This window comes from Bradyrhizobium vignae, from assembly GCF_004114425.1.
GTDB lineage: Bacteria > Pseudomonadota > Alphaproteobacteria > Rhizobiales > Xanthobacteraceae > Bradyrhizobium > Bradyrhizobium vignae.
The window spans coordinates 167378-217991 of sequence record NZ_RDQF01000007.1; the positions used below are offsets into that span (position 1 = coordinate 167378).

Annotated in this window: 44 protein-coding genes and 4 pseudogenes (1 of these 48 only partly in view); 29 read left to right on the forward strand and 19 right to left on the reverse strand. The window is 64.4% G+C overall.

The window, feature by feature from the left end; all coding sequences use genetic code 11:
- Positions 1-701: the 5' portion of a LysR substrate-binding domain-containing protein gene (locus EAV90_RS08725; RefSeq protein ID WP_129143190.1), read on the reverse strand. 166 nt of this gene lie to the left of the window's left edge; 701 of the gene's 867 nt are visible here — the first part of the coding sequence; its start codon is at positions 699-701; the stop codon falls past the left edge of the window.
- A gap of 87 nt (positions 702-788) precedes the next feature.
- On the opposite strand from EAV90_RS08725, the gene EAV90_RS08730 reads away from it, so the two are divergent.
- A complete protein-coding gene (locus tag EAV90_RS08730) occupies positions 789-1700 on the forward strand; it encodes a DMT family transporter (RefSeq protein WP_122403750.1) in 912 nt (303 codons plus the stop codon).
- Between the two features lie 2 nt (positions 1701-1702).
- Here the strand turns inward: EAV90_RS08730 and EAV90_RS08735 are convergent, their stop codons facing one another.
- From EAV90_RS08735 to gntR, 6 genes and pseudogenes are all read right to left on the reverse strand, one after another.
- Positions 1703-2095 (reverse strand): GFA family protein, encoded by a 393-nt coding sequence (locus EAV90_RS08735; protein ID WP_129143191.1) that lies wholly within the window; start codon positions 2093-2095, stop codon positions 1703-1705.
- Positions 2096-2098: 3 nt separating this feature from the next.
- Positions 2099-3264, reverse strand: a pseudogene (locus EAV90_RS41425) (serine hydrolase domain-containing protein).
- 29 nt (positions 3265-3293) lie between these two features.
- Complete coding sequence (locus EAV90_RS08745) at positions 3294-4040, reverse strand: SDR family NAD(P)-dependent oxidoreductase (RefSeq protein WP_122403747.1); 747 nt, start codon at positions 4038-4040, stop codon at positions 3294-3296.
- Positions 4041-4056: 16 nt separating this feature from the next.
- Positions 4057-4788 (reverse strand): SDR family oxidoreductase, encoded by a 732-nt coding sequence (locus tag EAV90_RS08750; protein ID WP_162500320.1) that lies wholly within the window; start codon positions 4786-4788, stop codon positions 4057-4059.
- 163 nt (positions 4789-4951) lie between these two features.
- Positions 4952-6781, reverse strand: coding sequence for an IlvD/Edd family dehydratase (locus EAV90_RS08755; RefSeq protein WP_129143192.1), 1830 nt, complete (start codon positions 6779-6781; stop codon positions 4952-4954).
- A gap of 122 nt (positions 6782-6903) precedes the next feature.
- Positions 6904-8004 carry an HTH-type transcriptional regulator GntR gene (gene gntR, locus EAV90_RS08760; protein ID WP_122403744.1) on the reverse strand — a complete coding sequence of 367 codons (1101 nt, stop codon included), beginning with the start codon at positions 8002-8004 and terminating at the stop codon, positions 6904-6906.
- 202 nt (positions 8005-8206) lie between these two features.
- On the opposite strand from gntR, the gene EAV90_RS08765 reads away from it, so the two are divergent.
- The 14 genes from EAV90_RS08765 to EAV90_RS08830 all read left to right on the forward strand — a co-directional run bounded on the left by EAV90_RS08765 (position 8207) and on the right by EAV90_RS08830 (position 21189).
- Entirely contained in the window at positions 8207-9274 is a 1068-nt protein-coding gene (locus EAV90_RS08765; protein WP_122403743.1) for an ABC transporter ATP-binding protein, read from the forward strand.
- Positions 9275-9326: 52 nt separating this feature from the next.
- Positions 9327-10646, forward strand: coding sequence for an ABC transporter substrate-binding protein (locus EAV90_RS08770; RefSeq protein ID WP_122403742.1), 1320 nt, complete (start codon positions 9327-9329; stop codon positions 10644-10646).
- 66 nt (positions 10647-10712) lie between these two features.
- Positions 10713-11666, forward strand: a complete 954-nt coding sequence (locus tag EAV90_RS08775; RefSeq protein ID WP_122403741.1) for a carbohydrate ABC transporter permease — start codon at positions 10713-10715, stop codon at positions 11664-11666.
- Positions 11659-12582: a carbohydrate ABC transporter permease gene (locus EAV90_RS08780; RefSeq protein WP_122403740.1), complete on the forward strand. Its 924-nt coding sequence runs from the start codon at positions 11659-11661 to the stop codon at positions 12580-12582. The genes EAV90_RS08775 and EAV90_RS08780 overlap by 8 nt, the downstream gene beginning before the upstream one ends.
- Positions 12583-12647: 65 nt before the next feature.
- Positions 12648-13634 (forward strand): D-erythronate dehydrogenase, encoded by a 987-nt coding sequence (denD, locus tag EAV90_RS08785; protein ID WP_122403739.1) that lies wholly within the window; start codon positions 12648-12650, stop codon positions 13632-13634.
- 24 nt (positions 13635-13658) lie between these two features.
- A complete protein-coding gene (locus tag EAV90_RS08790; RefSeq protein ID WP_129143193.1) occupies positions 13659-14627 on the forward strand; it encodes a sugar kinase in 969 nt (322 codons plus the stop codon).
- Between the two features lie 24 nt (positions 14628-14651).
- Positions 14652-15302, forward strand: a complete 651-nt coding sequence (eda, locus tag EAV90_RS08795; RefSeq protein ID WP_129143194.1) for a bifunctional 4-hydroxy-2-oxoglutarate aldolase/2-dehydro-3-deoxy-phosphogluconate aldolase — start codon at positions 14652-14654, stop codon at positions 15300-15302.
- A 60-nt stretch (positions 15303-15362) separates the two neighbouring features.
- Complete coding sequence (locus EAV90_RS08800) at positions 15363-16532, forward strand: acetyl-CoA acetyltransferase (RefSeq protein WP_129143195.1); 1170 nt, start codon at positions 15363-15365, stop codon at positions 16530-16532.
- Positions 16533-16650: 118 nt separating this feature from the next.
- Positions 16651-16857, forward strand: a complete 207-nt coding sequence (locus EAV90_RS08805) for a hypothetical protein (protein ID WP_122403736.1) — start codon at positions 16651-16653, stop codon at positions 16855-16857.
- Positions 16858-16981: 124 nt separating this feature from the next.
- A complete protein-coding gene (locus tag EAV90_RS08810) occupies positions 16982-18181 on the forward strand; it encodes a CaiB/BaiF CoA transferase family protein (protein WP_129143196.1) in 1200 nt (399 codons plus the stop codon).
- A 153-nt stretch (positions 18182-18334) separates the two neighbouring features.
- Complete coding sequence (locus EAV90_RS08815; RefSeq protein ID WP_129143197.1) at positions 18335-19471, forward strand: thiolase family protein; 1137 nt, start codon at positions 18335-18337, stop codon at positions 19469-19471.
- A complete protein-coding gene (locus EAV90_RS08820; RefSeq protein WP_129143198.1) occupies positions 19468-19827 on the forward strand; it encodes a Zn-ribbon domain-containing OB-fold protein in 360 nt (119 codons plus the stop codon). Before EAV90_RS08815 ends, EAV90_RS08820 begins: the two co-directional genes overlap by 4 nt.
- 506 nt (positions 19828-20333) lie before the next feature.
- Positions 20334-20861 carry a carboxymuconolactone decarboxylase family protein gene (locus EAV90_RS08825; RefSeq protein WP_100231867.1) on the forward strand — a complete coding sequence of 176 codons (528 nt, stop codon included), beginning with the start codon at positions 20334-20336 and terminating at the stop codon, positions 20859-20861.
- 25 nt (positions 20862-20886) lie between these two features.
- Positions 20887-21189, forward strand: a complete 303-nt coding sequence (locus EAV90_RS08830; RefSeq protein ID WP_162500319.1) for a nucleoside triphosphate pyrophosphohydrolase family protein — start codon at positions 20887-20889, stop codon at positions 21187-21189.
- Between the two features lie 123 nt (positions 21190-21312).
- On the opposite strand, the gene glsA is transcribed toward EAV90_RS08830, so the two are convergent.
- The 4 genes from glsA to EAV90_RS08850 all read right to left on the reverse strand — a co-directional run bounded on the left by glsA (position 21313) and on the right by EAV90_RS08850 (position 26960).
- Complete coding sequence (gene glsA / locus EAV90_RS08835) at positions 21313-23160, reverse strand: glutaminase A (RefSeq protein WP_122403731.1); 1848 nt, start codon at positions 23158-23160, stop codon at positions 21313-21315.
- 21 nt (positions 23161-23181) lie between these two features.
- The gene (locus tag EAV90_RS08840) at positions 23182-25254 is read right to left on the reverse strand and encodes a TRAP transporter permease (RefSeq protein ID WP_129143199.1); all 2073 of its coding nucleotides are present in this window, start codon (positions 25252-25254) and stop codon (positions 23182-23184) included.
- A gap of 150 nt (positions 25255-25404) precedes the next feature.
- The gene (locus EAV90_RS08845) at positions 25405-26571 is read right to left on the reverse strand and encodes a TAXI family TRAP transporter solute-binding subunit (RefSeq protein ID WP_129143200.1); all 1167 of its coding nucleotides are present in this window, start codon (positions 26569-26571) and stop codon (positions 25405-25407) included.
- A 167-nt stretch (positions 26572-26738) separates the two neighbouring features.
- The gene (locus EAV90_RS08850) at positions 26739-26960 is read right to left on the reverse strand and encodes a biotin/lipoyl-containing protein (RefSeq protein WP_122403728.1); all 222 of its coding nucleotides are present in this window, start codon (positions 26958-26960) and stop codon (positions 26739-26741) included.
- Positions 26961-27054: 94 nt separating this feature from the next.
- Between EAV90_RS08850 and EAV90_RS08855 the strand changes: the two genes are divergently transcribed.
- The 4 genes from EAV90_RS08855 (at position 27055) to EAV90_RS39350 (ending at position 32642) form a co-directional block, all read left to right on the forward strand.
- Positions 27055-28026: an IclR family transcriptional regulator gene (locus EAV90_RS08855; RefSeq protein WP_129143201.1), complete on the forward strand. Its 972-nt coding sequence runs from the start codon at positions 27055-27057 to the stop codon at positions 28024-28026.
- Entirely contained in the window at positions 27956-29515 is a 1560-nt protein-coding gene (locus EAV90_RS08860; protein WP_129143202.1) for an acyl-CoA carboxylase subunit beta, read from the forward strand. Before EAV90_RS08855 ends, EAV90_RS08860 begins: the two co-directional genes overlap by 71 nt.
- 250 nt (positions 29516-29765) lie before the next feature.
- Positions 29766-31463 (forward strand): GMC family oxidoreductase, encoded by a 1698-nt coding sequence (locus tag EAV90_RS08865; RefSeq protein WP_129143203.1) that lies wholly within the window; start codon positions 29766-29768, stop codon positions 31461-31463.
- Between the two features lie 570 nt (positions 31464-32033).
- A complete protein-coding gene (locus EAV90_RS39350; RefSeq protein ID WP_164936842.1) occupies positions 32034-32642 on the forward strand; it encodes a hypothetical protein in 609 nt (202 codons plus the stop codon).
- Positions 32643-32716: 74 nt separating this feature from the next.
- Here EAV90_RS39350 and EAV90_RS08875 read toward each other — a convergent pair whose 3' ends face one another.
- The 4 genes from EAV90_RS08875 to EAV90_RS08890 all read right to left on the reverse strand — a co-directional run bounded on the left by EAV90_RS08875 (position 32717) and on the right by EAV90_RS08890 (position 38135).
- Positions 32717-34192, reverse strand: a complete 1476-nt coding sequence (locus tag EAV90_RS08875) for an FAD-binding oxidoreductase (RefSeq protein ID WP_129143204.1) — start codon at positions 34190-34192, stop codon at positions 32717-32719.
- Between the two features lie 251 nt (positions 34193-34443).
- On the reverse strand, positions 34444-35733 hold the full coding sequence (locus EAV90_RS08880; RefSeq protein WP_122403722.1) for an MFS transporter: 1290 nt from the start codon (positions 35731-35733) through the stop codon (positions 34444-34446).
- 110 nt (positions 35734-35843) lie between these two features.
- Positions 35844-37040: an acetyl-CoA C-acyltransferase gene (locus EAV90_RS08885; protein WP_129143205.1), complete on the reverse strand. Its 1197-nt coding sequence runs from the start codon at positions 37038-37040 to the stop codon at positions 35844-35846.
- Positions 37041-37364: 324 nt separating this feature from the next.
- A complete protein-coding gene (locus EAV90_RS08890) occupies positions 37365-38135 on the reverse strand; it encodes an enoyl-CoA hydratase (protein WP_129143206.1) in 771 nt (256 codons plus the stop codon).
- Between the two features lie 155 nt (positions 38136-38290).
- Here EAV90_RS08890 and EAV90_RS08895 point away from each other — a divergent pair, with 155 nt between their 5' ends.
- Positions 38291-38818: a PaaI family thioesterase gene (locus EAV90_RS08895; protein ID WP_164936843.1), complete on the forward strand. Its 528-nt coding sequence runs from the start codon at positions 38291-38293 to the stop codon at positions 38816-38818.
- A gap of 70 nt (positions 38819-38888) precedes the next feature.
- Complete coding sequence (locus EAV90_RS08900) at positions 38889-39509, forward strand: TetR/AcrR family transcriptional regulator (RefSeq protein ID WP_122403718.1); 621 nt, start codon at positions 38889-38891, stop codon at positions 39507-39509.
- Positions 39510-39629: 120 nt separating this feature from the next.
- On the opposite strand, the gene EAV90_RS08905 is transcribed toward EAV90_RS08900, so the two are convergent.
- On the reverse strand, positions 39630-40538 hold the full coding sequence (locus tag EAV90_RS08905) for a LysR family transcriptional regulator (RefSeq protein WP_122403717.1): 909 nt from the start codon (positions 40536-40538) through the stop codon (positions 39630-39632).
- Between the two features lie 102 nt (positions 40539-40640).
- On the opposite strand from EAV90_RS08905, the gene EAV90_RS08910 reads away from it, so the two are divergent.
- From EAV90_RS08910 to EAV90_RS08945, 8 genes are all read left to right on the forward strand, one after another.
- Positions 40641-42137, forward strand: a complete 1497-nt coding sequence (locus tag EAV90_RS08910) for a CoA-acylating methylmalonate-semialdehyde dehydrogenase (RefSeq protein ID WP_129143208.1) — start codon at positions 40641-40643, stop codon at positions 42135-42137.
- Between the two features lie 123 nt (positions 42138-42260).
- Positions 42261-43406: an isobutyryl-CoA dehydrogenase gene (locus EAV90_RS08915; protein WP_129143209.1), complete on the forward strand. Its 1146-nt coding sequence runs from the start codon at positions 42261-42263 to the stop codon at positions 43404-43406.
- A complete protein-coding gene (locus tag EAV90_RS08920; RefSeq protein WP_129143210.1) occupies positions 43403-44470 on the forward strand; it encodes an enoyl-CoA hydratase/isomerase family protein in 1068 nt (355 codons plus the stop codon). The genes EAV90_RS08915 and EAV90_RS08920 overlap by 4 nt, the downstream gene beginning before the upstream one ends.
- A gap of 25 nt (positions 44471-44495) precedes the next feature.
- The gene (gene mmsB, locus EAV90_RS08925) at positions 44496-45383 is read left to right on the forward strand and encodes a 3-hydroxyisobutyrate dehydrogenase (protein WP_129143211.1); all 888 of its coding nucleotides are present in this window, start codon (positions 44496-44498) and stop codon (positions 45381-45383) included.
- 129 nt (positions 45384-45512) lie between these two features.
- A complete protein-coding gene (locus EAV90_RS08930) occupies positions 45513-47231 on the forward strand; it encodes an AMP-binding protein (RefSeq protein ID WP_129143212.1) in 1719 nt (572 codons plus the stop codon).
- Positions 47232-47711, forward strand: a complete 480-nt coding sequence (locus EAV90_RS08935) for a MaoC family dehydratase (protein WP_129143213.1) — start codon at positions 47232-47234, stop codon at positions 47709-47711.
- A gap of 228 nt (positions 47712-47939) precedes the next feature.
- The gene (locus tag EAV90_RS08940; RefSeq protein ID WP_129143214.1) at positions 47940-48857 is read left to right on the forward strand and encodes an SDR family NAD(P)-dependent oxidoreductase; all 918 of its coding nucleotides are present in this window, start codon (positions 47940-47942) and stop codon (positions 48855-48857) included.
- A complete protein-coding gene (locus tag EAV90_RS08945; protein ID WP_129143215.1) occupies positions 48854-50071 on the forward strand; it encodes a BaiN/RdsA family NAD(P)/FAD-dependent oxidoreductase in 1218 nt (405 codons plus the stop codon). Before EAV90_RS08940 ends, EAV90_RS08945 begins: the two co-directional genes overlap by 4 nt.
- A 22-nt stretch (positions 50072-50093) precedes the next feature.
- Here the strand turns inward: EAV90_RS08945 and EAV90_RS41630 are convergent.
- The 3 pseudogenes from EAV90_RS41630 to EAV90_RS41640 all read right to left on the reverse strand — a co-directional run.
- Positions 50094-50282, reverse strand: a pseudogene (locus EAV90_RS41630) (integrase core domain-containing protein); the annotation flags it as partial.
- Positions 50261-50339 (reverse strand): annotated as a pseudogene (locus EAV90_RS41635) (integrase core domain-containing protein); the annotation flags it as partial. The pseudogenes EAV90_RS41630 and EAV90_RS41635, both read right to left, overlap by 22 nt.
- Positions 50340-50366: 27 nt before the next feature.
- A pseudogene (locus tag EAV90_RS41640) lies at positions 50367-50594 on the reverse strand (hypothetical protein); the annotation flags it as partial.
- Positions 50595-50614 lie beyond the last annotated feature (20 nt).

The window sequence follows — 50614 nt, forward strand, 5'->3', positions numbered from 1 at the left end:
TTCACGACCGTGATCGCGAGGCCCTGTGCCGCGATCGCTTCCACCGCCGCGAGGCTCCGGCTGACGAAGGCAAGCCGCCACGGGCGGCCGGCAGCATCGAGGGCCTCAGTGGCCCATTGGCGGAACAGGCAGCCCGGCGGGTAGCGCGCGACGGGCAGCGTGTCTCGTGGCGCGGCGGCTGAATATGACGCGGCCGCGGCCCAGACCGCCTGTTCCCGCCGCAGCAATTCGCCGCCGCCATGTCCTTCCGGATGCATGGCAATGACAAGGTCATAGGCCTCGCCGAGCCGGGCCGGCATCGTGGCGGTCAGCCCAGTCTCGATCTCGACCCGGATCTCCGGATGGCTCTTGGCAAAGCGCGCCAGCAAGGGCGGAATGACGATCGTGCCGTAGTCGTCCATTACCCCGAGGCGGACCACGGCTTCGCGCTTGCGCGCGCGGAGCGCATCGACCGCCTCTGCATTGAGGTCGAGAAGCCGTCTTGCATAGACAAGCAGCTCCCGACCCGCCGCACTCAGTGCGACGCCCGACCTCATGCGGTGAAACAGCCTGACGTCCAGTCGTTCTTCGAGACGCCTGATCTGGACGCTCACCGCCGATTGGGTGCGGTTGAGGATCGCGGCCGCGCGCGTGAACGATTGATGATCGGCAACGGCGAGGAAGGCCTTCAGCAGGTCGGGGTCGAGATCGGGTGCGGTCATGACGAAAACTTATCCTGCCATGATGGAAATTCCATTCCCCGTTTCGGCGCGTCTCCTATGCTGCTCGCAAAACGGTTGGGACGAGTCATGGGCGAGATCTTTGGCGTTTTTGCCGCCGTGTTGTCGAGTGCGCTGGGCGGGACATCTATCGGTGCCACGCGCTATCTCGTCGGGAGCATCGATCCGCTCGCGATCGGCTCATTCCGGTTCGGCATCGGTTTTTCCCTGCTACTGCCCCTGACGCTGCTGCGCGGCGATCGCTGGCCGAAGCAAGGGGACTGGGCCGCCGCCATCGGACTCGGCATTCTGTTCTTTGCGCTGTTTCCGATCCTGTTCAACGCCTCGCTGATCTTCACGACGGCCGCGCGCGGCGCGCTTGCGCTGTCGACGCTTCCGCTGTTGTCGCTCTTGATCGGGGCCATTCTCGGCGCGGAAGCCCTGACCTGGCGCAAGTCCATGGGCGTCGTGACTGCGACGTTTGGCGTTGCGCTCGCGCTGCTCTCCGACCTCGCCTCGGCGCCGACAGGCGCCTGGCGCGGCGATCTCCTGATGATGGCGGCTGCGCTGTGCATGGCGCTCTACGGCATCTGGTCGAAGCCGTTGATCCGGCGCTCCAGCCCGATCGCCTTTACGACCATGAGCATGGCGGCGGGTGCGGCCTGCCTCATCCTGCTCTCCTATGTCCGCGGCAGCTTTGCGCCGGTCGCCGGCTTCGGCATGCCACAGTGGTTGGGCGCCCTCTATCTGGGTGCCTTCGGCGCGGCGCTGACCTTCTATCTCTGGGCCTTCGCACTGGAGCGCACGACGCCGACGCGCGTCGCGATCTCCGTGACGGTCAATCCGATCACGGCCTCGCTGGTCGGGGCCTGGTTGCTGAACGAGCCGCTGCGCTGGAATTTGGCGGCGGGTATCATTGCGGTGTTCGCCGGGATCTGGATCGCGACGACAACCGGACGGCGCACGCAGGCGGCGAGCGCGTCTGCGTCGCACCAGATCTGACGTCACGCCGGGATCGTCGTCTGATGCTGCGTCAGGCCATCATCGAGCTTCACCCAGGCGAGCTTTTCCGACACCCAGATGTGCTCGGTCGGCGCGAAGGCGTTGCGATCGTCGAAAGTAGCGAGGGCGACGCCCGCCAGCGTGCCGTTGCGACGCCAGGCGAACAGGCGCGTGCCGCAACGCTTGCAGAATACGCGGTCGATGTTCTCGGAGGACGCATAGCGGGCCGTCTCGCCCTCGACGCTGAGCGCGCGCTGGTCGAACTGGGCGCGGGCGAAGTAGGGCGATCCCATCGCCTTCTGGCAGATGCGGCAATGGCAGATGCGGACGTTGAGCGGCTCGCCTTCCGCCTTGAACCGCACCGCGCCGCACAGGCATCCCCCTTCCCGGATCATGGCTCAGGCCACCCGCCATTCGCCGACTTGGCGCGCCATGTTCCAGTTGAGATTGTCGAGATCGCCATCCATGTCGGAATTCCTGCGTCTGGTGTTGGTGAAGGCGGCCCAGCAGAAGCCGCCATGAGTGCGCACGGCAATCGTGCTCGTACCCGGCAGGCTGCCATTGTGCCACCAATTGCCTGACTTGTTGATGCAAAAACCCTTAGCGTAGTCTGGACTGTAGCTGGGCGCGGTGGTCATGAGCTGGATGGTGCGCGGCCGCAGGATGTTCGCCGGTCTCGTGTAGCCGTCGACATGCATCAGCAGTTGCACGAGATCCGACGGCGTCGCGATCCAGCCGCCATGGGAATCCATCCGCCGGACATTCATGCCGTAGGGATTTTCGCCCTGGCCGTAATAGGCGACTTCGCCGGCCTGGCGCTGCTCGCGGGTGTTGCCGGCGATCGTCATCTCGGTAACGCCGCAGCGCGCGAACACCTCGCTGCGGACATGCTCGCCATAGGACTGGCCTGTAAGCTTCTCGATGACGCGGCCCAGCACGCAATAGCCGAAATTGGAATAGGCGTAGCGCTGGCCCGGCGGTCGGTCCGGCGGCCGATTGGCTAGCGTCCAGGCGATCAGCTCGGCATGACCATCCGCGGATGGGTGAACATGGGGTCGCGGTCGTCGTTGCTCCAGCCGCCGGCAGTATGGGTCAAGAGATGCTCGAGCGTGATCTGGTCGCTGCCGGCGGAGTTGGGCTGCCCATAGTCGGTGCCGAGCAGCGCGCCTCGGCCGAACACGCGGTCCGCCAGCTTGAGGCGGTTCTCCTCGATCAGGCGGAAGATCGTGACCGAGGTGATCATCTTGCTGACGCTGGCGATCCGGAACAGATGCCGCGGCGTTACGGCCTCGTTCCGCTCGATATCGGCCAGACCAAAGGCGTCCTCATGGACAATAGTGCCGGCATAGCCGATCGCAACGGATAGGGCCGGCACGCCGTACTTGTCCATGAAGCTGTGCGCGAGCCGTGCCATGGCGCCGCGCTCGGCCGGCGAGGGCGGGCGGATGCTCGGTGGGTTGGGCGCGAGCTGCGCAAGCGCAGTCGATGACAGCAGCGGCAGCGCGCCTGCGCCCGCTGCGAGCTTCACGAAATCCCGACGCCTGAAATCACGTCCGAGTCGCATGGTCCGCCCCTCCAGGGGCGGCCAGTACTTCAGTAGGTCGCCCGTCCGCCGGAAATATCAAACACCGCGCCGGTGGAGAAGGCGCAATCTTCGGATGCAAGCCAGCTCACCATTGCGGCGAGCTCTTCCACCAGCACGAAGCGTCCCTTCGGGATCTTCGACAGCATGAAGTCGATATGCTGCTGCGTCATCTGGTCGAAGATCGCGGTCTTGGCGGCCGCCGGTGTCACCGCGTTGACGATGATGTCATGGGCGGCGAGCTCCTTGCCGAGCGATTTCGTCAGCGCGATCAGGCCGGCCTTGGAGGCCGAGTAGTGCGCGGCGTTCGGATTGCCTTCCTTGCCGGCGATCGAGGCGATGTTCACGATGCGCCCGTATTTCTGCTTGAGCATTTCGGGCACGACCGCCTTGCAGCATATGAAGGGACCATCGAGGTTGATGCGCAGAACTTTCCGCCATTCCTCCAGATCGGTCTCCCAGACCGGCTTGTTGACGCCGGCGATGCCGGCATTGTTGACGAGGATGTCGATCTTGCCGAAGGCGGCGAGCGTGGCATCGCGGGCGGTCTCCACGGCAGCCGTGTCGGTGACGTCGACCTTGAAGACTTTGGTCTCGCCGCCGATCTCCTTTGCGGCCTTCTCGGCCAGCGTGGCATCGAAATCCCAGATCGCGACCTTGGCGCCGGAGGCCACAAAGCGCTCGGCGATGGCGCGGCCAAAGCCCTGCGCGCCGCCCGTGACGACAGCGACGCGGCCGTTGAGATCGATCTTGTTCATGCCGGGGCCCTTGGCGTCAGAGCATGTAGCCGCCGTCGACGACGAGGTCGACGCCGGTGGTGAAGGCGCTCTCGTCGCTGCCGAGATAGACCGCCATAGCCGCGATCTCCTCGGCGGTGCCGAGCCGGCCCATCTTCTGGCGGGAGATGAACATCTCCTTGCCCTGCGGCCCTTGCGCCGCGGCGCGGTCGAGCATCGAAGGCGTCTCGACGGTGCCCGGGCAGATCGAGTTGCAGCGGATGCCCTTGGTGATGAAGTCGAGCGCGACCGCGCGCGACAGCAGCGACACCGCCGCCTTCGACGAGCTGTAAACGTAGCGGTTCGCCGGCGGCCTCAAGGCCGCGCAGGACGAGATGTTGACGATGCTGCCGCCGCCGCCCGCAATCATGTCGGGCAGGAAGGCCTTGATGGTCCGGTGCATCGACTTGACGTTGAGGTCGAAGGAGAAGTCGAAATCCTCTTCCGAGCACTCCAGGATGGTGCCGTGATGCACGAAGCCGGCGGCGTTGAGCAGGATGTCGATCTTGCCGACGCGCTTGGCGAAGGCGTTGACGTCGGCGGTGTTGCGGACGTCGAGCTTTGCCACTTCGGCGATGCCTTCCTTGCTCAGGCTCGCGATGCCGGCCTCGTTGATGTCGGTGGCGATGACGGTTGCGCCTTCACGCGCGAATGCGATGGCGCAAGCGCGCCCGATGCCTGCTGCCGCTGCCGTGACGACGGCGCGCTTTCCCTTGAGGCGGTCTGCCATTTTCTTCTCCCTTGTGTTCATTCGAATGCCAACCCCACGTCATTGCGAGGAGCCCGCGACAAAATTGCGAAGCAATTTTGCGCTGGCGACTAAGCAATCCAGACTCTCTCCGTGGACAAATCCCTGGATTTGCTTCGTTACGGTCGCAATGACGGTGTGGCTGTCAGTGATTGTCCCGCGCCACACCGAAGGTGCCGGCGACGTTCTGGTAGCGCGTGGCGAGCTCCATGCAGGCGCCGGTCGACTGCTGGCCGACGGTGTTGCGGTAGATTTCTTGCCACGGCGTCTGGTTCGGTGGATGCCTGAAGCCGCCATTGGCCTTCAGCTCGGCGTGGCGCTTCTTCAGCTCCTCGTCCGAGATCAGGATGTTGGCGCTACCCTTGTTGAGGTCGATGCGCACCTTGTCGCCGGTCCTCAGGATCGCGAGGCCTCCATTGGCGGCGGCTTCCGGCGAAGCATTGAGGATCGAGGGCGAGCCCGAGGTGCCGGACTGACGGCCGTCGCCGATGCAGGGCAGGGACAGGATGCCGCGTTTGATCAAGGCTGCCGGCGGCTGCATGTTCACGACCTCGGCGCCGCCGGGATAGCCGATCGGGCCGGTGCCGCGGATGAACAGCACGCAGCGCTCGTCGATGTCGAGCGAGGGATCGTCGATCCGCTCGTGGTAGTCCTCCGGACCCTCGAACACGATGGCGCGGCCCTCGAAGGCGTTCGGATCCTTGGGGTTGCTGAGATAGCGGTCGCGAAACTCCTTGGAGATCACGCTGGTCTTCATGATCGCGGAATCGAACAGGTTGCCCTTCAGCACCAGGAAGCCGGCATCCTTCACCAGCGGCTTGTCGTAAGCCCAGATCACGTCGTTATCGGGCTCCGGCGCAGACTTGCAGTTCTCGCCGATGCCGCGGCCGTTGACCGTGATCGCATCCTCATGGATGCGCTTATGCTTCATCAGCTCGCGCACCACGGCGGGCACGCCGCCGGCGCGGTGGAATTCCTCGCCGAGATAGAAGCCGGCGGGCTGCATGTTGACCAAGAGCGGCACGTCATGCCCGTATTTCTGCCAGTCCTCGATCGACAGCTCGACGCCGATATGGCGGGCGAGGGCGTTGATGTGGATCGGCGCGTTGGTCGAACCGCCGATCGCCGAATTGATCACGATGCAGTTCTCGAACGCCTTGCGGGTCAGGATGTCCGAAGGCTTCAAATCCTCCCAGACCATCTCGACAATGCGCTTGCCGGTCTCGTAGGCGATCTGGCCGCGCTCGCGATAGGGAGCGGGGATCGCCGCGCAGCCCGGCAGCGAGAAGCCGAGCGCTTCGGCAAGCCCGTTCATGGTCGAGGCCGTGCCCATGGTGTTGCAATGGCCGACCGAGGGCGCCGAGGAAGCCACGATCTCCATGAACTCCTCATAGTTGATCTCGCCGGCCGCGAGTCGCTCACGCGACTTCCAGACGATGGTTCCGGAGCCGGTGCGCTCGCCATTGTGCCAGCCGTTGAGCATCGGGCCACCCGACAGCACGATCGCGGGCAGGTTCACGGTCGCCGCCGCCATCATGCAGGCCGGCGTCGTTTTGTCGCAACCGGTGGTGAGCACCACGCCGTCGAGCGGATAGCCGTAGAGGACTTCGACCAAGCCGAGGTATGCGAGGTTGCGGTCGAGCGCCGCGGTCGGGCGCTTGCCGGTCTCTTGAATCGGGTGGGTGGGGAACTCCATCGCGATGCCACCGGCCTCGCGGATGCCTTCGCGGACGCGGTGCGCGAGCTCGATGTGGTGGCGGTTGCAGGGCGAGAGGTCGTTGCCGGTCTGGGCGATGCCGATGATCGGCTTGCCGGATTGAAGCTCGGCGCGGGTGAGGCCGTAGTTCAGATAACGCTCCATGTAGAGCGCAGTCATGCCCGGATTGTGCGGGTTGTTGAACCATTCCTGCGAGCGAAGGTGGCGGCGAGTACCGTTGCTGCCGGCGGCATGCCCATTGGTTGGTTTCTTTGTCATTGGTTTCTCCTGCAATGCAAACGCACTGGCGTCCGTCTCATGGTGTCGGCATGCGCGATGCCCAACGGCGCGAGCGATGATTTGCCTTCCCGCTGGCGGGTCGTTTCCTCACGAGCCCGATACTAGTCGTGGCTACTTGGTAACGCTATCATTTTGTTCGCGGCACCCGCGCCGGAAACGGCCGGCCTGCTGTCTGAACGTCGCGCCGACGAGCTTTGCCGCTCGATCACCTTGAAGCCGAGATCGAGCACGGGCTGCTCAGGGCGCCGGCCCTCGATCGCCTCGATCAGCATGGTGGCCGCGGTCTTCCCCATCTCGTAACGGTTGGTGCGGACGCTGGTGAGGGTGGGGACGGCGGAGGCCATGAATTCGAGGTCGTTGAAGCCGACGATCGCGATCTGCCCGGGCACCGCGATCTCCCGGCGGCGGCATTCGAACAGCACGCCGAGCGCGAGGTCGTCATTGGCGCAGAACACCGCATCGATATCGGGCTCCCGCGCCAGGAGATCGGTGAACAGCGCTCCGCCGAGCGTCACCGAAGTCGGTGTGGCCGTCGTGACGACGAGGCGCTGATCGAACAATGCGGCGTCCTTCATGGACGAGACATATCCGTCCATCCGCCGTTGCACCCTGGGATCCATGCGTGCGCCGACGAAGCCGATCTTGCGGTGACCTTGTTCGAAAAGGTGCGCAACCGCCGCGCGGGCTGCATCATAGTGCGAAAAGCCTATCATCATGTCGACTGGATCCGGGCCAATCTCCATGATCTGCACGATCGGGCAGTCCGCGGCTTGAAGCATCGCGCGGGACTCGGCGGTCTGATCGATGCCGGTGACGATCAGCCCGGCCGGCTTCTGCGCCAGAAACAGGCGCAGCAACTTTTCTTCCTGGAGAATGCTGTAGCGCGTGTTGGACAACTGAATCGAGTAACGGCTGCCTTCGGACGCGTCATAGATGCCGCGCAGCACGTCCGAGAACACATTATTGGTGAGAGAGGGGATCAATACACCGATGACTTCGGTGCGTTGCGAGGCGAGTGCCCGTGCGGCAAGGTTGGGCACGTAGCCGAGCTCCTTGGCGGCGCTCTCGACCCGCGTCCGCTTGGCGACCGACAGGGCCTCCGGGTTGCGGAAGAAGCGGGACGCGGTAATCGGGCTGACGCCGGCGAGCTCGGCCACTTCGGCCAGCCGGATTTTGCCTGACTTGGTGCGTTTTCGACCCATTTGCTGCTCTTAACACAGTCAGTCCTGCAAACAAAGGAACGTTGACAGCGCTACCAGCAACGACTAACCAAAGACAAATTGCCAAAACCGCACAAACTACCGACAATGTCGCCCGTTAAGATCGGGCTTCGTTCGGTGAAGTCTGAAAAACAAGACGGTCGCGGCGCTTGGAGGCGCGGTGGACTTTCGAGGAGGGAATTAGATGTCGTCTGTGCAAATCCGCGACGTGCGGAAATCGTTCGGCAATTTTGAAGTCCTGCACGGCGTGACGATTCCAATCGAGGACGGCCAGTTCGTCGTCCTGGTTGGCCCCTCCGGCTGCGGCAAGTCGACGCTTCTGCGCATGCTCGCCGGCCTCGAGAACATCACCTCCGGCACGATCTCGATCGGCGACCGCGTCGTCAACAATGTCCAGCCCAAGGAGCGGGACATTGCGATGGTGTTCCAGAACTACGCGCTCTATCCGCACATGACGGTGGCCGACAACATGGGCTTCTCGCTCAAGTTGCGGAATGCCAGCGCCGACGAGATCAACAAGCGCGTCAAGCGCGCCGCCGAGATTCTTGCGCTGTCGCCGCTGCTCGACCGCTATCCGCGCCAGCTTTCCGGCGGCCAGCGCCAGCGCGTCGCCATGGGCCGTGCCATCGTGCGCGATCCGCAGGTCTTCCTGTTCGACGAGCCCTTGTCGAACCTCGATGCCAAGCTGCGCGTCGCCATGCGCACCGAGATCAAGGAGCTGCACCAGCGGTTGAAGACCACCACCGTCTACGTCACCCACGACCAGATCGAGGCCATGACCATGGCCGACAAGATCGTCGTCATGCACGACGGCATCGTCGAGCAGATGGGTACGCCGCTCGAGCTCTATGACAAGCCCGACAACCAGTTCGTCGCCGGCTTCATCGGCTCGCCCGCGATGAACTTCCTCAAGGGCCATGTGCGCGTCAACGGCGTTGCCACCTTCGAGGGGCCGAACGGCGTCAAGCTGCCGCTCAAGACCGCGCCGACGGCGTCCGACGGCCGTCCCGCCGTCTACGGCGTGCGGCCCGAGCATTTCACCATCGCCGACGACGGTGCCGAGGCCGAGATCATCGTGGTCGAGCCGACCGGTTCGGAGACGCAGGTGTTCGCAAAGCTTGGCGGCGAGCAGGTCGTCGCCGTCTTCCGCGAGCGTCACCAGTTCAATCCGGGCGACAAGGTGCGGCTGAAGCCCGACCCATCGCTGGTACACCTGTTCGACGATGCGACGGGCAAGCGAATGAACGCCTAGCGCATAAGGCGACAAGGCATAAGACAACAAAAAGCATCACAGGGAGAACGACATGCAAGACTTTACCCGCCGGTCTCTGCTTCAAGGCGGCACGGCATTGGCTGCGACCGGCATGCTGACCGGGCCGGCACTGTTCGACTTCGCCAAGGCCTGGGCGCAGAGCGCGCCCTGGAAGGCCGAGCCCGGTGCCAAGCTGACCGTGATGCGGTGGAAGCGCTTCGTGCCGGCGGAAGACGATGCGTTCAATGCGATGGTGGCCGCGTTCAAGGCTGCGACCGGCACCGAGATGAACGTGTTCAGCGAATCCTTCGAGGACGTGCAGCCGAAGGCCTCGGTTGCGGCCAATACCGGCTCCGGGCTCGATCTCGCCTGGGGTCTGCACACGCTGCCGCAGCTCTTCCCCACCAAAGTGCTGAAGATGAACGACGTCGCCGATTATCTCGGCAAGAAATACGGCGGCTGGACCGATGCGGCCGCCAAGACCTGCAAGCTCGGCAACGACTGGCTCGGTATTCCCGTCGCCACCAACGGCGGTTACATGACCTACCGCAAGTCGGCGCTCGACAAAGCGGGCTTCAAGGAATTCCCGAAGGACTTCCCCGGCTTCCTCGAGATGTGCAAGGCTTTGAAGGCGAACAACACGCCGGCCGGCTTCGCGCTTGGTCATGCCTCGGGCGACGGCAATTCGTGGCTGCACTGGGTGCTGTGGGGGCACGGCGCCTACACGGTCGACCAGAACGACAAGATCATCATCAATTCGCCGGAAACGGCGAAGGCGCTGGAATATTGCAAGGCGTTGTACGAGAGCTTCATCCCGGGCACGGCGTCCTGGAACGATTCCTCCAACAACAAGGCCTTCCTCGCCGGCGAGCTCTATTGCACGGCGAACGGCATCTCGATCTACGTCGCCGCCAAGACCGATCCCAGCAAGAAGGAGCTTGCCGAGGACACCTATCACGCGCTCTGGCCGGTCGGTCCGGTCGGCAAGCCGACCGAGCTGCAGCTGGCGCTGCCGATCCTCGCCTTCAACTTCACCAAATATCCGAATGCGGCCAAGGCCTTCGTCGCCTTCATGCTGGAGAAGGAGAACTACGAGAAGTGGCTGGATGGTGCGCAGGGCTACCTGACCCAGACCCTGAACGCCTACGAGAATGCGCCGATCTGGACGGCCGACCCCAAGAACACCGTGTTCTCGCAGGCCTCCAAACGCACGCTGCCGGCGTCCGGTATCGGCACGGTCGGCGAGAAGGCGGCGACTGCAATCGCCGACTTCATCGTCGTCGACATGTTCGCCAACTACTGCACCGGCGCCAAGGATGCGAAGGCCGCGATGGCGGAAGCCGAGCGCCAGCTGAAGCGCATCTACCGCTGACGGCCACGGAGCGGGCGGCAGTGTCGCCGCCCGCTCGTCAACATTTCTCGATCAGGGATATCGGGCATGGCTGATGTCGCAATTCCCCGGGCCAAGCCTCAGATGAGCGAGGACAACGCCTGGACCCGGCTCAAACACAATCGCAACTGGCTCGGCTTCTGGTTCATGGTGCCGGCCATGGCCTTCCTGATCTTCTTCCTGGCCTATCCGCTGGGGCTCGGCATCTGGCTGTCCTTCACGGACACCCGCATCGGCAGGGTCGGACACTTCATCGCCACCGAGAATTACGAGTGGCTGTGGGACGATTCCATCTTCTGGCTGTCGGTGTTCAACACGCTGCTCTACACGTTCATCGCCAGCGCCTTCAAATTCGCGATTGGGCTGTACCTGGCGCTGCTGCTCAATGAGCACATGCCCTTCAAGGCGATGCTGCGCGCGATGGTGCTCATCCCGTTCATCGTTCCCACGGTGCTCTCGGCGCTTGCGTTCTGGTGGATCTTCGACTCGCAATTCTCGATCATCTCCTGGTCGCTGAGACACCTCGGGCTGATCAGCCAGAACATCAACTTTCTCGGTGACACCACTTGGGCACGGATCTGCGTGATCTTCGCCAATGTCTGGCGCGGCGTTCCGTTCGTGGCGATCACGCTGCTCGCAGGCCTGCAGACCGTCTCGCCGTCGCTCTATGAGGCCGCAACCCTCGACGGCGCCACGCGCTGGCAGAACTTCCGCTACATCACCTATCCGCTGCTGACGCCGATCATCGCCGTCGTGATGACGTTTTCTGTGCTGTTCACCTTCACCGACTTCCAGTTGATCTGGGCGATGACGCGTGGCGGCCCGGTCAATGCCACCCATCTGATGGCCACGCTGTCCTATCAGCGCGCGATCATCGCTGGGCAGCTGGGCGAGGGCGCCGCGATCTCCAGCGCCATGATCCCATTCCTGCTCGCTGCGATCATGGTGTCCTGGTTCGGCCTGCAGCGGCGCAAGTGGCAACAGGGAGAAAGCAATGACTGATCTTCCTGCCTCGAAAGTCGATCTCAAGAGCGTGCTATCGTCGCCGTCGCGCGTCGATCACAGCGAGGGCATGAGTTATCTGCAGTCGGTGCCGCGCAGGATCGTGACGCTCTATCTGCCGCTGGCGATCATCGTCTTCATCCTGCTGTTCCCGTTCTACTGGATGGCGCTGACCTCGGTGAAGCCCGACGAGCAGCTGCTCGACCTCGACAAGTACAATCCGTTCTGGACCTGGAATCCGACCTTCAAGCACTTCCACAAGCTGCTGTTCGAGAGCTATTATCCGCACTGGCTCTGGAACACGATGTACGTGGCAATCTGCGCCACGGTGCTCTCGATCGTCGCATCGGTGTTCGCGGCCTACGCTATCGTGCGGTTGCGCTACAAGGGGGCCAATCTCGTCGGCGGGCTGATCTTCCTCGCCTATCTGGTGCCGCCTTCGATCCTGTTCATTCCGCTTGCCACCGTCGTTTATCAATACGGTCTCTTCGATTCGCCACTGGCGCTGATCCTGACCTATCCGACGATCCTGATTCCGTTCTCGACCTGGCTGTTGATGGGCTATTTCAAAACCATCCCGTTCGAGCTCGAGGAATGCGCGCTGATCGATGGGGCGAGCCGCTGGCAGATCCTGGTCAAGATCGTCGTGCCGCTCGCCATTCCCGGCCTGATCTCGGCCTTCATCTTCTGCTTTACGCTGTGCTGGAACGAGTTCATCTACGCCCTGACGTTCCTGCAGTCGACCAGCAACAAGACGGTGCCGGTGGCGATCGTCAACGAGTTCGTGGACGGCGACATCTACCGCTGGGGCTCGCTGATGGCGGGCGCGCTGGCCGGCTCGCTGCCGCTCGTGATCCTTTACGCCTTCTTCGTGGAGCATTATGTGTCGGCGATGACCGGCGCCGTGAAGGAATGATCGCGGGGCTTGCCGAGGGCGCATCAGGAGCGGTGCGCTCCGGACAATAAGAAGGAGTTGAGCTCTTGCACATTCTGGTTCTCGGCGCCGCCGGCATGGTCGGCCGCAAACTCTGTGAACGGCTGTTGCGCGACGGCCGGCTCGGCAAGAGCGACATCACCAAGCTCACGATGCACGACGTGGTCGAGCCGAAGAAACCGGAGAAGGCCGGTTTCCCCGTCGAGACCATGTCCGGTGATTTCGCCGTGCCCGGCGCGGCCGAGAAGCTGATCGCCGGCCGTCCCGACGTGATCTTCCATCTTGCGGCCATCGTCTCGGGCGAGGCCGAGCTCGATTTCGACAAGGGCTATCGCATCAATCTCGACGGCACGCGGATGCTGCTCGATGCCATCAGGCTGGCGGGCGGCGGCTACAAGCCGCGCGTCGTCTTCACGTCCTCGATCGCGGTATTCGGCGCGCCGTTTCCCGATGCGATCGGCGACGAGTTCTTCCACACGCCGCTGCTCAGCTACGGCGCCCAGAAGGCGATCGGCGAACTCCTGCTCGCCGACTATTCGCGCCGCGGCTTCCTCGACGGCATCGGCATCCGCCTGCCGACCATCTGCATCCGGCCGGGCCTGCCCAACAAGGCGGCATCGGGCTTCTTCTCCAACATCCTGCGCGAGCCGCTCGCCGGCAAGGAAGCGATCCTCCCCGTATCCGAGGACGTCCGCCACTGGCACGCCACGCCGCGCTCCGCCGTCGGCTTCCTGCTGCACGCGGGGACCATGGACCTCGCCACCGTCGGCCCGCGCCGCAATCTGACCATGCCGGGCCTGTCGGCCACGGTCGGCGAGCAGATCGCCGCCCTGAAGCGTGTTGCAGGCGAGAAGGTCGCCGCCCGCATCAAGCGCGAGCCCGATCCCTTCATCGTCGGCATCGTCGGCGGCTGGCCGCGCAATTTCGATGCAAAGCGTGCGCGCGAGCTCGGCTTCACCACCGCCGAGAAGAATTTCGACGATATCATCCGCATTCACATCGAAGACGAGCTCGGCGGCAATTTCGTCGCCTGATCTCTGACTGAGCGGACCCGAGTGATGGCGAGCGTTGCTTGCATCGGTGAATGCATGGTCGAGCTCCGGCAGGCGCAAGGAGGCGCCTCTGCCGGGCAGGGCGGCGGGCTCTATTCGCGCGGCTTCGGCGGCGATACCCTCAACACCGCCGTCTATCTGGCGCGGCTCGAGGTCAAGGTCGATTATCTCACCGCGCTCGGCGATGATGCCCTGAGCGATGAGATGATCGCGGCCTGGCATGCGGAAGGCGTCGGCACGCGCCGCGTCGTGCGGCTGCCGGGCAAGCTGCCCGGCCTCTACATGATCCAGCTGGATGCCAAGGGCGAGCGCCAGTTCTTCCACTGGCGCGACAGCGCGGCAGCGCGCCAGCTGATGAGCCTGCCGGAGACGGACGAGCTGCTCAACTCGCTGATGAGCTACGACGTCGTCTATCTCTCCGCCATCACGCTCTCGATCTACGACGCCCCCGGACGCGAGCGCCTGTTCACGGCCATCAAGCGCGCGCGCCTGCTCGGCACCCGCTTCGTGTTCGACACCAATTTCCGCGCGCGGGGATGGCCCGATCGCGACGTCGCCCGCGAGGTCTTTGCCACGGCCTTCGCAGCCGCCGACATCGTGCTGACCTCGACCGAGGACCTGCTTGCGCTCCATCCTGGCGAGACCCACGACCAGCTCATCGCGCGCATCCCCACGCCGGAGCTGGTGTTCCGCCTCGCCGAGCCAGTCAGCTTGCTGCGGTTCCCCGGCGGGACCAGCGAGGTCCGCGCCGAGCCCATGACCAAGCCCGTGGTCGACACCACCGCCGCCGGCGACAGCTTTGCTGCCGCGTACATTGCCGCCCGGCTCGCCGGCGCCGAGCCGGTCGAGGCCGCCCAGGCCGGGCACCGACTCGCCAGCATCGTGATCTGCTATCCCGGCGCCATCATTCCGGGCTATGCCATGCCGCCGAAGAAGCGGCACCGGCCGGCGGGCTCTCGCCAGGCCACCAAGTGAAGCCACCAAGCGAAATCGAGCCCCATGACCACGACTGCCCAACAGAATCACCTCGTCGCGCTGTTCAAGGCAGCGACCGTCATTCCCGTCCTCACCATCGAACGCATCCAGGATGCCCTGCCGCTGGCGCGTGCGCTGGTCGCCGGCGGCGTCCGCACGCTGGAGGTGACCCTGCGCACCCCAGTTGCGATCGAGGCCGCGAGGGCGGTGATGGCAGAGGTCCCCGAGGCGGTCGTCGGCATCGGCACTATCCTCAACCCGGCCGATTTCACCCGTGTCGAGAAGCTCGGCGTCGCGTTCGGCATCAGCCCGGGCCTGACCCCCGATCTCCTCAAGGCCGCAACCGACAGCTCCTTGCCGTTCGCGCCGGGCGTTGCCACAGCCTCCGAGCTGATGGTGGCGCTGTCCTACGGCTTCGATGTCGCAAAGTTCTTTCCGGCGGAGCAGGCCGGCGGCATCAAGGGCCTGCGTGCCCTCGGCGGCCCGTTCCCGAACGTGCGGTTCTGCCCGACCGGCGGGGTCGGCGAGGCTAATGCGGCGACCTGGCTGGCCGAGCCCAACGTCGTCGCGGTCGGCGGGTCCTGGCTGTGCCCGACGGCGGAGATCCGGGCTGGGAACTGGGCCGGCATAACTGCCATCTGCCAGCGGACGCTTCAGGCCCTGAAAGCCGCGTGAAGTCTTGCCATCCCTGGGCTAAGACTTAGCTCAGGGAGAGACCTCCAGGGAGAAAAGATCATGACCGCCAGCATCGTCGGATGGGCGCATACGCCGTTCGGCAAGTTCGACACCGAAACAGTCGAAAGCCTCGTCACCCGCGTGGCCAATGAGGCGCTGGCGGATGCCGGCATTTCGGCCAGTGACGTCGACGAAATCGTGCTCGGCCATTTCAATGCCGGCTTCTCGCCCCAGGATTTCACCGCCTCTCTGGTGCTCCAGGCCGATCCGAAGCTGCGTTTCAAGCCGGCGACCCGCGTCGAGAACGCCTGCGCCACCGGCTCTGCCGCGGTGCATCAGGGCCTGCGCGCGATTGCCGCAGGGGCCGCCAGAATCGTCCTGGTTGTCGGCGTCGAGCAGATGACGCGCACCCCTAGCGCCGAAATCGGCAAGAACCTGCTCAAGGCGTCCTATCTGCCCGAGGACGGCGACACCGTCGGCGGCTTCGCCGGCGTGTTCGGCAAGATCGCCAGTTCCTATTTCCAGAAATACGGCGACCAGTCCGATGCGCTGGCGTTGATCGCGGCCAAGAACCACAAGAACGGCGTCGCCAATCCCTTCGCCCAGATGCGCAAGGATTTTGGCTTCGACTTCTGCCGCGCCGAGAGCGAGAAGAACCCTTACGTTGCAGGTCCGCTGAAGCGCACCGACTGCTCGCTGGTCTCGGACGGCGCCGCGGCGCTTGTGCTGGCCGATGCCGAGACGGCCAAGGGCATGACCAAGTCGATCGGCTTCCGCGCCACCGCACATGCCCAGGACTTCCTGCCCATAAGCAAGCGCGACATCCTGCAGTTCGAGGGCTGCACGGTCGCCTGGCAGCGCGCGCTGGAGAAGGCGGGCGTCACTCTGTCCGATCTCTCCTTCGTCGAGACCCATGACTGCTTCACCGTCGCCGAGCTGATCGAGTACGAAGCGATGGGCCTGACGCCGAAGGGGCAGGGCGCCCGCGCCATCAAGGAAGGCTGGACCCTCAAGGACGGCAAGCTGCCGGTCAATCCGTCCGGCGGGCTGAAGGCCAAGGGCCACCCGATCGGCGCCACCGGCGTTTCCATGCATGTGATGACCGCGATGCAGCTCGCAGGGCAGGCGCCCGAGGGCATGCAGCTCAAGAATGCCAAGCTTGGCGGCATCTTCAACATGGGCGGTGCGGCGGTTGCCAATTACGTTTCCGTGCTGGAGCCGCTGAAGTAAGCTCAGTTCTGGAGGTGGGCAAAGGCGCGCATGCGCCGCGCCCACCCCCTTTGCGCTAGATCATGGTGGGCTTCTCTGGCCCTCTTAATGCTCTTGATTGATTTTTAGGGAATGCATCATGAGCAATGAATACGAAACGTCACTGTCGATGGACGCTCTCAACGATCGCATCGCGATCCTCGAGGACAATATCCGCCAGCTCATCGAGCAGGCCGCTGCCGCCTCGGGTGAGCAGAACGAGTCGCGGATCGCCGACCGCATTAACCAGCAGAACGACGAGCTCGACCGTCTCATCAAGATCCGCGAATCCCGCCAGAAGAAATAGCGGCCGATATCGCCGCGCGATGCATGCCGCCATACGGCGGCCGCCCTTGCGTGAGCGGCGGCACTGCCGTTAGCTGGACCGAAATGGCGAGGGCGTGTGAGCCCGGCGCAATCGGGAGCGAACGATGGGGCCGCTGAAGGGCATCAAGGTCATCGACATGACCACCGTGCTGATGGGACCTTACGCGACCCAGATGCTCGGCGATTACGGTGCCGACGTCATCAAGGTGGAGTCGCTGGACGGCGACGTCACCCGCCTGATCGGTCCGATGCGACACGCCGGCATGGGCCCGGTGTTCCTCAACACCAACCGCAGCAAGCGCTCGATCTGCCTCGACCTGAAGAAGCCCGCAGGCCGCGAAGCCGTGCTGCGGCTGCTGAAGGACGCCGATGTCCTGGTCTACAACGTCCGTCCGCAAGCGATGGCGCGGCTTCAGCTCGGCTACGATGTCGTCTCCGAGGTCAATCCGCGCCTGGTCTATGCCGGCGTGTTCGGCTTCGGTCAGAACGGCCCCTATGCCGCAAAACCCGCCTATGACGATCTGATCCAGGGCGCCACCGCGCTGCCGGCGCTGATGGCGCAGACCGGCGACGGCGTGCCGCGCTACGTGCCGAACGCGCTGGTCGATCGCATCGTCGGTCTCACCGCCGTCGGTGCAATCTGCGCCAGCCTCGTGCACCGTGATCGCACCGGGCGCGGCCAACGCGTCGACATCCCGATGTTCGAGACCATGGCCGGCTTCGTCATGGGCGACCACATGGGCGGGCTTACCTATGAGCCGCCGCTCGACAAGGGCGGCTATGCCCGCCACCTCTCGCGTGACCGCAGGCCGTACAAGACCTCCGACGGCTATCTCAGCGTCATCGTCTACAACGACAAGCAGTGGGAGAACTTCTTCAAGGCAACGGGGCGCGACGACCTGCGCGCCGATCCAAAATTCTCCACCTTCGCCGGCCGTGCCGCCAATATCGATCTCGTCTACGCCGAGCTCGCGCGCATCTTCGAGACGCGGACCACGGCCGAATGGATCGACCTGCTGACGAAAGCCGATGTGCCCGTGATGCCGATGCACGATCTTGCCTCGATCCTGCACGACGAGCATCTGGAGGCGACCGGCTTTTTTCCGGTCGTCACCCATCCGACTGAAGGCCCGATCCGCAGCATGAAGGTGACTGCGACCTGGTCCGAGACCGAGGCCGAGCCCGTGCGCCTGGCCCCGCGCCTCAACGAGCACGGCGCCGAGATTTTGCGCGAGATCGGATACTCCCACAATGAGATCGCGGCCATGGTTCGCGACGGCGTCACGCGTGCGGCGCCGGAGTAGGGAAGTAGAGATGACCACGCCTCTCTCATCCGCCATTCCGGGGCGATGCGTCAGCACCGAACCCGGAATCTCGAGATTCTCAGGTGCGCAAGGGCGCACCGGAGTTCGATCCTTCGGGCCGCCCCGGAATGACGAGGAGGAGGAGAGAGCACCATGAGCTTCATCACCGGCGTCGGTCTCACGCCGTTCGGCAGGCACGACGGCTCGTCCTCGCTCGATCTGATGAGCAAGGCCGCGCAAGCCGCGCTCGACGATGCCGGGCTGAAGCGCTCCGAGATCGACGGCATCCTCTGCGGCTACTCTACCGTCTCCCCGCACATCATGCTCGCCACCGTCTTCGCCGAGCATTTTGGCATTCGCCCGTCCTACGCCCACGCCGTGCAGGTCGGCGGCGCTACCGGGCTGGCGATGACGATGCTCGCCCATCATCTCGTCGACGCCGGCGTCGCGCGCAACGTGCTCGTCGTTGCCGGCGAGAACCGCCTCACCGGGCAGAGCCGTGACGCCTCGATCCAGGCGCTGGCGCAGGTCGGCCATCCCGACTACGAGGTGCCGCTCGGGCCGACCATCCCCGCTTATTACGGCCTCGTCGCTAACAGATACATGCATGAATACGGTGTGACCGAAGAGGACCTCGCCGAGTTCGCGGTGTTGATGCGCGCCCACGCCTGCACCCATCCAGGCGCGCAATTCCATGATCCCATCACGGTCGCCGATGTCATGGCCTCGAAACCGGTCGCAATGCCGCTCAAGCTGCTCGACTGCTGCCCGGTGTCTGACGGCGGCGCGGCGTTTGTCATCAGCCGCGAGCGAACGAACGAGACCGGCGTGTGCATCCGCGGCTGCGCGCAAGCCCACACACATCAGCATGTCACGACCGCGCCCGGCCTCAGTGAGCTCGGCGCCGAGATCTCCATCGCCCGTGCGATGGCAGCTACCGGCCTTGCGATCTCCGACGTGCGCTATGCCGCGATCTACGACAGCTTTACGATCACGCTCGCGATGCTGCTGGAAGACCTCGGTCTCGCCGGTCGCGGCGAAGCGGCCGCGCGCGTGCGTGCCGGCCATTTCGACCGTGACGGCGCGATGCCGCTCAATACCCATGGTGGCCTGCTCAGCTACGGCCATTGCGGTGTCGGCGGCGCCATGGCGCATCTGGTCGAGACGCATTTGCAGATGACGGGTCGGGCGGCTAGCCGCCAGGTGCGGGATGCGTCCATTGCGCTGCTGCACGGCGACGGCGGCGTGCTGTCCTCCCACGTGAGCATGTTCCTGGAGCGGGTGAGATGAGCGAGCGGCTAACCGACTGGACCCTGGGTGAGCAGGCCATCACCTTCCAGGTCTGCACCTCATGCGGTCACGTCCAGTATTTCCACCGCGCCTTTTGCGCAGCCTGCGGGGCATCCGATCCGCGCGAGCACCGCGCCAGCGGTAAGGGCAGGGTATACGCGGTTTCGCTGGTCTGCCGTGCGGCCACGCCGGAGACGCGCGCGCACGTGCCCTACAACATCCTGCTGGTCGATTGCGCCGAGGGTTTTCGCATGATGGCGCATGGTGACAACGGCCTCGCCATCGGCGATTCGGTCGTCGCGAGCTTTAGGCTGTTCGCCGGAAAGCTGGTGCCGTACTTTGCCAAGAGCAAATAGTGGGATCCGTCATTCGGGGGCGGTCATGGGACCGAGCCTGGAACGGGAATTCTGGGCCTGGCCTGCTAGGGCCGCGCTTTGCGCGGTCCCGGGTGAGCCACCCCGGAATGACGAAAACTCTTAAACGCTCAGCTCAACGCCCGTAGAACAAGATGCTGGCGATGACGAGCATCGCCGTCACCGCCAGCATATGCGCGAGCGCTCCCGAGGCCGCCCCCTTGATGGCTTCCTTCATGCCGTTTTCTCCCTAGACTTGGGCGTGACTCATCGTTGCGCGGATAGCGCACACGACGGCCAATTGCTTGTACTCGGAACACCCCTTGCGAGTATCCGCTGCGATTTGTCCCCACGCGGCGAATATCGACTGTGTCAGGGTCGATCAGCAATGCGGCGGCAATTTGACTCGATGTTGTTGCTCCTGCGTCGATGCGCGAATAGAGTCTTTGGGAACTTTCGCCGGCGGCGACAAAAAGCATCAAAAGCTCAGGGAAAACTTCAGGAAAATCATGGCCCGCATTCAGTACAGCGACCCCTCCAAGGCATCCGACCGCACCCGCGAAATCCTCGACAAGAACCGTCATGCCAACATCTTCCGCATGATGGCGCACTCGCCGAGCTATTTCGAGCAGTACTGTCGCTTAGGAGGCGCCATCAGGCACAAGGGCGAGCTCGATCCCGTCGTGCGCGAGCTTGCGATCACGCGCACCGGCATCCTGTGCGAGGCTCCGTACGAGATCGTCGCGCACAAGCGGATCGGCAAGAATGTCGGCGTCACCGACGCGCAGAACGAGGCGCTCGAGAACTGGCAGGCCGCGTCTTGCTTCAACGAGGTGCAGCGCGCCGCGCTCGCCTTCACCGACGAAATCGTGAAGCTGAAGAAGCCGACGGACGCGACCTTCAAGGCGATCGCATCGAAGCTGACGCCGGCCGCACTGGTCGAATTGCAGCTCTCGGTCGGCTTCTACATCATGACTTCAAAGTTCCTGGAAACGTTCGAGATCGATCTCCAGCCCGTCACCGAAGTGGTGGGCTAATCCAAAGCGGCGGCGAGGGATACTCATGACGATCGATGAATATGCGGTCTGGGCCGCGAGCGTTGCGAAAGTCGATGAGCATCCGTCCAACGAGCGGTTGTCCTATCTCGGGCTCGGCCTTGCCGGCGAATCCGGTGAGGTCGCCGACCACATCAAGAAGCTGCTGCGTGACAACTGGCTCGACCAGGCGGGTCTCGTCGATGAGCTCGGCGACGTCATCTACTATTGGGCCTGCCTGTGCGCGGCGACAGGCCAGAAGCCGTCCGAACTGCTCGACAAGAGTGCGGCAAAGATCAAGCGGCGGTTGAGCGAGGCGGCGAGCCGGTAGAGCAAGATGCGCATTGGGCACTGATAGTCCCCATAGCGTCCTGCCACACCTTGCCACTAGCACGGAGAACGTGGATGCCCGGGACAAGCCCGGCATGACGACCATTGAATGAATGTCAAACGCTCAGGTCGATGTCAGAATATCGACCTTCGCGTTGGCGACGATGAGGCGGTCGGCCAGCAGCTGTGCCAAATTGCGCATGATGCATTCGCTGGCGCGCGGGTGCTGCTTGCGGTAGCGCTCGAAATCGTTCAGCGGCACCTCGAATGCGGTCGCCGCCATATCGGCGAACACGTCGGCGGAGCGGGTCGGCTCCAGCAGCGCCATTTCGCCGAACGCCATGCCGGCGGTGAGCGTCGCCAGCCGTACGCCATCGGGCAAGGTGACATGCACCGCGCCGCTGCGTAGGAAGTACAGAGCATCGGCGGGATCACCGGTTGCGAGAATCTTCGCGCCGGATTGATAGGTCCTGATCGCGCAGAGCGAAGCCAGATCGGTCAGCTCTTCCTCGCTCAGCCCCGCCAGCAGCGGCTGCTCGGCGAGCTCGGTGGTCTCGTGAAAGTCGATCGAGCCGCCATAGCGGTAGACAATCTGGTCTTCGGCCCATTCGATCGCGGTATCGAGTAAATAGAAGTCGCGGACGTTCTTCAGCTCTGCGGTCCATTCGCGCAAGGTGTTCCACTCCTTGGAGGTGCGCCGCACGCCTGACAAAACCACGGTGACATTCAGCGCGGCCAATTCCTCGAAGGCTTCCGCCACAAGCCGCGCGCCGGCGCGCGTGGTCGAGGTCACGCGGTGAAGATCGAAGATCACGAATTGCGGCCGCGGCCGTCCGGCAAGCCGCCGCGAAACGTAGTCGACCGCCGACAGCGAGAGCGTGCCGACCAGCTCGATGATCCGCACCTCCTGCTCATGCGCGGCGAGGATCTCGCGCTCCTGCGGGCGGCGCACGCGGCGCGACGGGCTCTTGCCGATGTCGTAATCCGCGATGACGGCGTTGCGGGCGTCGTCGCTGCGGTTGAGCATGTGCAGATCGTAGTGCGAAGACAGAGCCTCGCAGACCTTGATGCCGCGCACGCTGTTGCCGTGCTTGTCGAGTTTTGGCGAATAGCTGCCGAGCCCGAGCCGGGCAGGGAGCGCGGCCAGGATGCCGCCGCCGACACCGCTCTTGGCGGGAATGCCGATCCGGTAGATCCACTCGCCGGCATAGTCGTACATGCCCGAGGACGTCATCACCGACAGCGTGCGCGAGATCGCGTAAGCGCTCAGCACCTGCTCGCCGGTGACGGGATTGACGCCGCGATTGGCAAGCGTCGCCGCCATCACTGCGATGTCGCGCGCCGTGACCAGCACGGCGCATTGGCGGAAATAGACGTCGAGGACGCCGGCGACATTGTCCGAGATCACCGCGTTGGTCTTCAGGAGATACGCGATGGCGCGGTTGCGGTCGCCGGTCTGGCTTTCGGAAGCATAAACGGCTTCGTCCACGGCAAGATCGCGTCCGGCAAAGCGGCTGAGCGCGACGCGAATCTGCTCGAAGGCCTCGCTGCCCTTGCTGTCATAGATCAGGCCGGTGCAGGCGATCGCGCCGGCATTGACCATCGGGTTGAACGGATGGTTGTCGGAATTGAGCCGGATCGAGTTGAAGGGATCGCCCGAGGGCTCGACGCCGATCGCGCTCTCGACCTTGCTCGCGCCCAAAAGGTCCAGCGCCAGCGCGAACACGAAGGGCTTGGACATCGACTGGATGGTGAAGGGCACCCGGCTGTCGCCCACTTCATAGACATGCCCATCCAGTGTGGCGAGGCTGATGCCGAAATAGGCAGGGTCGGCCTTGCCGAGTTCGGGAATGTAGTCCGCCACGTCGCCGGACGTTTCGGCCGAGAATTCGCTGAGGCAATTGTCTAGAAACCGCAGCAAGGGCGGTTTCGACCGGGTCCAGGCATTGGCGAGAGGCGAGAGCGGTTTCATCGCCTCCCTTGTGCAACGCAATCAGGGCACGCGCAACCCGTTCGGCAAGGGCGACTGCCGCCGCACCAGCAACAGGGTGATCAGAATCGTGGGTGCGAGTATCGCAAGCCCGAGAAGCGTGACCTGCCACTGTGACAGCGGCATGATCCCGCCGCCGGGGGTCGCCACCACGAAGCCGCCGATCACGAGCAGCAGGCGGATTGGCCATTCCAGCGCGCCGGCGGCGCGCAGGTCCCCGACGAAGGGCTGGTAGCCCTGGATCCCGCCGCAGATGAACAGCGTGCCGAAGGCGGCGAGGCCCATCAGGCCGAGGCCGGCCAGATAGGGGCTCGGCCCCTGCAGCACCAGCGCTGGATTGAGCACGAAGAAGAACGGCAGGAAATAGATGATGCTGCCGACCCACATCGATTCCCAGCCCGTCTTCATGGCCGGCGAACCGGCGATGCCTGCGGCCGCGAAGGAGGCGATCGCAACCGGCGGCGTGATCGAGGACAGCATGCCCCAGTAGAAGATGAACATGTGCACGGCCATGCGGTTCAGCCCGAGTTTCTCCAAGGCGGGCGCGACCAGGATGGCGAGGAAGATGTAGCAGGCCGTCGTCGTCAGCCCGAGGCCGAGGATGAGGCTGGTGAGGGCGCACATGCCGAGCAGCAGGAAGGCGTTGTCGCCCGCGATGTGCAGCAGGTCGTTGGCGAGGCTCGACACCACGCCGGTCATCGAGAAGGCGCCGATCAGGAGACCGCAGCCGGCGAGGATGCCGACCAGCTCGACGAAGGTGCGCCCGTTGACCTCCAGGAATTTACCGATGGTCGCCAACGTCCAGCGCGTGTCCTTGGAGAAGAGTTGGTTGAGCACCAGCAGCAGCGCGGTGGCGTAGAACGGCGCGTGGCTCTCGCGCTTGAAGTAGAGCAGCATCACGATGAGGAGCGCGATGACGAAGACGTAGTACCAGCCGTCCTTGATCGTATCCATGATCCGCGGCAGCTCGGCGCGCGGAATGCCCTTCAGCTTGTGGCGCGCGGCATAGGCGTCGACCTGCATGAACAGCCCGACATAATAGAGCGCGGCCGGAATGATCGCTGCGACCGCGACGTCGGCGTAGCTGACGTTGAGGAACTGCGCGATCACGAAAGCGGTGGCGCCCATCACCGGCGGCGCCAGCACCGCGCCGGTCGAGGCGCAGGCCTCGATCGCGCCGGCATAGGAGGCGCGGAAGCCGCTCTTCTTCATCACGGGGATGGTCATGGTGCCGGCGGTGAGCACGTTGGAGATGATCGAGCCGGACATCATGCCGAGCAGGCCGCTGGCGAAGATGCAGACCTTGGCGGCGCCGCCGCGGAAGGTGCCGCACAGTGCAAAGGCCAGATTGATGAAGAATTTGCCGGCCCCGGTCATCATCAGCGCGGTGCCGAACACCAGGAAGCCGATCACGGTGTCGGCAAAAGCCTGGATGGGAATGCCGAGCAGGCTCTCGCCCGAGAGCACGTGATAGGCGGTCGCCTGCTCGAGCGTCGACTGCGTGCCGCGGAACGGTCCGAGCCAGCCAGCCTCGGCGAACAGCGGATAGACTGTGAAGGGCAGCACGCTCAGCAGCAGGCTCCAGCCGCCGGTGCGGCGCAGCGCCTCCATCAGCAACACCCACATCACGAGACCTGCCGCAATCACGGGGTTGGGCGCACCGCCGAATTCCCAGCCGGCCTCCGCCGCCTTGCGCACGTTCGACATCAGCATGAGGGACGCCGCGAAGGTCGCGACGAACAGGACGAGGTCATACCAGGGGATCCGGTCGAGCGGCGCCCGTTCGGTGCCCGGAAAGATGAGGAACGTGAACGGCAGCATAAGCGCGATCAGGAGATAGAAATACTCCGTGTTGAGCTGGGTGTAGCCGACGAAGAAGCGCAGCGAGAATTGCTGGTTGATGCAGAGCAGGATCGTCGCCGCGGTTGCTGCCACCAGCGCCCAGCGCCAGCCGCCGCGAAGTGTGCGCACGCGCGTCACCTCCGCCTCCTGCATGTTGCCGGCGGCGCCATGCGGATCGTCGAACACGACCCGCTTGGCCTCGTCTTGCGAGGCGGAGGAAGTGGAAGAGGACATGAGCGACCCCGCGGGTGGACTGGCCATTGCTGATTACGTGAATGGCGAGTGGTTGAATCGATAGCGCCGCGCGCTCCTCGACCTCTCCCGCAAGCGGGAGAGGGAGTGCACCTCTCGCGTGACAGCGATCGAGTCCGGTAACGCCACCTTCTATTCCTCGAACCCGTTCGGCATGCCGGCTTTGGCCAGCGCGGCGGCGCGCGCCTTCATCCAGCCGTCGAGGAACGCCTTGTCGTCTGAGGGTGGATTGGACTTGCCGTACTCCGTCCACGCCGCGGCGAGCACCTCCTGGCGCTTGAACAGCTTGTTGTTGTGCGCCTCCTGCGCGTCGCTCCATTGCCCGGCCTCCTTCAGCGCCTTCACGGCGCCGGGATGCACCGGCACCACCCAGTTCTTGGTCTGGCGATCGGCCGCGAGCCCGCCGGCGCCGGGCGCGGAATCCTTGTAGGCGTCGTAATTGACGATCATCGCCTTGGAGATGGCGTAGACCTGGTCGATTGGTTGCGAGGCATAGGCGACGAAGATCGGGTAGGGGTAGTTGCCGAGCTCGACCGGCTTCTCCGGCGAGATGCCGGCGCCGCAGGTCGCAAGCTGCGGAAAGAAGAACGAGCCGACCTCCTGCATCCGTGCCCAGCCTTCCTTGTCGTTGGCCGGCAGCGGCGGCCAGATCAATCCGCGCGGCGAGGTCTCGGCCTCCTTGGCGGGGCCGGTGATGGTGGTGCCGAAGGCGGCATCGACGTCGTTGTTGATCAAGCCTTTCCACATCGCCCCATAGCTTGCGAACTCGACGGTCTTGACGTCCTTCTGCGTCAACCCTGCAAAGGCGAGCACCGCGAGTGAATTCTGGTTCAGCGCGGGCGAGCCGACCACGAAGCCGACGCGCTTGCCCTTGAGGTCCTTCAGCTCCTTCACGCCGGTGTCGGCGGCCACCGCAAGCGAACCGCAATTGCAGTCGACGGTCGAGAGCAGGATCTGGAGCGGCTGCGGGCCCCATTCCTTCGAGCCGAACTCGAACACGCCTTCCTGCGCGAAGTAAGTGCCCGATCCCATCGCCGCGGAAGCCGCGCGCTTGGCGCGCAGCGGCGCAAGACGCGCCACGTCGTTGCCGGCGGGGAGCACGCGCACGTCGGTGCCGTACTTGTCCTTCATCATCTTGCCGACGCCGACCGCGATGTTGAAGCCGGCGGTGCCGGTGTCATAGGCAGTGAACGTCAATGTCGCCGGCAGCTTGATGTCTTCGGCCAACGCATAGCGTGTAGACGCAAAAGAAAAGCCCGCCACCAAGGCAGGCGCGAGCATGAGCAGCCCACGAAGCATGTTTCCCTCCGATGATCCCCGCGTTCGTCGCGAAGATTTTCTTTCTTTGTTTGAAACAAAATTTTGTTTGAGCAGATCATGTCACCGGGCATTCGCGATGGCAACGCCGTAACGTGCATGCGGGAATGCGGCTGACAGATTGTCGCGGAAACGACCGGATAAAACACTCAACTCGTGACGATCGCGATCGCCTGTCCCTCGGCGACGACGTCGTCGAGCTTCACCAGAAGCGATGTGATCGTGCCGTTCGCCGGCGAAAGCACCGGGATCTCCATCTTCATCGCTTCGACGACCACAACGTCATCGCCATCTGCGACGGTTCCTCCAACTTGCACGGGAGTTGCGCAGATGCGTCCCGCGACCTCGGTGACGATCTTAATTTCTGGCATGCCATCGCCTTTTTGTTGTCGTCGCAAAATGCCTGAGGTAGCGTCGTCTGCAAGTGGAATTTAATTCCGCAGAGCGAAACAGACGGTAGGGATCATGGGACGACGTTCGGAGCGGTTGAGCAGGCAAGGTGCGCTCGCTGGTGATGCCGGTGAGGGTGATGTCATCCAGGTGGTGTCGCGCGCGTTCGATGTGTTGCGATGCTTCGAGGGCCACGAGGCGAGGCTCGGCAATCTCGAGATTTCGAACCGCTGCGGTTTGCCGCGCTCGACGGTATCGCGGCTCACGCACACGCTGACCCGCATGGGCCAGCTGGTGTATCTGCCGCGCGATCAGAAATATCGCATCGGCCCCAGCGCGGTGGCGATGAGCGCCTCGATGATGAAGGGCGCGCAACTGCGCAGCATGATCCGGCAACGGCTCCAGGAAGTGGCCGAGCAGCTGCCGGGCACCGTCGGCTTCGTCGTGCCCGATCGCTTCCATCTCGTCTATCTCCTGTTCGCGCGCTCGGCGAGCGCGCTCGGCCTGCACGAGGGCACCGGTAGCCGCATCTCGATGGCGTCGACCGCCGCAGGCGCGGCCTACACCGCGGCCCTGGCGCCGGAAGTCGGCGATGCCTTCGTCGCAGACATGGAGCGGGAAGCCCCCGAGGCTGCCAAGATTCTCAAACCCCGCATCGAGGCCAACCGGCAGTCGCTGCGCGAGCGCGGCTATGTCGTGGCCTGCGGCCTTTGGAGCCCGCACATCAACGGCCTCGCGGTGCCGATCTGGTCGCCGCAATACCAGACCTTCGTGGTCATCACGATCGGCCTGCTGTCGGCGATGTATGACGAGCAGCGTCTGCATGACGAAGTCGCTCCGCTGATGCTCGAGCTTGGCCGCTCGCTCGGCAGCCTGATGGAAGGCGCGGAGGGCAACGCCTTCAACAACCGTATCTCGCGTAAGCCGGTCGCCATGGCCGTGCACAACAACAAGCCGATCAATTCGGAGGGAGTGAATGAACTGGAAGCCGGAACTCGACGAGCTCGCCCGGCGCGAAGCCTTCGCGCGGGAGATGGGCGGCGTTGACAAGGTCAAGCGACAGCATGACCAGGGCCGGCTGACTGTTCGGGAGCGTATCGACAAGCTGATCGACAAAGGCAGCTTCCACGAGATCGGTGCCGTCGCCGGCAGCGGTGAGTACGATTCCAGCGGCGATCTGAAGAAACTGACGCCTGCGAACTGCGTGTTCGGCCGCGCGCGCGTTGACGGCCGCACCGTGGTCGTGGTGGGCGACGATTTCACCGTGCGCGGCGGCTCGGCCGATGCGTCGATCTCGGCGAAGCCGTTGATGGCGGAGGAGATGGCGCATGACTTCCGCCTGCCCATCATCCGCATCATCGAGGGCTCCGGCGGCGGCGGCTCGGTCAGGACCATCGAGACCAAGGGCGCTGCGAACCTGCCCGGCGGCATCGGCGGCACGCGCTGGTATCGCTTCACGACGGAAAATCTGTCGCGGGTGCCGGTGGTCGCGCTCGGCCTCGGCTCGGTGGCGGGCTTAGGTGCCGCGCGCCTTGCCGCCAGCCATTACTCCATCATGACGCGGAAGTCCGCGATGTTCGTTGCGGGCCCGCCGGTGGTGAAGGCGCTGGGGCAGGATCTGACCAAGGAGGAGCTCGGCGGCGCGGAGATCCAAACCCGCGCCGGCGCGGTCGATCATGCCGTCGATACGGAAGAGGAGGCGTTCGCCTGCGCGCGCCGTTTCCTCTCCTATCTGCCGTCGTCGGTCTACGAGCTGCCGCCGACCTTGCCCTGCACCGACGATCCGGAGCGAAGCGACGAGGCGCTGATGAATGCGGTGCCGCGCAACCGCAAGCAGGTCTACAAGATGCGCCCCATCATCGAGTCCGTCGTCGACAAGGGATCGTTCTTCGAGGTCGGCAAGAATTTCGGCAAGCCCGTTATCGTGGGCCTCGCGCGGCTCGAGGGCAGGGCGGTGCTGCTGCTCGCCAGCGACAGTTTCCACTACGGCGGCTCCTGGACCGCGGATGCCTGCCAGAAAGTGGTGCGCTGGGTCGATTTCGCCGAGACCTTCCATCTGCCGGTCGTCTATCTCATGGATTGCCCAGGCTTCATGATCGGCCTCGACGCCGAGAAGGCGGCCACCATCCGCCACGGCGTCCGCGCCATGGCCGCGGTCAACCAGACCACCGTGCCCTGGTGCACCGTGATCCTGCGCAACGCCTTCGGCGTTGCCGGCGTGGTGCATCAGCCCGCCGACCGCTTCTCGATCCGCTATGCCTGGCCGTCGGCCTATTGGGGCTCGCTTCCGCTCGAGGGCGGCATCGAAGCCGCCTACCGCGCCGACATCGACTCGGCGGAAGACAAGGCGGCGAAGCTGAAGGAGATCGAAGAGCGCCTCAACAAGCTCCGCTCGCCGTTCCGCTCGGCCGAAAAATTCTGGGTCGAGGAGATCATCGATCCCAGGAAGACGCGGTCGCTGTTGTGCGAGTTCGTACGCCTCGCCGAGCCGCTGCGAAAAGCAGGGCCGCCGGAGAACTTTTCAATCAGGCCGTAGAACTCTCAAACGTTCTTGCGAGGAACTGCTGTGACGAAGTAATCCAGAAACCCTCTGCGATGACGGTCATGACGCCTCTATCGCCGTCATCCTGGGGTGGTCGCTTCTTCAGCGGCCCTCGAAGGACGACGGGCCGGCTGCATCGGGGCCGTGCATCCTTCGAGGCTCTCCATGGGACGCGTTGCGTCCCATGCCTCGCACCTCAGGATGGCGGATTGCTAACGGACACGAACAACAGGAAGCGCCAATCGTGTACGACTTCATCATCGTGGGCGGCGGCTCGGCGGGGTCCGTGCTGGCCCACCGGCTTTCCGCTAGAAGCGCCAACAAGGTCCTGCTGTGCGAGGCCGGGCAGGACACGCCACCTGGCAACGAGCCGGCCGAGATCAGGGACGGCTATCCCGGCACGGCCTATTTCGATCCGCGCTTCCATTGGACCGAGCTGAAGGTCACGACGCAGGTCGTCAGCCACAACAATCCGAACGAATCGCGTCCGCCGCTACGCAAATATGAACAGGCGCGCGTGCTGGGCGGCGGCTCGTCGATCAACGGCCAGATGGCTAATCGCGGCGCGCCGACGGATTACGACGAATGGGAGGCGCGGGGCGCCGAGGGCTGGAGCTGGAATGACGTGCTGCCCTTCTTCAAGAAGGTCGAGCGCGACCTCGATTTCGACGGGCCATATCACGGCAAGGACGGCCGGATCCCGGTCCGCCGCATCCCGCGGGAGCACTGGACGCAGCATTCGGAGGCGTTCGCGCAAGCCTTCCAGCAGGCAGGGCATCAATTCGTGGCTGATCAGAACGGCGAGTTCGTCGACGGCTTTTTCCCGGTGACGCATTCCAACCAGGCCGAGCAGCGCGTCTCGGCCGCCACGGGCTATCTGGATCGCGACACCCGCAAGCGCACGAACCTCACGATCTCCACCAACACGCAAGTGCGGGAGCTGTTGTTCGATGGCACGCGCTGCGTCGGCGTCAAGGCAATGGTCGACGGACGCGAGCAGGAATTCCGCGGACGCGAGATCATTCTCTCCAGCGGCGCCATCCATTCGCCGGCACATCTGCTCCGCGCCGGTATCGGCCCGGTCGGTCACCTCAAGGACTTAGGGATTCCCGTGCTGATGGGCTTGCCGGGCGTCGGCCAGCGCCTGATGGATCATCCCTCGATTTCGCTGTCGTCCTTTGTCCGCCGCGGCGCGCGCATGAACGAGCACACCAGGCGCCACATGCAGCTCGGCCTGCGTTACTCCTCCGGGCTGCCAGGGGTGCCCAAGGGCGACATGTTCGTCGTCGTCATCAGCAAATCGGCCTGGCACGCCGTCGGCGCGCAGATCGGCTCGCTCTTGACCTTCGTCAACAAGACCTATTCCGAGACTGGACAGGTCAAGCTTGCCTCGCGCGATCCCTCGGCAGAGCCGATCGTCGAGTTCAACCTGCTGTCCGACCGGCGCGACCTCGATCGCCTCATGAGCGGCTTCCGCAAGATGGCGGCGGTGCAGATGAGCGAAGTCGTCAGGAAGGTCACGGACAAGCCGTTCCCGGCCGCCTATACCGATCGCGTCCGCAAGATCGGCGTGGTCAACACCAGGAACAGGATACTCACCACGATCGCCGCGGCGCTGATGGACGGTCCGGCGGCGCTGCGTCACTACATGATCGACAATTTCGTGGTGGAAGGCTTCACCTTCGATCAGGTGATGCACGACGACGAGGCGCTGGAAGCCTTCGTGCGCAAGGCGACGATCGGCGTGTGGCACGCCTCGTGCTCGTGCCGCATGGGCCGCGCCGACGATCCGATGGCGGTGGTCGACAACCAAGGCCGCGTCAAGGGCGTGCAGGGCCTGCGCGTCGTCGACGCCTCGATCTTTCCGGTGGTGCCATGCGCCAACACCAACTTCCCGGTCCTGATGTCGGCTGAGAAGATCGCGGCCGCGATGATGCAGTGAGTGGCAGCGAGTTCTGGCGTCCGGACAATACAGGAGCAGTACAGGAGCAGTACAGGAGCAGTACAGGGAAGAGGAGCGCTGATAGGAACCTTGTCCAGTGTCCTGCATTCAACGCGTATGAGAAACCTGTATTTCGGCATCGGCGCTCTCGCCGGCGCGCTGGTTCTTCTCACGATATGGCTAGCCGAGCACGAGCGGCAGGCGTCAATCGACCGTCTTCAGCAATGGGAGATTCCGCACGCGCCTGCGCGTTAGGAGCGGATCTTCCCTTAATGCCGCTGCTGCAGGCATAGCCGCACTGTCATCGGGGACGAACCGGATATTGGCCAAGCAAGTGGCTCCGCAACGTTCCAAAATGCGAGCCGGGACTCGACTGCATGCAGCAGGTTTTTCGCGCGGGACGTGCATTCGCGCACTGCGTTTGAATCATGTCGGTCACTACGTGTAGGCGCCGATGATCGCGGCACCGCGTCGCGCTAGCATTTTCAGCCGCTCTTTAGGCCCCATTTCAGCCAAACTGTTATTGGTTCCTCGCTGTCCGGGGCAGGGTCTCTCATTTGGAGTCCTGCAATGTTCAAGCGAGTATTTTCTGCGTGCTTCTTCGTTGTCTTAGGTTCTGTCGCTTCGGAAGCGCGGCCATATCGCGTTCATCAAGCTCCTGAATGCAATGTCACCATGCCCTGCGACTTCTCCTATTCGCAGACGCGACGCGAGCGGGCTTCCGCGTCCTCAACTTCCACGTCCTCACTAGCTTCTCGATCTTCGCTGATTTCCAGGTCCTCACTGCAAGCCTACCGCTCGACGCAACTGACGGTGACTGATGCCGGGGGCAGCGTTGCGCCGGCGGCCGTCTCCCGTGTCTCCAGCGCTCGCATTGTCGGTGGCCGTCCAGCCGGCTGCCCTTCCTCTTTCTGCGGCTGCGGCGCGGCTCTGCGCGTGTTCGGTCGTATCGTGCCGGAATTGAATCTTGCGTCCAACTGGCTGCGCTTTCCGCGGACATCGCCCGCACCAGGAATGGTTGCTGCGCGACGCGGTCACGTTTTCGTCCTCGAGCAGCACCTCGGAGGCGACGTCTGGCTGGCCTATGACGCCAACTCGGGCGGGCACGCGACGCGAATCCATGCGCGTTCATTGCGAGGGTATACGATCGTCAACCCGCGCGGCGGTTCGATGGCTTGAGGACAGCGGACCCCACTCTCGATAAGACGATGGACGGGTCGCAACATCTTCGCGACCCGCCCACGTAGCATGGATCACAGCCGCAGCACCTTGCCGGGATTCATGATGTTCTGCGGATCGAGCGCCCGCTTGATGGTGCGCATGATGTCGAGCTCGGTCTTCGAGCGGTAGTGGCTGAGCTCGTCGAGCTTGTCGATGCCGATGCCGTGCTCCGCCGAGATCGAGCCGCCCATCGAGGTGATGAGATCGTTGACGGCCCGCGTGATGGCGCCCTTGTATTGAGCCAGCGTCTGCTGATCCATGCCCACCGGCCCCATGAACGAGAAATGCAGATTGCCGTCGCCGATGTGTCCGAGCGGGTAGGGCCTGATACTCGGGAGAATGTCGAGCACGGCCTTGGTGCCCTTGTCGATGAACTCCGGTATCCGGGAGATCGCCACCGAGACGTCGTAGCTCAGCCCAGGTCCTTCGGCCCGCGAGGCCTCGGCGACACCCTCCCGGATCCGCCACATGTTGCGCGACTTGCCGACCGTCTGAGCGATCGCGGCATCGAGCACCCGACCAGCCTCGAGCTGGTCGGCAAGAAACTGCTCCAGCTTCTCGGCCATGCCCTCGGTCCCGTCCCGGCGTGGGCGTGCCGACGACCATTCGAGCAGGAGATACCATGGCGTCTCCGCCTTCAGCGGATCCTGGGTGCCGGGGATGTGGCGCAGCACCATATCGATCGCGCTGCGGCTCATCAGCTCGCATGAACCGACATTGTCCTCGGACGCGCTGTGCGCTTCGGACAGGATCTCCAGCGCCGCGCGTGGATCCCGGATCGCCAGCCATGCGGTGCAGACGTCCTTCGGTGCCGGCCATAGCTTGAGCACCGCCTTGGTGATGATGCCCAGCGTGCCTTCGGCGCCCATGAACAGGTGCTTGAGGTCGTAGCCGGTGTTGTCCTTCTTGAGCGCGCGCAATCCGTCCCAGACCTCCCCGCTCGGCAGGACGACCTCGAGCCCCAGCACGAGGTTGCGGGCATTGCCATAGCGCAGTACCTGCACGCCGCCGGCGTTGGTCGAGAGGTTGCCGCCGATCATGCACGAACCCTGGGCGCCGAGACTGAGTGGCAGGAACCTGTCGTATTGGCTTGCTGTTTCCTGAAGGGTCTGCAGCACACAGCCGGCCTCGACCGTCATCGAATAGCCGACGGGATCGACATCAAGCACGCGGTTCATCCGACCGAGCGACAACACGATGCCGGTGTGCGCAGGCCAGGGCGTCGCCCCGCCCATCAGGCCGGTGTTGCCACCTTGCGGCACGATCGCGATGCCGTGCTCATGACAGAGCCGGACCACCTTCGACACTTCCTCGGTGCTGGCAGGACGAACGACGGCGCCGGCACCGCCGACCAGCAATCCCCGCCAGTCCATCACGAACGGCTGCATGCCGTGTTCGTCCTCGATAAAACCCTTCCCGCCGACGATCGCGCGCAACGCATCGCGTATCTCGGAGGTCAAAGCAGCGGTCGGGATGATGGGATCGGAGGACAGGAAGGCAGCCGGCATTTGTTTCCTCTGGCGCATCTTGATGTGCACTGCGCACGTGACGTGCGGAGGTATTGTTCACGTTTTGGCCGGGGAGTCTAACGGGAATGTGGTTCGAGCTGGAAGTCGCTCTTTCCAATGCAGCTTGGGCATCTTGATGCTGTAAGCGGACTTTGCGGCCGACATGACCGTAAAGTGCGGGCGACTGGTGCAACCGCAGTCTTGCGGATCGGTGACGCCGCGGTGTTCGGCGTCACCACCACGATCAGATACTAAGCCGCCGCCGGCTGCAGTTTCGGCTGCCGTGACAGCGCCAGCACGATCAGGGCCGCGAACACGCAGAGCGCGCCGGCGATGAAGAACGCGGGCAAGTAGCTCTGGTAGACCGTCCGCGAGAAACCGGCGCCGAACGCGGCCGTGCCGGCACCGAGCTGATGGCCGGCGAAGATCCAGCCGAACACCAAATTCGCGCGCTCGGGGCCGAACTTTTGCGCGGTGAGGCGCACCGTCGGCGGCACCGTGGCGATCCAGTCGAGACCATAAAACATCGCGAAGACGGAGAGACCGTAGAACGAGAAATCGCTGAACGGCAGGAAGACCAGCGAGAGCCCGCGCAGACCGTAGTACCAGAACAGCAGCCAGCGATTGTCGTAGCGGTCCGACAGCCAGCCCGACATGATCGTGCCGAAGAAGTCGAAGATGCCCATCGCGGCCAGCAGGCTCGCCGCCTGCACCTGCGGGATGCCGAAATCGAGGCACATCGGAATCAGGTGCACCTGCACCAATCCATTGGTCGAGGCGCCGCAGACGAAGAAGGTTGCAAACAGGATCCAGAACGCCGTCGACTTCGAGGCGTCGCGCAGCGTGCCGAGCGCTACTGCCGTGATCGAGCCGTGGCTCGCGGGCGGGGCGGGCAGGGGCTCGGTGCCGTCGTCACCGAACGGGCGCAGACCGACGTCGCTCGGCCGGTCGCGCATCGCGAGCAGCACTGCGAGCGCGGACACGCCGAGCATGACGCAGACGAAGCCGAGCGCGAGCCGCCAGCCGAACCGTTCGGTCAGGCTTGCCAGCAGCGGCAGGAACACGAGCTGGCCGGTGGCGACGCTCGCCGTCATGATGCCGACCACGAGGCCGCGGCGTGCCGCGAACCAGCGCGTGGCTATGGTCGCGCCCAGCACCAGCGCGGTCATGCCGGTGCCGATCCCGATCACCACGCCCCACAGCGCGATGAGCTGCCAGACCTCGGTCATGCCGAGCGAGGCTACGAGCGCCGAGACCACGATCAGCTGGGCGGCCAGCGTGACATTGCGCAGGCCGTAGCGGTTGAGCAGGGCGGCCGCGAACGGCGCCATCAGCCCGAACAGGATGAAGCGGATCGACAGCGCGGAGGAGATCTCCGCCGTGCTCCAGCCGAACTCCTTCTGCAGGGGAACGATGAACACGCCGGGCGCCCCGACCGTGCCGGCGCTGATCAGCGCGGCGAGGAAGGTCACGCCGACCATCACCCAGCCGTAGTGGATGTTGCGGCGGGACAATGCTGCCGCGAGCCAGTTCGAGATCATTGGGCCTCGTTGTTGTTGGCGGTCCATGCCGGATCCGCGTCATGCTTCCAATCTGGCATAAAGAAGGGAAGTCTGAAATGCCAGACTTCCCTTAATTTCGGACATCGGTCCTAGTGCGCCAGCCGCTCCACTGCGATCGCTGTCGCTTCACCACCGCCGATGCAGAGCGCGGCGACACCGCGCTTGAGGTTCTGCGCCTCGAGCGCGTGCAGCAGCGTCACGATCAGCCGCGCGCCGGTCGCGCCGATGGGATGGCCGAGCGCGCAGGCGCCGCCGTTGATATTGAGCTTGTCGCGGGGAATGCCGAGATCGCGCTGCGCTGCCATCGCCACCACCGCGAAGGCCTCGTTGATCTCGAACAGGTCGACATCGGAGGCAGCCCAGCCGACCTTGTCCAGGAGCTTGCGGATCGCCGGGATCGGCGCCGTCGTGAACCATTGCGGTTCCTGACTGTGGGTGGCGTGGCCCTTGATCTCTGCGAGAACAGGCAGACCGTTGCGATCGGCCAGCGACCGTTTCGTCAGCACCAGCGCGGCAGCGCCGTCGGCATTGGCGGACGAGGCGGCCGGCGTGATGGTGCCGTTGGCGCGGAACGCCGGCTTCAGGCCGGGGATCTTGGCGGGATCGACCTTGAGCGGATGCTCGTCATTGGCGATCACGCGGGGACCCGCTTTCTCGGTGAGCGTGACCGGCGCGATCTCGGCCTTGAACGCGCCGCCCTCGACCGCCTTGCGCGCGCGGCTCAGCGTTTCCATTGCGTAAGCGTCCTGATCCTTGCGGGTGAACTGATAGGCCTCCGCGGTCGCCTCGCCGAAATCGCCCATGGAACGGCCGGTCTCATAGGCGTCCTCGAGGCCGTCCATCATCATGTGGTCGATGATACGGTCGTGGCCGACGCGATAGCCGCCGCGCGCCTTGGCCAGCAGATAGGGCGCGTTGCTCATGCTCTCCATGCCGCCGGAGACGACGATGTCGGCCGATCCCGCACGGATGATGTCGTGCGCCAGCATGGTCGCCTTCATGCCGGAGCCGCAGACCTTGTTGACCGTGGTGGCGCCAGTGGCATCGGGGAGACCGGCGCTGCGTGCCGCCTGCCGCGCCGGCGCCTGGCCTTGTCCGGCCGGTAGGACGCAGCCCATGAAGACCTCGTCGACCTTCTCGGGCGCGAGCTTGGCACGCTCCAGCGCCGCCCCAATCACGTGCGATCCGAGCTTGTGCGCGGGAAGCGGTGACAGTTCGCCCATGAAGCGACCGAGCGGGGTGCGTGCGGCGGAGACGATGACGACGGGATCGGCGGCTTCGGCCATGATGGAACTCCCTGGCGGTGGCAAGGTAAGATTACGGTCATCATATGATGCGGCGCAAAAATTGCAATCGCGCGAAGGATGAGAAAATGTCGTGGTCCGGATGAGATTTGGTCGTGCGATTTGAGAAGCGTATCGACGCCGGCGCTTCGGCGTGAGCGTAGCCGTCGCCTCACACTCCGCTGTCATTGCCCGCGAAGGCGGGCAATCCAGTACTCCAGAGGCCATCGTGTTAAGCCGAGATGCCGCGGCGTACCGGACGCCCCGTCAAGCCGGGGGCATGACACCTCTAGCTTGGAGGGAGCCTCTTCACTCCAGAACCAAGGCTTACCGCTTCCGGTTCACGAAGGCCTGCATCAGCCGCGTCGGCTCGTCCGTCAAGAACGATTCGCCGAACACCTTCACGCTCAGATTCACCGATTCCGTCAGCGGCAGTTCTTCCCACTGCCGCAGCAGTGCCTTCTGCGAGCGCAGCGCCTCAGGGCCGCAGGCGAGCAGCGCCTTCACGACATGCTCCACCTCGGCATCCAGCTCGCCGGGCGCGGCGACCTTGTCGACCAGGCCCCAGGCCAGCGCGGTCGGAGCATCGATGTTCTCCGCCGTCATCACCAGCCACCGCGCGCGGGCCCAGCCGATCAGGCGGGGCAAGAGCGCCGCATGGATTACCGAGGGAATGCCGACGCGCACCTCGGGCATGCCGAAATGCGCATCATGTGCAGCGATCCGGACGTCGCAGGCCGCCGCCACTTCGAGCCCGCCACCGAGGCACCAGCCGGGCATGCGCGCGATGACCGGGGCAGGGAACTGGCGGACCGCCTCGCAGAGATCGCGCAGGCGGCTGATGAAGGCCTCGGCCGATTTCTGGCCGAGCTTCGCCATCTCCTTGATATCCGCCCCTCCGATCATGCTCTTCTCGCTCTCGCCGCGCAGCACCACGACGCGGATGCTGCGGTCGGAGCTGAGCTGCTGGAGGCCTTCGCGCACGGCGTCGATCACCGGCGAGCCGAGAATGTTCAGCGAGCCGGCGTTGCAGATTGCGACATGGACGACGCCACGCGCATCGCGCGTCACGCTGCAGTGGTGGTTGAGCATTTCCATCGTGGTATCTCGAAAGGCTTTCGTGGACGCGCAAGCTGCCCTGGTCGGGATCACTTCCGAGCCCAAACGACCGGTTTGTCAAGCGGGCGGTAGGGCGGAGTTGCTAACGCGAAATCCGTGGCATAGTATGATATATATCATACAAAGGGGTAGCCATGGCGGACATCGATCAACTCGACCTGTTTTCACCGGCCCAGCGGCGCGAGCGCGTGGTGGATTGGCAGGTGCCTGCGCCGGTTGCGAGAGTTGTCATGGGGCTGTCGGGCATGGACGCGATGCTGGGGATTCGCGACGGTCGTCTGCCGCCGCCGCCCTTCGCGAAACTGATAGGGTTCACCATGGCCGTGGTCGAGCCGGGCCGGATCGTCATGGAACTGGAGCCGCGCGAGGATCTCGAAAACACCATCGGTCTGCTCCATGGCGCGACCGCAGCGGCGCTGCTCGATACGGCCATGGGATGTGCACTCTCGACCCGGCTCGAGGCCGGGCAAAGCTCGGTGACCCTCGATCTGAAGCTGACCTACTTGCGCCCACTGTCGGTTCGATCCGGGCTGATCTCGGCCGAAGGCAAGATCGTCAAGCTGGGCCGCCAGACCAGCTACACTGAAGGCTTCGTCCGCGACGGTAAGGGAGCCCTCGCGGTGCATGCAACTGCAACCTTCTCCATGATCGGCAACAACTAAACATGAATTAATGCATCGTTCGGGTGGCTTTCGTGTTATGAGATGATCTCCGACATTCAATGAGATGCGCATGCGCTATTCCCGGGAACACAAGCAGGAAACCCACGATCGGATCGTGAAGAAGGCCTCCGTGCGGCTGCGCGAGAAGGGCGCCCACGGCATCGGCGTCGCCGACCTCATGAAGGAGGCGGGCCTGACCCATGGCGGCTTCTACGCGCATTTCGATTCCCGGGAGGCGCTGGTGATCGAGGCCTTTGGCTATGCCATGGACCGCTCGATGGAGCACTGGCGCAAGCTCGCGGGCGAGGCCGCTCCTGAAAAGCGGCTGGCGCTGATTGCGGAGAGCTACCTCTCAACGCTGCACCGCGACAATCCCGGTCATGGCTGCTCGATCCCCTCGCTTGGCGCCGAGATTGCCCGCGAGAGCCCAAAGACGCGCAAGGCCTTCGCCGGCAAGCTCGACGAGATGATCGAGATGATGACCGACTACATCCCGAACATGCCGCGCAAGGCCGCCCGTAAGCAGGCCATCGCGACGCTGGCCACGATGGCCGGCACCGTGCTGCTGGCGCGCATTGCCGGCTCCAGCGAACTGTCCGACGAGGTGCTGAAGGCGGGCCGGGACAGCGCGCTCGATGGCGCAAAGCGCGAGCCGAAGGCGACGGCCGCGAAGAAGGCGAAGCAGGGTTAGCTGGGATGCCGTAGGGCGCGCAGAGGCACTTGCGCCGTGCCCACCGTCTCTCCGCGATGTCAGCAGAAGGGGGTGGGCACGCTATGAGTCGCGCATTCGCGTGTCTCATCGCTTTCCTACTCACCTTCCCGCAAACAGCGTCCGTTCGCGCTCGACAATCTCCGAGATGTAATCCGCCACGGCCCTGATCCGCGCGAGGTCCTTGCTGTCGGCGTGCATCAGCATCCAGAACGTGCGGGTGATCGAGATCTCCTCCGGCAGCACGCCCCTGAGCTGCGGATAGTCGCTCGCCATGAAATGCGGCAGCACGGCGATGCCGAAGCCCGAGAGCGTGGCGTTGAGCTGAGCAATCAGATTGGCGCTGCGAAAGCGCGCGGAGATTCGCGGCGACACCTGCGGCAGATAGTCGAGCTCCGGCGTGAACAAGAGTTCCTCGATGTAACCGACGAAGCGGTGCTGCACCAAATCCTGCCGGGAGATGATCTCAGGGAAGCGGTCGAGATAGGCGGGGGCGGCATAGAGCCCGAGGCGGTAGTCGAGCAGCTTGCGGCCGACGATGCGGCCTTCCTTCGGCATGGTCAGGCTGATGGCGATGTCGGCCTCGCGCTTGGAGAGACTGAATAGCCGCGCGGTGGCCACAAGTTGCAGATCGAGATCGGGATACCGGTCGGCGAACGGTGCCAGCCGCGGCGCGAGGAAGGCGGTGCCGAAGCCATCAGGGGCGCCGATCCGCACCGTGCCGGTCAGCCGCGCCACGGAGCCGCCGACCTGCTCCTGGTTGGCGACGATGGTCGATTCCATGGCTTCCGCGCTGTCGGCGACGCGCTGACCGGCCTCGGTGAGGAGGTAGCCGGTCTTGCGCCGATCAAACAGCTTGGCGGAGAGGTGCTTCTCCAGCCGGTCGACGCGCCGGATCACCGTGGCATGATCGACCCCGAGCTGTTTTGCCGCAGCCGACACCGAGCCGCCCCGCACGATGGCCAGCACGAAGCGGAAGTCGTCCCAGTCGATAGCGCCTTGATCCAGCATTTTCGCACATCTATGGTGCATTATCTCAGACTTGAATCCTATAAAATGCAGGTCAATAGGATTTGTCAAAGCGACCACGCTCGGCCTGAAGGAGATCATTCCATGCGCTCAATCGGACATTTCATCGGTGGCAAGGAGGTCAAGGGCACCTCGGGCCGCACCGCCGACGTCTTCGAGCCGATGACCGGTGACGTCCAGGCCAAGGTGGCGCTGGCGTCCAAGGCCGAGGTCCGCGCCGCCGTCGAGAACGCGCGCGCAGCACAGCCCGAATGGGCCGCGACCAACCCGCAGCGTCGCGCCCGCGTCATGATGCGATTCCTGGAGCTGATCCAGCGCGACTACGACAAGCTCGCCGAGTTGCTCGCGCGTGAGCACGGCAAGACCGTGCCCGACGCCAAGGGCGATATCCAGCGCGGCCTTGAAGTGGTCGAGTTCGCCTGCGGCATCCCGCATCTGATGAAGGGCGAGTACATCGAAGGAGCCGGACCCGGCATCGACATCTATTCGATGCGCCAGCCGCTTGGCGTCGTCGCCGGCATCACGCCCTTCAACTTCCCGGCGATGATTCCGATGTGGAAGTTCGCCCCCGCGATCGCCTGCGGCAACGCCTTCATCCTCAAGCCGTCCGAGCGCGATCCCGGCGTGCCGATGAAGCTCGCCGAGTTGATGATCGAGGCGGGCCTGCCGGCCGGCATCCTCAACGTCGTCAACGGCGACAAGGAGGCGGTCGACGCCATCCTCGACGATCCCGACATCAAGGCCGTCGGCTTCGTCGGCTCGACGCCGATCGCGCAGTACATCTATGAGCGCGCAGCCCAGACCGGCAAGCGCTGCCAGTGCTTCGGCGGCGCCAAGAACCACGCTATCGTCATGCCTGACGCCGACATGGACCAGGCGGTCGACGCGCTGATCGGCGCCGGCTACGGCTCGGCCGGCGAGCGCTGCATGGCCGTCTCGGTCGCGGTGCCCGTCGGCAAGTCCACCGCCGACCGCCTGATGGAGAAGCTGATCCCGCGCGTCGAGTCGCTCAAGATCGGGACCTCGATCGATCCGTCGGCCGATTACGGTCCGCTGGTGACGCGCGAGGCGGTCGAGAAGGTGAAGAGCTACATTGACCTCGGCATCAAGGAAGGCGCGACGCTCGCGGTCGACGGCCGCGGCTTCAAGATGCAGGGGTACGAGAACGGCTTCTATCTCGGCGGCTCGCTGTTCGACAACGTCACCAAGGACATGCGGATCTACAAGGAAGAGATCTTCGGCCCCGTGCTCTCGGTCGTGCGCGCGCATGACTACAAGGAAGCGCTGGCGCTGCCGTCGGATCATGACTACGGCAACGGCGTTGCCATCTTCACCCGCGACGGCGATGCCGCGCGCGACTTCGCGGCCAAGGTGAACGTCGGCATGGTCGGCATCAACGTGCCGATCCCGGTGCCGATCGCCTATTACACCTTCGGCGGCTGGAAGAAGTCCGGATTCGGTGATCTCAATCAGCACGGTCCGGACTCGGTCCGCTTCTATACCAAGACCAAGACGGTGACCTCGCGCTGGCCGTCCGGCGTCAAGGAAGGCGCGGAGTTCTCGATCCCGCTGATGAAGTAATCTCCTCAGCCGTCATTGCGGGGAGCCCTTGCGACGAAGCAATCCAGACTATCTCTGCGGAGGGATGCTGGATTTGCTTCGCTGCGCTCGCAATGACGATGGAGTGAAAGGGTAGGCGGCAGCATGCAATTCGCTCTGAACGAGGATCAGGTCGCGGTTCGCGACATGGCGTTGGCGTTTGCGGCGGAGAAGATCGCGCCGCATGCGCTGCGCTGGGATGAGGACAAGCATTTTCCCGTCGACGTCATGCGCGAGGCGGCGACCCTCGGCATGGGCGGCATCTACATCCGCGAGGATGTCGGCGGCTCCGCCATGACGCGGTTCGACGCGGCACTGATTTTCGAGGCGCTGGCGACGGGCTGCCCGACCACCTCGGCCTTCATCTCCATCCACAACATGGCGAGCTGGATGATCGATGCCTTCGGCAGCGAGACCCAGCGCCACACATGGCTGCCGAAACTCTGCACGATGGAGCTGATCGCAAGCTACTGCCTGACCGAGCCGGGCGCCGGCTCGGATGCGGCGGCTTTGCGCACCCGCGCAGTGCGCGACGGCGATCATTACGTCCTCAACGGCCAGAAGCAGTTCATCTCGGGCGCCGGCGGCACCGACCTGCTGGTGGCGATGGTGCGGACCGGCGGCGATGGCCCCGGCGGCATCTCGACCCTTGTCATCGATGGCAAGACGCCGGGCGTATCCTTCGGCGCCAATGAGCGGAAGATGGGCTGGAATGCGCAGCCGACCCGCGCGGTGATGTTCGAGAATGCCCGCGTACCCGTCGCCAATCGCTTGAACGAGGAGGGCACAGGCTTCAAGATCGCCATGGCCGGCCTCGACGGCGGCCGCCTCAACATCACGGCGTGCTCGCTCGGCGGCGCGCAGACCGCACTCGACAAGGCGCGCGCCTACATGAAGGAGCGCAAGGCGTTTGGAAAACGTCTCGACGAATTCCAGGCGCTGCAATTCCGTCTCGCCGACATGGCAATCGAGCTGGAGGCCGCGCGTACCTTCCTGTGGCGCGCTGCCGCGGCGCTCGACCGCAAGGACCCCGACGCCACCATGCTGTGCGCTATGGCCAAGCGCTTCGGCACCGATATCGGCTTTGAGGTCGCCAACCACGCCCTGCAGCTTCACGGCGGCTACGGGTATCTCAGCGAATACGGCATCGAGAAGATCGTGCGCGATCTGCGCGTGCACCAGATCCTCGAAGGCACCAATGAAATCATGCGGCTCATCGTGGCGCGCAAACTGACCGAGGGCGCGCGATGAGTTCAGCGGAAGAGAGCGATCTGGTCGCCAGCGTCGAGGGTTCGGCCGGCATCATCAGGCTCAACCGTCCCAAGGCGATCAATGCCGTGACGCTCGAGATGTTTCGCGATATCGACAAGGCGCTCGACCGCTTCGAGGCCGATCCCGCCGTCAGCGTGATCCTGCTCGAAGGCGCCGGCGAACGCGGCCTCTGCGCCGGCGGCGACATCCGCACGCTCTGGGAGAGTTCGAAGGTCAATGGCGATCTCGGCAAGATCCTGTGGCGCGAGGAGTACATCCTCAATGCCAGGATCAAGAAGTTTCCGAAGCCGTATGTCGCCTTCATGGACGGCATCGTGATGGGCGGCGGCGTCGGGCTTTCCGCCCATGCCAGCCACCGTGTAGTCACGGATCGAACGAAGCTGGCGATGCCCGAGGTCGGTCTCGGCTTCTTCCCCGATGTCGGCGGTACCTATCTGTTGTCGCGCTCGCCGGGCGAGATCGGCACCTATTTCGGCCTGACCGGCCAGACCATGAACGGGCCGGACGCGATCCACGCGAGGTTCGCGGACTGGGTGGTGCCGGCTGTGAAGCTGCCGGAGCTGCGCGAGGCGCTAACGAAACTGCGCTCCGGTGCAACCGCCGCCGACGTCGGTCAGCTCATCAACGGCTTTGCAACCGGCGAGACCGCAGGGCCGGTCGCGGCGAAGCAGCGTGCGATCGATGCATTGTTCGGCTTCGACCGCATGGAGGACATTTTCGCGGCGCTCAAGCGCGACGGCTCCGACTTCGCGCAGGCCGCGCTAAAGACGCTCAACGAAAAATCGCCGCGCGGCATGGTGGTGACGCTGAAGCTGCTGCGCCTCGCGCGCAAATCGTCGAGCCTGGAAGAATGTCTGGTGCGCGAATACCGCGCCGCGCTGGAGGTCTTCCGTAGCGACGATTTCCGCGAAGGCGTACGCGCCGCCGTGATCGACAAGGACCGCAACCCGACCTGGTCGCCGCCGCGGATCGAAGATGTCACGCCGGAGATGCTTGCGCCCTATCTCGCCGAGATCGGCGCGGACGAATTGAAGTTCAACTAACAACGCGACAGCGGAGGAAACGACAATGGCCACGATCGCATTCATCGGTCTCGGCAACATGGGCGGCCCGATGGCGGCCAACCTGGTCAAGGCCGGCCACAAGGTAGTGGCTTTCGACCTCGTCGAAGCCTCGCGCAATCAGGCCAAGGCCGATGGCGCCAGCATTGCCGAGAGCGCAACCGGCGCGGTGATCGGCGCCGACGTCGTCGTCACCATGCTTCCCGCAGGCAAGCACGTGCTCGGCGTCTGGAACGAGGTCGTGCCTGCCATGACCAAGGGCAGCCTGATCATCGACAGCTCCACCATCGACGTCGAGAGCGCGAGGGCCGCGCATGCGCTCGCCGCCAAGAACGGCGTGCTTTCGGTCGACGCGCCGGTCTCCGGCGGCACCGGCGGCGCCAAGGGCGCAACGCTCACCTTCATGTGCGGCGGCGATGACAAGGCGTTCGCCGCGGCCAAGCCGGTCCTGGAAAACATGGGCAGGAAGATTGTCCATTGCGGTGGCGCCGGCGCAGGCCAGGCCGCAAAAATCTGCAACAACATGATCCTCGGCATCTCCATGATCGCAGTCAGCGAAGCTTTTGCGCTCGGCGAAAAGCTTGGCCTTTCGCACCAGGCGCTGTTCGATGTCGCTTCGACCTCGTCCGGCCAGTGCTGGTCGCTGACGACCTATTGCCCGGTGCCGGGCCCGGTGCCGACCTCGCCGGCCAACAACGACTACAAGCCGGGCTTTGCCTCGGCGCTGATGGTGAAGGACCTGACCCTGGCGCAGGACGCAGCGAAGGCCGCCGGCGCTGCTACGCCGCTCGGCAAGCATGCGCAGGAGATCTATCAGTCTTTCGACGCAGCCGGCCATGGCGGGGTGGATTTTTCCGGAATTATCAAGCACGTTCGCAGCCTCGCTGGAAAATAGCGGGGCTTCGTAGCCCGGATGGAGCGAAGCGAAATCCGGGACAGCTGCTTCCAATTGGCTTAGCAGCCCGCGGATTGCGCTTCGCTCCATCCGGGCTACGCTCGAACATCATTTCGACGGGCCCGGACCATGACGACATTTCAGGAAGCGCGCGCGTTTCTGCTCGATCACCGCACGGACTATGAGGCAGCGGTCAAAGGCTTCCGGTGGCCCGATCCGGCTCCGTTCAACTGGGCCCTGGACTGGTTCGACGCCGAACTGGCGACGAATGCGGACAGCAAGGACCGCCCCGCACTCTGGATCGTCGACGCCGCGCAGGACCGGCAGACAAAGTTGTCCTTCGCTGCGCTCTCGAAGCGCTCCAACCAGGTCGCCAACTTCCTCCGCGCGCAGGGTTTGAAGCGCGGCGATCATCTCCTGTTGCTGCTCGGCAACGTGGTTCCCCTGTGGGAGACGATGCTCGCCGCGATGAAGCTCGGCGTGGTCGTCATTCCCGCGACGACGTTGCTCACCGCCGACGAGCTGCGTGACCGGCTCGATCGCGGCAAGGCGAAGGCGGTGGTGGCTACCGAGGATCAGGTCGCAAAATTTGCGAGCCTTGGTGCCGAGAATACCGTGCGCATCGTGGTCGGCGCAGCCTCGGGCGGTTGGCTTGCGTATGACGAGGCGGCAAAGGCTTCCGAAAGTTTTGCGCCGGACGGTCCGACCAATGCCGACGACCCGATGCTGCTCTATTTCACCTCGGGCACGACGGCGAAACCAAAGCTGGTGCGGCACAGCCAGCGCAGCTATCCGGTCGGTCATCTCTCGACGATGTACTGGATTGGATTGAAACCCGGCGACATCCATCTCAACATCTCCTCACCCGGCTGGGCCAAGCACGCCTGGAGCTGTTTCTTTGCGCCGTGGAACGCGGGCGCGACCGTGTTCGTGGTCGACCAGCCGCGCTTCGACGCCAAGGCGCTGCTCGCCACCATCGGCCGCTGCGGCGTCACCACGCTGTGCGCGCCCCCGACGGTGTGGCGGCTGTTCATCCAGGAGAACCTTGCTTCGTTCAAGGTCGCCTTGCGCGAGGTCTGCGGCGCCGGCGAACCGCTCAACCCTGAAGTGATCGACCAGGTGCAGGCAGCCTGGGGCCTCACCATCCGCGACGGATACGGCCAGACGGAAACGACCGCACTGGCCGGCAACTCGCCGGGTCAGCAGATCAAGATCGGCTCGATGGGCCGGCCACTACCTGGCTATCGCGTGCAGATCAGCGATGCCGACGGCCATCCGGCGAAGGAAGGCGAGGTGACGCTGGTGCTGGGCCCCGATCGCCCCGCGGGCTTGATGCAGGGCTATCAGGGCGACGATGGCAAATTGTCCGGGGCAGAGGGCGCGCTCTATCGTAGCGGCGACGTGGTGTTCGCGGACGAGGACGGCTATCTCACCTTCGTCGGCCGCTCCGACGACGTGTTCAAATCCTCCGACTATCGCATCAGCCCGTTCGAACTGGAAAGCGTACTGCTCGAGCATGAACTGGTCGCGGAAGCAGCGGTGGTGCCGAGCCCGGATCCGATCCGGCTCGCGATTCCGAAGGCTTTCGTGCTGCTGACCTCGGGCGCGGAATGTTCGCCGGAGACCGCGCTGTCGATCTTCAAGCACCTGCACACGCGCCTCGCGCCGTTCAAGCGCATCCGCCGCCTGGAAATCGTCACCGAGCTGCCGAAGACGATCTCTGGCAAAATCCGCCGTGTGCAGCTACGACGGCTCGAACGCGACAATGATCGTAACGATCCGCTGCGCGGCCGGGAATTCCGCGAGGAGGATTTTCCGGAGCTGGCGAAAACTCGGAGTGAGACTTAAGTGAACGAAGTCTGGAAGAAGCCGCCGATTGCCCTGGATGCCTATCAGGCCATGGTCGGCAAGGAGATCGGCGTGTCGTCGTGGCACCTGATCGATCAGCCCCGTATCGACACCTACGCCGACGTGATCGAGGATCACCAGTTCATCCACGTCGATCCGGAACGCGCGAAGAAGGAAACCGCCTTCGGCACCACGATCGCGCACGGTTTTCTGACGATGTCGCTGCTGTCGATCATGTCCTACGAGGTGATGCCCGTGATTGCGGGCACCACGATGGGCGTGAATTACGGCTTCGACAAGCTGCGCTTCATCTCGCCGGTGCGTTCGGGCAAGCGCGTCCGCGGCCGCTTCGTGCTGGCCGAAGCCAAGCTGCGCAAGCCGAATGAATTGCAGTCCCGCACCAACGTCACCGTGGAGATCGAAGGCGAGGACAAGCCGGCGCTCGTCGCCGACTGGCTCGGCCTGATCTATTTCGAGTAGGCTCGAGGCGTCGTTGCCGGCCTTGACCCGGCAACCCATCGCTGGTCAAAAGGCAACCCAGAGCGGGGTTTCCCCTCGCCCCTTGTGGGAGAGGGTGCCTCGCGGAACGCGAGGCGGGTGAGGGGTCTCTCTCCGCGAGCGCATCTGTAGAGAGAGACCCCTCATCCGGCGCTTCGCGCCGCCTTCTCCCACAAGGGCAGAAGGTAAGAAGAATAGAGACCCTTACTCATGGCAATCAGGTTCGACGGACGCGTCGCCATCGTCACCGGCGCGGGCAATGGTCTCGGCAAGGCGCACGCCCTGGGTCTTGCCAGTCGCGGCGCCAGGGTCGTCGTCAACGATTTCGGCGGCGCGCGCGACGGCACCGGCGGCTCGTTGTCGCCTGCGGAGGCCGTGGTCGAGGAGATCCGAAAGGCCGGCGGTACCGCGATGGCGGACGGTGCCGACGTCTCCAATTTCGAGCAGGTCGCCGCGATGGTCGAGCGCGCCACCAGGGAGTGGGGCAGCGTCGATTTGCTGTGTGCCAATGCCGGCATCCTGCGCGACAAGTCGTTCGGCAAGATGGAAGCGGCTGATTTCCAGAAGGTGCTCGACGTGCATCTCTTCGGTACCTTCTATTGCTGCAAGGCGGTCTGGGCCGGCATGCGCGACCGCAATTACGGTCGCATCGTGCTGACCACGTCGTCCTCCGGCCTCTACGGTAATTTCGGCCAGGCCAATTACGGCGCGGCGAAATCGGGCATGGTCGGCCTAATGAACGTGCTGGCCGAAGAAGGCCGCAAGAACAACATCCGGGTCAACATCATCTCGCCGACGGCGGCGACCCGCATGACCGAAGAGCTGCTGCCGCCGCAGGCGCTGCAACTGATGAAGCCCAACGCGATCACGCCCGCGGTCGAGTACATGCTGAGCGAGGATGCGCCCACCCGCACCATCATGGGCGCAGGCGCCGGCTCCTTCGCCGTGATCAAGATTTTGGAGAGCGAAGGCATCAACCTGCCGGAGAGCGAGTGGACGCCGGACGCGATCGCCGCACATTTCGCTGAGATCAGCGACATGTCGAAGGCAAAGGCGCTACAGGGCGCGTTCGAGCAGACGCAGAAATATGTAGCGCAGGCCGCGGCGCGGGCGGGGATCAAGCTCTGACCGACGTCGCCGTCATCGGTGCCGGTCCCGCCGGGCTGATGGCGGCGGAGGTGCTTGCGTTAGGCGGCGCGCGCGTTACCGTCTACGACGCGATGCCGTCCGCCGGCCGCAAATTCCTCATGGCCGGCCGCGGCGGGCTCAATCTCACCCACAGTGAGCCGCTGCCGCAGTTCATGACGCGTTATCGCGAGATGGCACTGAGGCTGCAAGCCGCAATCGAGGCGTTTCCGCCGGACGCATTGCGCGCGTGGAGCGAAGCGCTGGGCGAGCCGACTTTCGTTGGCACCAGCGGGCGGGTGTTTCCCAGGGCGTTCAAGGCGTCTCCGCTGCTGCGGGCCTGGCTGCGGCGGCTCGATACCGCCGGCGTCCGGTTCGCCTTTCGTCATCGCTGGAGCGGTTGGGATGGCGAGGGGCGGCTGCGGTTCCAAGCGCGCGATGGGATGCTTGCCATCGCGGCCGACGCCACCGTGCTGGCGCTCGGTGGCGCCAGCTGGCCACGCCTGGGCTCGGATGGTAGCTGGGCGATGATCCTGGCCGACAAAGGTATCTCGGTCTCCCCGCTGCAGCCTGCCAATTGCGGCTTCACCATCGCATGGTCCGATGTTTTTCGCGCGCGTTTCGAGGGCCAGCCGCTCAAGGGCATTGCACTGAGCTTCGGTCCGCACAGGCTTCGTGGCGAAGCGATCGTCACGCAGGCCGGCATCGAGGGCGGCGCGATCTATGCGCTGTCGGCCGAACTGCGGGAGGCTATCGCGGTGAACGGCGAAGCGCTGCTGCATATTGCTCTGCGCCCCGATGTCGATCAAGCCGAGCTCGTCAAGCGTCTGTCGCCATCGCGCGGCAAGCAATCGTTCTCCAACTTCCTGCGCAAGGCTGCGCAGCTGTCGCCCGTCGCCGTCGGGCTGCTGCAGGAGGCTGTGATCGGTGCGGGACAGTCGCCGTCGGCAATGTCGCCCGAGCGATTGGCCGAGCTCATCAACGCCGTGCCGATCAAGCTCACCGGCGTGGCGCCAATCGCGCGCGCGATATCGAGCGCCGGCGGCATCTCGTTCGACGAAGTCGACGCGGACTACATGATCCGCAAGCTGCCAGGCGTATTCGCCGCCGGCGAGATGCTGGACTGGGAGGCACCGACCGGCGGGTATCTGCTCCAGGCGTCGTTTGCGACCGGTGTCGCCGCGGGCAGGGGCGTGCTGGAGTGGCTCAAGCGCTAACCATCGTCATTGCTGTCGATGTTCAATAATTCGCTGATTGGATCGCGGTGGTCTTGGAAGCGGCGAAAGCCTTGGGAGTTTGTCCTGCCAAGGCCTGATGGGGTCTGTGGTTGTTGTAGTAGACGAGGTACTCGAACAGTTCATTGGCGAAGTGGTCCAGGTTGTCGAAGGTCGTACCCTCGATGACGTCGTCATCGAGGGTACGCCAGAAGCGTTCGACCTTGCCGTTGGTCTGCGGCCGATAGGGCCTGGTGTAGCGGTGTTTGATGCCGAGCTCGAGCAGCATGGCCTCGAATGGATGCTCGGCCGGCTTGGTGCGGGCGGCGAACTCGGCGCCGTTGTCGGACAGGATTTCCTGGAAGACGAGCCCATAGGTGACGTTGAGGGTGTTGATCATCTTCAGGGTCTTGAACATAACCGGCAGCGCCTTCTTGGATGTCAGGACCTCGGCCCAGGCCAGACGCGAGCAGCTGTCGATCAGGCTGATGATGTAGGCCGTGACCGGGGGTGGCGCGAGGAACATATCGCGCGGCAATTGATGCA

Bases quoted from the DNA above. Each gene is read 5' to 3' on its own strand.
- EAV90_RS08730 (WP_122403750.1), top strand. From the start codon at position 789: ATGGGCGAGATCTTTGGCGTTTTTGCCGCCGTGTTGTCGAGTGCGCTG.
- EAV90_RS08735 (WP_129143191.1), bottom strand. From the start codon at position 2,095: ATGATCCGGGAAGGGGGATGCCTGTGCGGCGCGGTGCGGTTCAAGGCG.
- EAV90_RS08745 (WP_122403747.1), bottom strand. From the start codon at position 4,040: ATGAACAAGATCGATCTCAACGGCCGCGTCGCTGTCGTCACGGGCGGC.
- EAV90_RS08750 (WP_162500320.1), bottom strand. From the start codon at position 4,788: ATGGCAGACCGCCTCAAGGGAAAGCGCGCCGTCGTCACGGCAGCGGCA.
- EAV90_RS08755 (WP_129143192.1), bottom strand. From the start codon at position 6,781: ATGACAAAGAAACCAACCAATGGGCATGCCGCCGGCAGCAACGGTACT.
- gntR (WP_122403744.1), bottom strand. From the start codon at position 8,004: ATGGGTCGAAAACGCACCAAGTCAGGCAAAATCCGGCTGGCCGAAGTG.
- EAV90_RS08765 (WP_122403743.1), top strand. From the start codon at position 8,207: ATGTCGTCTGTGCAAATCCGCGACGTGCGGAAATCGTTCGGCAATTTT.
- EAV90_RS08770 (WP_122403742.1), top strand. From the start codon at position 9,327: ATGCAAGACTTTACCCGCCGGTCTCTGCTTCAAGGCGGCACGGCATTG.
- EAV90_RS08775 (WP_122403741.1), top strand. From the start codon at position 10,713: ATGGCTGATGTCGCAATTCCCCGGGCCAAGCCTCAGATGAGCGAGGAC.
- EAV90_RS08780 (WP_122403740.1), top strand. From the start codon at position 11,659: ATGACTGATCTTCCTGCCTCGAAAGTCGATCTCAAGAGCGTGCTATCG.
- EAV90_RS08790 (WP_129143193.1), top strand. From the start codon at position 13,659: ATGGCGAGCGTTGCTTGCATCGGTGAATGCATGGTCGAGCTCCGGCAG.
- eda (WP_129143194.1), top strand. From the start codon at position 14,652: ATGACCACGACTGCCCAACAGAATCACCTCGTCGCGCTGTTCAAGGCA.
- EAV90_RS08800 (WP_129143195.1), top strand. From the start codon at position 15,363: ATGACCGCCAGCATCGTCGGATGGGCGCATACGCCGTTCGGCAAGTTC.
- EAV90_RS08805 (WP_122403736.1), top strand. From the start codon at position 16,651: ATGAGCAATGAATACGAAACGTCACTGTCGATGGACGCTCTCAACGAT.
- EAV90_RS08810 (WP_129143196.1), top strand. From the start codon at position 16,982: ATGGGGCCGCTGAAGGGCATCAAGGTCATCGACATGACCACCGTGCTG.
- EAV90_RS08815 (WP_129143197.1), top strand. From the start codon at position 18,335: ATGAGCTTCATCACCGGCGTCGGTCTCACGCCGTTCGGCAGGCACGAC.
- EAV90_RS08820 (WP_129143198.1), top strand. From the start codon at position 19,468: ATGAGCGAGCGGCTAACCGACTGGACCCTGGGTGAGCAGGCCATCACC.
- EAV90_RS08825 (WP_100231867.1), top strand. From the start codon at position 20,334: ATGGCCCGCATTCAGTACAGCGACCCCTCCAAGGCATCCGACCGCACC.
- EAV90_RS08830 (WP_162500319.1), top strand. From the start codon at position 20,887: ATGACGATCGATGAATATGCGGTCTGGGCCGCGAGCGTTGCGAAAGTC.
- glsA (WP_122403731.1), bottom strand. From the start codon at position 23,160: ATGAAACCGCTCTCGCCTCTCGCCAATGCCTGGACCCGGTCGAAACCG.
- EAV90_RS08840 (WP_129143199.1), bottom strand. From the start codon at position 25,254: ATGTCCTCTTCCACTTCCTCCGCCTCGCAAGACGAGGCCAAGCGGGTC.
- EAV90_RS08845 (WP_129143200.1), bottom strand. From the start codon at position 26,571: ATGCTTCGTGGGCTGCTCATGCTCGCGCCTGCCTTGGTGGCGGGCTTT.
- EAV90_RS08850 (WP_122403728.1), bottom strand. From the start codon at position 26,960: ATGCCAGAAATTAAGATCGTCACCGAGGTCGCGGGACGCATCTGCGCA.
- EAV90_RS08855 (WP_129143201.1), top strand. From the start codon at position 27,055: ATGGGACGACGTTCGGAGCGGTTGAGCAGGCAAGGTGCGCTCGCTGGT.
- EAV90_RS08860 (WP_129143202.1), top strand. From the start codon at position 27,956: ATGAACTGGAAGCCGGAACTCGACGAGCTCGCCCGGCGCGAAGCCTTC.
- EAV90_RS39350 (WP_164936842.1), top strand. From the start codon at position 32,034: ATGTTCAAGCGAGTATTTTCTGCGTGCTTCTTCGTTGTCTTAGGTTCT.
- EAV90_RS08875 (WP_129143204.1), bottom strand. From the start codon at position 34,192: ATGCCGGCTGCCTTCCTGTCCTCCGATCCCATCATCCCGACCGCTGCT.
- EAV90_RS08880 (WP_122403722.1), bottom strand. From the start codon at position 35,733: ATGATCTCGAACTGGCTCGCGGCAGCATTGTCCCGCCGCAACATCCAC.
- EAV90_RS08885 (WP_129143205.1), bottom strand. From the start codon at position 37,040: ATGGCCGAAGCCGCCGATCCCGTCGTCATCGTCTCCGCCGCACGCACC.
- EAV90_RS08890 (WP_129143206.1), bottom strand. From the start codon at position 38,135: ATGGAAATGCTCAACCACCACTGCAGCGTGACGCGCGATGCGCGTGGC.
- EAV90_RS08895 (WP_164936843.1), top strand. From the start codon at position 38,291: ATGGCGGACATCGATCAACTCGACCTGTTTTCACCGGCCCAGCGGCGC.
- EAV90_RS08900 (WP_122403718.1), top strand. From the start codon at position 38,889: ATGCGCTATTCCCGGGAACACAAGCAGGAAACCCACGATCGGATCGTG.
- EAV90_RS08905 (WP_122403717.1), bottom strand. From the start codon at position 40,538: ATGCTGGATCAAGGCGCTATCGACTGGGACGACTTCCGCTTCGTGCTG.
- EAV90_RS08910 (WP_129143208.1), top strand. From the start codon at position 40,641: ATGCGCTCAATCGGACATTTCATCGGTGGCAAGGAGGTCAAGGGCACC.
- EAV90_RS08915 (WP_129143209.1), top strand. From the start codon at position 42,261: ATGCAATTCGCTCTGAACGAGGATCAGGTCGCGGTTCGCGACATGGCG.
- EAV90_RS08920 (WP_129143210.1), top strand. From the start codon at position 43,403: ATGAGTTCAGCGGAAGAGAGCGATCTGGTCGCCAGCGTCGAGGGTTCG.
- mmsB (WP_129143211.1), top strand. From the start codon at position 44,496: ATGGCCACGATCGCATTCATCGGTCTCGGCAACATGGGCGGCCCGATG.
- EAV90_RS08930 (WP_129143212.1), top strand. From the start codon at position 45,513: ATGACGACATTTCAGGAAGCGCGCGCGTTTCTGCTCGATCACCGCACG.
- EAV90_RS08940 (WP_129143214.1), top strand. From the start codon at position 47,940: ATGGCAATCAGGTTCGACGGACGCGTCGCCATCGTCACCGGCGCGGGC.